The 48,998-nt window shown below is 60.8% G+C and carries 62 protein-coding genes, 1 tRNA gene and 3 pseudogenes; 39 read left to right on the forward strand and 27 right to left on the reverse strand.

What is annotated here, in order from left to right:
- The coding region (locus tag ACTHLA_RS01415) for a hypothetical protein (RefSeq protein ID WP_440184501.1) at positions 1-289 on the forward strand (289 nt) is incomplete at its 5' end.
- A 5-nt stretch (positions 290-294) separates the two neighbouring features.
- Positions 295-1,944 carry a type IV secretory system conjugative DNA transfer family protein gene (locus tag ACTHLA_RS01420; RefSeq protein ID WP_440184504.1) on the forward strand — a complete coding sequence of 550 codons (1,650 nt, stop codon included), beginning with the start codon at positions 295-297 and terminating at the stop codon, positions 1,942-1,944.
- Between the two features lie 48 nt (positions 1,945-1,992).
- On the opposite strand, the gene ACTHLA_RS01425 is transcribed toward ACTHLA_RS01420, so the two are convergent.
- The 3 genes from ACTHLA_RS01425 to ACTHLA_RS01435 all read right to left on the reverse strand — a co-directional run bounded on the left by ACTHLA_RS01425 (position 1,993) and on the right by ACTHLA_RS01435 (position 4,070).
- On the reverse strand, positions 1,993-3,099 hold the full coding sequence (locus ACTHLA_RS01425) for a Fic family protein (RefSeq protein WP_440184507.1): 1,107 nt from the start codon (positions 3,097-3,099) through the stop codon (positions 1,993-1,995).
- A gap of 121 nt (positions 3,100-3,220) precedes the next feature.
- Positions 3,221-3,703 carry a hypothetical protein gene (locus ACTHLA_RS01430; RefSeq protein ID WP_440184509.1) on the reverse strand — a complete coding sequence of 161 codons (483 nt, stop codon included), beginning with the start codon at positions 3,701-3,703 and terminating at the stop codon, positions 3,221-3,223.
- A complete protein-coding gene (locus ACTHLA_RS01435; RefSeq protein WP_440184511.1) occupies positions 3,696-4,070 on the reverse strand; it encodes a hypothetical protein in 375 nt (124 codons plus the stop codon). Before ACTHLA_RS01435 ends, ACTHLA_RS01430 begins: the two co-directional genes overlap by 8 nt.
- 202 nt (positions 4,071-4,272) lie before the next feature.
- On the opposite strand from ACTHLA_RS01435, the gene ACTHLA_RS01440 reads away from it, so the two are divergent.
- Positions 4,273-4,950: a hypothetical protein gene (locus ACTHLA_RS01440; RefSeq protein ID WP_440184513.1), complete on the forward strand. Its 678-nt coding sequence runs from the start codon at positions 4,273-4,275 to the stop codon at positions 4,948-4,950.
- A gap of 216 nt (positions 4,951-5,166) precedes the next feature.
- On the opposite strand, the pseudogene ACTHLA_RS01445 reads toward ACTHLA_RS01440, so the two are convergent.
- Positions 5,167-5,597, reverse strand: a pseudogene (locus ACTHLA_RS01445) (transposase); the annotation flags it as partial.
- 54 nt (positions 5,598-5,651) lie between these two features.
- Here ACTHLA_RS01445 and ACTHLA_RS01450 point away from each other — a divergent pair.
- Positions 5,652-5,771: pseudogene (locus ACTHLA_RS01450) on the forward strand (transposase domain-containing protein); the annotation flags it as partial.
- 97 nt (positions 5,772-5,868) lie between these two features.
- Here the strand turns inward: ACTHLA_RS01450 and ACTHLA_RS01455 are convergent.
- From ACTHLA_RS01455 to ACTHLA_RS01485, 7 genes are all read right to left on the reverse strand, one after another.
- Positions 5,869-7,005 (reverse strand): DNA adenine methylase, encoded by a 1,137-nt coding sequence (locus tag ACTHLA_RS01455; protein WP_440184515.1) that lies wholly within the window; start codon positions 7,003-7,005, stop codon positions 5,869-5,871.
- Between the two features lie 108 nt (positions 7,006-7,113).
- Positions 7,114-8,457 carry a tyrosine-type recombinase/integrase gene (locus tag ACTHLA_RS01460; RefSeq protein WP_440184518.1) on the reverse strand — a complete coding sequence of 448 codons (1,344 nt, stop codon included), beginning with the start codon at positions 8,455-8,457 and terminating at the stop codon, positions 7,114-7,116.
- 302 nt (positions 8,458-8,759) lie between these two features.
- Positions 8,760-9,383 (reverse strand): hypothetical protein, encoded by a 624-nt coding sequence (locus ACTHLA_RS01465; protein WP_440184521.1) that lies wholly within the window; start codon positions 9,381-9,383, stop codon positions 8,760-8,762.
- Positions 9,384-9,385: 2 nt separating this feature from the next.
- Positions 9,386-10,318: a hypothetical protein gene (locus ACTHLA_RS01470; protein WP_440184523.1), complete on the reverse strand. Its 933-nt coding sequence runs from the start codon at positions 10,316-10,318 to the stop codon at positions 9,386-9,388.
- Between the two features lie 844 nt (positions 10,319-11,162).
- Entirely contained in the window at positions 11,163-11,966 is an 804-nt protein-coding gene (locus tag ACTHLA_RS01475; RefSeq protein ID WP_440184526.1) for a DNA adenine methylase, read from the reverse strand.
- 75 nt (positions 11,967-12,041) lie between these two features.
- Positions 12,042-13,064, reverse strand: coding sequence for a phage portal protein (locus ACTHLA_RS01480; protein ID WP_440184528.1), 1,023 nt, complete (start codon positions 13,062-13,064; stop codon positions 12,042-12,044).
- Positions 13,065-13,099: 35 nt separating this feature from the next.
- Entirely contained in the window at positions 13,100-14,950 is a 1,851-nt protein-coding gene (locus tag ACTHLA_RS01485; protein ID WP_440184530.1) for a terminase large subunit domain-containing protein, read from the reverse strand.
- A 99-nt stretch (positions 14,951-15,049) separates the two neighbouring features.
- Between ACTHLA_RS01485 and ACTHLA_RS01490 the strand changes: the two genes are divergently transcribed.
- The 7 genes from ACTHLA_RS01490 (at position 15,050) to ACTHLA_RS01520 (ending at position 19,884) form a co-directional block, all read left to right on the forward strand.
- A complete protein-coding gene (locus ACTHLA_RS01490; protein ID WP_440184532.1) occupies positions 15,050-15,919 on the forward strand; it encodes a GPO family capsid scaffolding protein in 870 nt (289 codons plus the stop codon).
- Positions 15,920-15,931: 12 nt separating this feature from the next.
- Entirely contained in the window at positions 15,932-16,948 is a 1,017-nt protein-coding gene (locus tag ACTHLA_RS01495) for a phage major capsid protein, P2 family (RefSeq protein ID WP_440184534.1), read from the forward strand.
- A gap of 119 nt (positions 16,949-17,067) precedes the next feature.
- Positions 17,068-17,886, forward strand: coding sequence for a phage terminase small subunit (gene gpM / locus ACTHLA_RS01500; protein ID WP_440184537.1), 819 nt, complete (start codon positions 17,068-17,070; stop codon positions 17,884-17,886).
- Positions 17,887-18,008: 122 nt separating this feature from the next.
- Positions 18,009-18,494, forward strand: a complete 486-nt coding sequence (locus ACTHLA_RS01505; RefSeq protein WP_440184539.1) for a head completion/stabilization protein — start codon at positions 18,009-18,011, stop codon at positions 18,492-18,494.
- On the forward strand, positions 18,494-18,724 hold the full coding sequence (locus ACTHLA_RS01510; RefSeq protein ID WP_440184542.1) for a tail protein X: 231 nt from the start codon (positions 18,494-18,496) through the stop codon (positions 18,722-18,724). Before ACTHLA_RS01505 ends, ACTHLA_RS01510 begins: the two co-directional genes overlap by 1 nt.
- Positions 18,725-18,739: 15 nt before the next feature.
- A complete protein-coding gene (locus tag ACTHLA_RS01515; protein ID WP_440184545.1) occupies positions 18,740-19,234 on the forward strand; it encodes a phage tail protein in 495 nt (164 codons plus the stop codon).
- Positions 19,235-19,236: 2 nt separating this feature from the next.
- Positions 19,237-19,884 (forward strand): phage virion morphogenesis protein, encoded by a 648-nt coding sequence (locus ACTHLA_RS01520; protein WP_440184547.1) that lies wholly within the window; start codon positions 19,237-19,239, stop codon positions 19,882-19,884.
- Here ACTHLA_RS01520 and ACTHLA_RS01525 read toward each other — a convergent pair whose 3' ends face one another.
- Genes ACTHLA_RS01525 through ACTHLA_RS01545 form a run of 5 tightly spaced genes read right to left on the reverse strand, consistent with a single transcriptional unit; the run spans position 19,885 to position 23,119 of the window.
- Positions 19,885-20,157 (reverse strand): hypothetical protein, encoded by a 273-nt coding sequence (locus ACTHLA_RS01525; protein WP_440184550.1) that lies wholly within the window; start codon positions 20,155-20,157, stop codon positions 19,885-19,887.
- Positions 20,157-20,669: a hypothetical protein gene (locus ACTHLA_RS01530; protein WP_440184553.1), complete on the reverse strand. Its 513-nt coding sequence runs from the start codon at positions 20,667-20,669 to the stop codon at positions 20,157-20,159. The genes ACTHLA_RS01525 and ACTHLA_RS01530 overlap by 1 nt, the downstream gene beginning before the upstream one ends.
- Positions 20,666-21,442 carry a lysozyme gene (locus ACTHLA_RS01535; protein WP_440184555.1) on the reverse strand — a complete coding sequence of 259 codons (777 nt, stop codon included), beginning with the start codon at positions 21,440-21,442 and terminating at the stop codon, positions 20,666-20,668. Before ACTHLA_RS01535 ends, ACTHLA_RS01530 begins: the two co-directional genes overlap by 4 nt.
- 9 nt (positions 21,443-21,451) lie before the next feature.
- Positions 21,452-21,823: a hypothetical protein gene (locus tag ACTHLA_RS01540; protein ID WP_440184558.1), complete on the reverse strand. Its 372-nt coding sequence runs from the start codon at positions 21,821-21,823 to the stop codon at positions 21,452-21,454.
- A gap of 9 nt (positions 21,824-21,832) precedes the next feature.
- Positions 21,833-23,119: a hypothetical protein gene (locus tag ACTHLA_RS01545; protein ID WP_440184560.1), complete on the reverse strand. Its 1,287-nt coding sequence runs from the start codon at positions 23,117-23,119 to the stop codon at positions 21,833-21,835.
- 129 nt (positions 23,120-23,248) lie between these two features.
- Here ACTHLA_RS01545 and ACTHLA_RS01550 point away from each other — a divergent pair, with 129 nt between their 5' ends.
- From ACTHLA_RS01550 to ACTHLA_RS01610, 13 genes are all read left to right on the forward strand, one after another.
- Positions 23,249-24,097: a baseplate assembly protein gene (locus tag ACTHLA_RS01550; RefSeq protein WP_440184562.1), complete on the forward strand. Its 849-nt coding sequence runs from the start codon at positions 23,249-23,251 to the stop codon at positions 24,095-24,097.
- The gene (locus ACTHLA_RS01555; RefSeq protein ID WP_440184565.1) at positions 24,094-24,729 is read left to right on the forward strand and encodes a phage tail protein I; all 636 of its coding nucleotides are present in this window, start codon (positions 24,094-24,096) and stop codon (positions 24,727-24,729) included. The genes ACTHLA_RS01550 and ACTHLA_RS01555 overlap by 4 nt, the downstream gene beginning before the upstream one ends.
- Positions 24,726-26,486, forward strand: a complete 1,761-nt coding sequence (locus tag ACTHLA_RS01560; RefSeq protein ID WP_440184568.1) for a hypothetical protein — start codon at positions 24,726-24,728, stop codon at positions 26,484-26,486. The genes ACTHLA_RS01555 and ACTHLA_RS01560 overlap by 4 nt, the downstream gene beginning before the upstream one ends.
- A gap of 9 nt (positions 26,487-26,495) precedes the next feature.
- Positions 26,496-26,696 (forward strand): hypothetical protein, encoded by a 201-nt coding sequence (locus ACTHLA_RS01565; protein WP_440184571.1) that lies wholly within the window; start codon positions 26,496-26,498, stop codon positions 26,694-26,696.
- An 83-nt stretch (positions 26,697-26,779) separates the two neighbouring features.
- On the forward strand, positions 26,780-27,352 hold the full coding sequence (locus ACTHLA_RS01570; protein WP_440184573.1) for a phage baseplate assembly protein V: 573 nt from the start codon (positions 26,780-26,782) through the stop codon (positions 27,350-27,352).
- Positions 27,349-27,693, forward strand: coding sequence for a GPW/gp25 family protein (locus tag ACTHLA_RS01575; RefSeq protein ID WP_440184576.1), 345 nt, complete (start codon positions 27,349-27,351; stop codon positions 27,691-27,693). Before ACTHLA_RS01570 ends, ACTHLA_RS01575 begins: the two co-directional genes overlap by 4 nt.
- An 11-nt stretch (positions 27,694-27,704) precedes the next feature.
- Positions 27,705-28,844: a phage tail sheath subtilisin-like domain-containing protein gene (locus ACTHLA_RS01580; protein WP_440184579.1), complete on the forward strand. Its 1,140-nt coding sequence runs from the start codon at positions 27,705-27,707 to the stop codon at positions 28,842-28,844.
- Between the two features lie 18 nt (positions 28,845-28,862).
- Positions 28,863-29,372, forward strand: coding sequence for a phage major tail tube protein (locus tag ACTHLA_RS01585; protein WP_440184581.1), 510 nt, complete (start codon positions 28,863-28,865; stop codon positions 29,370-29,372).
- Positions 29,373-29,375: 3 nt separating this feature from the next.
- Positions 29,376-29,672 (forward strand): phage tail assembly protein, encoded by a 297-nt coding sequence (locus ACTHLA_RS01590; RefSeq protein WP_440184584.1) that lies wholly within the window; start codon positions 29,376-29,378, stop codon positions 29,670-29,672.
- A 17-nt stretch (positions 29,673-29,689) separates the two neighbouring features.
- On the forward strand, positions 29,690-29,812 hold the full coding sequence (locus ACTHLA_RS01595; RefSeq protein ID WP_440184657.1) for a GpE family phage tail protein: 123 nt from the start codon (positions 29,690-29,692) through the stop codon (positions 29,810-29,812).
- Entirely contained in the window at positions 29,813-32,131 is a 2,319-nt protein-coding gene (locus ACTHLA_RS01600) for a phage tail tape measure protein (protein ID WP_440184587.1), read from the forward strand. It begins immediately after the preceding gene.
- 6 nt (positions 32,132-32,137) lie between these two features.
- Complete coding sequence (locus ACTHLA_RS01605) at positions 32,138-32,515, forward strand: phage tail protein (protein ID WP_440184590.1); 378 nt, start codon at positions 32,138-32,140, stop codon at positions 32,513-32,515.
- Entirely contained in the window at positions 32,516-33,523 is a 1,008-nt protein-coding gene (locus tag ACTHLA_RS01610; protein ID WP_440184592.1) for a phage late control D family protein, read from the forward strand. It begins immediately after the preceding gene.
- Here the strand turns inward: ACTHLA_RS01610 and ACTHLA_RS01615 are convergent.
- Complete coding sequence (locus ACTHLA_RS01615; RefSeq protein WP_440184594.1) at positions 33,520-33,735, reverse strand: hypothetical protein; 216 nt, start codon at positions 33,733-33,735, stop codon at positions 33,520-33,522. The two genes, ACTHLA_RS01610 and ACTHLA_RS01615, sit on opposite strands and share 4 nt — an antisense overlap.
- Positions 33,736-33,822: 87 nt before the next feature.
- On the opposite strand from ACTHLA_RS01615, the gene ACTHLA_RS01620 reads away from it, so the two are divergent.
- Complete coding sequence (locus ACTHLA_RS01620; RefSeq protein WP_440184597.1) at positions 33,823-34,188, forward strand: thermonuclease family protein; 366 nt, start codon at positions 33,823-33,825, stop codon at positions 34,186-34,188.
- On the opposite strand, the gene ACTHLA_RS01625 is transcribed toward ACTHLA_RS01620, so the two are convergent.
- From ACTHLA_RS01625 to ACTHLA_RS01660, 8 genes are all read right to left on the reverse strand, one after another.
- Positions 34,180-34,713: a DUF4352 domain-containing protein gene (locus tag ACTHLA_RS01625; RefSeq protein ID WP_440184599.1), complete on the reverse strand. Its 534-nt coding sequence runs from the start codon at positions 34,711-34,713 to the stop codon at positions 34,180-34,182. The genes ACTHLA_RS01620 and ACTHLA_RS01625 overlap by 9 nt on opposite strands.
- Before the next feature lie 69 nt (positions 34,714-34,782).
- A complete protein-coding gene (locus tag ACTHLA_RS01630; RefSeq protein WP_440184602.1) occupies positions 34,783-35,622 on the reverse strand; it encodes a phage antirepressor N-terminal domain-containing protein in 840 nt (279 codons plus the stop codon).
- Positions 35,619-35,897: a hypothetical protein gene (locus tag ACTHLA_RS01635; protein ID WP_440184605.1), complete on the reverse strand. Its 279-nt coding sequence runs from the start codon at positions 35,895-35,897 to the stop codon at positions 35,619-35,621. The genes ACTHLA_RS01630 and ACTHLA_RS01635 overlap by 4 nt, the downstream gene beginning before the upstream one ends.
- Positions 35,894-36,088 carry a hypothetical protein gene (locus ACTHLA_RS01640; protein ID WP_440184607.1) on the reverse strand — a complete coding sequence of 65 codons (195 nt, stop codon included), beginning with the start codon at positions 36,086-36,088 and terminating at the stop codon, positions 35,894-35,896. Before ACTHLA_RS01640 ends, ACTHLA_RS01635 begins: the two co-directional genes overlap by 4 nt.
- 396 nt (positions 36,089-36,484) lie before the next feature.
- Positions 36,485-36,961 (reverse strand): hypothetical protein, encoded by a 477-nt coding sequence (locus ACTHLA_RS01645; protein WP_440184609.1) that lies wholly within the window; start codon positions 36,959-36,961, stop codon positions 36,485-36,487.
- Positions 36,961-37,236 carry a hypothetical protein gene (locus tag ACTHLA_RS01650; RefSeq protein WP_440184611.1) on the reverse strand — a complete coding sequence of 92 codons (276 nt, stop codon included), beginning with the start codon at positions 37,234-37,236 and terminating at the stop codon, positions 36,961-36,963. Before ACTHLA_RS01650 ends, ACTHLA_RS01645 begins: the two co-directional genes overlap by 1 nt.
- The gene (locus ACTHLA_RS01655; RefSeq protein WP_440184614.1) at positions 37,233-37,694 is read right to left on the reverse strand and encodes a helix-turn-helix domain-containing protein; all 462 of its coding nucleotides are present in this window, start codon (positions 37,692-37,694) and stop codon (positions 37,233-37,235) included. The genes ACTHLA_RS01650 and ACTHLA_RS01655 overlap by 4 nt, the downstream gene beginning before the upstream one ends.
- An 80-nt stretch (positions 37,695-37,774) precedes the next feature.
- A complete protein-coding gene (locus ACTHLA_RS01660; RefSeq protein ID WP_440184616.1) occupies positions 37,775-38,383 on the reverse strand; it encodes a helix-turn-helix domain-containing protein in 609 nt (202 codons plus the stop codon).
- A gap of 86 nt (positions 38,384-38,469) precedes the next feature.
- Between ACTHLA_RS01660 and ACTHLA_RS01665 the strand changes: the two genes are divergently transcribed.
- The 14 genes and pseudogenes from ACTHLA_RS01665 to ACTHLA_RS01730 form a co-directional block, all read left to right on the forward strand.
- Positions 38,470-38,715: a hypothetical protein gene (locus ACTHLA_RS01665; protein WP_440184619.1), complete on the forward strand. Its 246-nt coding sequence runs from the start codon at positions 38,470-38,472 to the stop codon at positions 38,713-38,715.
- Complete coding sequence (locus tag ACTHLA_RS01670) at positions 38,712-39,713, forward strand: hypothetical protein (RefSeq protein WP_440184621.1); 1,002 nt, start codon at positions 38,712-38,714, stop codon at positions 39,711-39,713. The genes ACTHLA_RS01665 and ACTHLA_RS01670 overlap by 4 nt, the downstream gene beginning before the upstream one ends.
- Positions 39,710-40,144, forward strand: a complete 435-nt coding sequence (locus tag ACTHLA_RS01675; RefSeq protein ID WP_440184624.1) for a hypothetical protein — start codon at positions 39,710-39,712, stop codon at positions 40,142-40,144. Before ACTHLA_RS01670 ends, ACTHLA_RS01675 begins: the two co-directional genes overlap by 4 nt.
- Positions 40,137-40,421, forward strand: a complete 285-nt coding sequence (locus tag ACTHLA_RS01680; protein WP_440184627.1) for an ogr/Delta-like zinc finger family protein — start codon at positions 40,137-40,139, stop codon at positions 40,419-40,421. The genes ACTHLA_RS01675 and ACTHLA_RS01680 overlap by 8 nt, the downstream gene beginning before the upstream one ends.
- A gap of 92 nt (positions 40,422-40,513) precedes the next feature.
- A complete protein-coding gene (locus ACTHLA_RS01685; RefSeq protein WP_440184630.1) occupies positions 40,514-43,174 on the forward strand; it encodes a toprim domain-containing protein in 2,661 nt (886 codons plus the stop codon).
- 2 nt (positions 43,175-43,176) lie between these two features.
- Positions 43,177-43,980: a DNA translocase FtsK gene (locus ACTHLA_RS01690; RefSeq protein ID WP_440184632.1), complete on the forward strand. Its 804-nt coding sequence runs from the start codon at positions 43,177-43,179 to the stop codon at positions 43,978-43,980.
- Positions 43,981-44,131: 151 nt separating this feature from the next.
- A complete protein-coding gene (locus tag ACTHLA_RS01695; RefSeq protein ID WP_440184635.1) occupies positions 44,132-44,500 on the forward strand; it encodes a hypothetical protein in 369 nt (122 codons plus the stop codon).
- Positions 44,497-44,841 (forward strand): hypothetical protein, encoded by a 345-nt coding sequence (locus ACTHLA_RS01700; protein ID WP_440184638.1) that lies wholly within the window; start codon positions 44,497-44,499, stop codon positions 44,839-44,841. The genes ACTHLA_RS01695 and ACTHLA_RS01700 overlap by 4 nt, the downstream gene beginning before the upstream one ends.
- 27 nt (positions 44,842-44,868) lie before the next feature.
- Positions 44,869-45,138 carry a hypothetical protein gene (locus tag ACTHLA_RS01705; protein ID WP_440184641.1) on the forward strand — a complete coding sequence of 90 codons (270 nt, stop codon included), beginning with the start codon at positions 44,869-44,871 and terminating at the stop codon, positions 45,136-45,138.
- A gap of 154 nt (positions 45,139-45,292) precedes the next feature.
- Positions 45,293-45,646, forward strand: a complete 354-nt coding sequence (locus ACTHLA_RS01710; protein ID WP_440184643.1) for a DUF4031 domain-containing protein — start codon at positions 45,293-45,295, stop codon at positions 45,644-45,646.
- A gap of 161 nt (positions 45,647-45,807) precedes the next feature.
- Positions 45,808-46,470 carry an MT-A70 family methyltransferase gene (locus tag ACTHLA_RS01715; RefSeq protein WP_440184646.1) on the forward strand — a complete coding sequence of 221 codons (663 nt, stop codon included), beginning with the start codon at positions 45,808-45,810 and terminating at the stop codon, positions 46,468-46,470.
- Positions 46,467-46,658 carry a hypothetical protein gene (locus tag ACTHLA_RS01720; RefSeq protein WP_440184648.1) on the forward strand — a complete coding sequence of 64 codons (192 nt, stop codon included), beginning with the start codon at positions 46,467-46,469 and terminating at the stop codon, positions 46,656-46,658. Before ACTHLA_RS01715 ends, ACTHLA_RS01720 begins: the two co-directional genes overlap by 4 nt.
- Positions 46,659-46,869: 211 nt before the next feature.
- Positions 46,870-47,076, forward strand: coding sequence for a hypothetical protein (locus ACTHLA_RS01725; protein WP_440184651.1), 207 nt, complete (start codon positions 46,870-46,872; stop codon positions 47,074-47,076).
- Positions 47,077-48,141: pseudogene (locus ACTHLA_RS01730) on the forward strand (recombinase family protein); the annotation flags it as partial. It lies immediately after the preceding gene.
- A gap of 153 nt (positions 48,142-48,294) precedes the next feature.
- Here the strand turns inward: ACTHLA_RS01730 and ACTHLA_RS01735 are convergent.
- Together ACTHLA_RS01735 and ACTHLA_RS01740 are read right to left on the reverse strand one after the other, a co-directional pair.
- Positions 48,295-48,450 carry a hypothetical protein gene (locus tag ACTHLA_RS01735; protein ID WP_440184654.1) on the reverse strand — a complete coding sequence of 52 codons (156 nt, stop codon included), beginning with the start codon at positions 48,448-48,450 and terminating at the stop codon, positions 48,295-48,297.
- Positions 48,451-48,655: 205 nt separating this feature from the next.
- Positions 48,656-48,732: transfer RNA gene (locus ACTHLA_RS01740), tRNA-Met, on the reverse strand.
- Positions 48,733-48,998 lie beyond the last annotated feature (266 nt).

Raw genomic sequence — 48,998 nt, forward strand, 5'->3', positions numbered from 1 at the left:
GACGGAACGGCTGGCGCAGCTCGAAGCGCAGAAGAAGACGCTGCAAGCGCGTTTGACCAAGGAAGAACGGGCGCGCGATACGCGGCGGAAGGTGCTGCTTGGGGCGCTGGTGCTGCACCGGATCGAAGACGGCTCGGCGGCCACGTCGGATTATCTGAAAGACTTTGTCCGGCGCGAGCTGGGCGGCTTCCTGACGCGCGAACGGGACGTGCTTCTGTTCGATGATCTGTTGCCGGACGAGAAGCTTCAGGACGCCAGAGGCAAGGCGGCGTTTGGCGACAAGGCCTGATGATCATGTTCAACGAACTGTTCGCCGTCGGGCGGGCGCTGCGCAACCTCGCTGTCTGGTGCGTACGCAACCCTGTCTCCATGCTGATCTGCCTGATCCTGAGCCCGGTCACTGTCGCGATCTACCTGGTGCGGAACGGCGCATGGTTGCTGGTCTTTGTCTTCATTGCCGCCCTGATCGAACTCGTGGCGGAGCATTATGCGCCCAGGTGGCTGTTCAAGCTCATCTGCACCATGCTGGGGATACTGCTCCTGATCTCCATCTTCCGCATCCTGACCTGGCCCTTACTGATGCACTTCGGGGATCGCGGCGGCGATGCGCATGGCACGGCGCGGTTCGCGGCGGATGGAGAGGTAAAACACCTGCTCTCCGACTTGAGCGGATCGGGCCTAGTGATCGGGCGAGAACAGAAGTCGGGGCGGCTCTTACGCTATGACGGTCCGGCCCATCTTCTGACAATGGCGCCGACGCGCTCCGGCAAGGGCGTCGGGACCGTGATCCCGAACCTTCTATGTCTCGATAGGTCCATCCTGTGCATCGACCCGAAGGGGGAGAATGTGCAGGTGACCGCTCAGGTGAGGAAGCGGTTCGGGCGGGTGCTGGTGCTGGACCCGTTTGGCGTCACCGCTGAACCCTGCGCCAGTTATAATCCGCTGGCTGCTCTGGATGCGGGCAGCATCGACGTCGCCGAGGATGCGGCGGTGATCGCGGAAGCCCTCGTTTATGACGATCCGCATGCGCAGGGCGAGGCCCACTGGAATGAGGAAGCCAAGGCGCTGATTGCGGGCATGATCCTGCATATCGTCTCATGCGAAGAGGCGGAAGACCGCAACCTCGGACGGCTTCGGGAGTATCTGACCCTGTCGTCGGATCATATGCTGACCCTGTTGTCCGAGATGCAATCGTCAAAGGCCTGCAACGGGCTGGTTGCGCGGGCGGCCAACCGGCAGCTTGGCAAGTCGGACCGGGAGGCCACGGGCGTTTTGTCCTCGGCGCAGCGGCATACGCATTTTCTGGATAGTCCGAGAATGGCGAGCGTCCTCTCCCGTTCGGACTTCAGCTTCGGCGATCTGAAGGATGGCGTTTGCACCGTCTATCTCGTCCTGCCGCCGGATCGGATGGAGGCCTATGCGCGCTGGCTGCGGCTGATGGTGACGCAGAGTCTGAACGCGATGGCGAGGACGCCGCGCACATCGCAAAAGCCCGTCCTGTTCCTGCTGGATGAGTTTGCCGCATTGGGTCATCTGGCGCCGGTGGAGCGGGCGTTCGGCTTGATGGCGGGGTATGGCGTCCAGCTCTGGGCCATCCTTCAGGACGTGCATCAGCTTAAGGCGACCTACGCCCGGCATGCGGGGACGTTCCTGTCCAATGCAGGCGTCCTTCAGGTCTTCGGCGTCAACGATCATGACAGCGCCCGCCTCGTCTCCGATCTGCTCGGACAGGCCACCGTCGTCTTCTCCGCCATGAGCCGCAATCTCGACTCCAACGACAGCGGCATAAGCTGGTCCGATCAGCATATCGGCAGGCCCCTGCTCACCCCCGATGAGGTGCGTAATCTGCCGGAGACGACGCAGTTGCTGTTCCTCAATGGGATGAGGCCCGTCGTGGCCAGGAAGATCAGGTATTTTGAGGAAAGGGAATTTGTGGGAAGGTGAAGGTGATCGGGTTCATGATGGGAGCAGATGGTTCTTCGACGCGTCAGGTCAGTCGCCAAGATTCAGATAATACCGTGTCGATTTGCGATCGCCCGTTCGGGTGAGCGCCCTCATCTCGACCAGCGCCGCCAGGTCGCGCGTGGCGGTCGCTGACAGCGCGCCGGTGATGGTCATATAGTTGCCTGCGCTCAAGCCGCCTTTGAAGCCGTCGGGGCCTTCGGCGAACATGCGCAGCAGCGCCTTCTCCTGCCGCAGATTGAGATCGAATTTGATCCTGCGCAGCAGCTTGGTCTTAGCGAGAATGAACTCGATCTGCGTCAGGGTGCGTTTCTGAGCTTGAAGCGCCTGATCGGCGAACCAGATAAGCCAGTCCGTGACCTCAAGCGTCCGGCTCGCGCGCTCCAGGGCGGCGTAATAGGCTTTGCGATGCTTGAGCAGGGTTCCCGACAGACCCGTGATGACGGGCGTGGATAACCCCTGCGCCAGCGCTTTCTCCGAGATCGCACGGCCCGCGCGGCCATTGCCGTCCTCAAACGGGTGGATGCTTTCGAACCAGAGGTGAGCAAGACCTGCGCGCGTCACGGCAGGCAAGGCCTGAGCTTGACCCGGCCCTGTCGCCATGAACCAGTCCAGAAAGCGGGCCATCTCTGAAGGAACACGCTCAGACGGCGGGGCCTCATAATGCACCTTCCGGTCATAGATGGCGCCGGAGACGATCTGCATCGGCTCGGCGTCCGTGCGATAGCGGCCTATGTCGCTTAGGTCGTCGCGACCGCGCATCAGCAAGCGGTGCCAGCGCAGCAATGTCACCTCGTCGAGCGGCGCGGCCAGATCGCGGTAGAGATCGACCATCATCTCGGCGATACCCGTCTCGGCGGGCGTGGCGGATCGTCTGCCGGGCGCAAGGCCAAGCTGGCGCTGGATGGAGGACTGCACGCTATCCCGGTCCAGATGTTCGCCTTCGATCGCCGAGGTGTCCACGGCTTCATGGCTGAGGATCTCGACGCTGAGGTTCTGTTGCTCTGGCGCGCTGAGATGTTTGGACACGCCGATACTGACGCCCGCGCCTTCGATAAAGGCGGTCTCGGCGGCGGCGAGTTTGCGCGCATCCCAACGAAAGTTCGGCCAGTCGTCCTGCTGCCAGTTCCAGATCATGATCGATAAATATCCGATTTATAGATCATGAACTTACGGCATGATGATTGATAAATCCACTCCCTATCCATCATAATTTGTGGCGGCATATGAGTTGCGTGAACCGCAGGCGACGTGCGCATCATGGCGACATCGCCGCGCGGGCCGTCTTCATCCGCCGCAGGATTTGCGCGCGGCACAGGTCCATCACCGCCTGCCAGCGATAGCCCACCTCTTCGTCGCCGCGCATCGCTTCGGCGATGGCGTACATTTCCAGCAGTTGCAGGTCGGTGAGGCCGCCGTCGCAAACGGCCTCGGTCGCCTCGCGAAACGCCTCCGGCTCAAAGCCCGGCAGGTTCGTCCTTTCCGGCTCAGTATCCTGCCCGGACATGCGGGTGGTCACCACCGCCTCGATGCGCGCCAGCGGTTCTTGGAATGGCTCAGCGGTCAGGTCGCAATTCCAGTCATGGACCAGGAAATAGAGGTTCAGAAGCTCGCCATCGGGCATATCGGGAGAGAACAGCTTGTCGATGACCTGCAACTCCCTCTGCCCATAGCCGAAGGCCGGAATGTCTGCGTCGGGCAGTTCGTCCTGAAGGCGGCGGTCTGTTATGCGTTTAATCATGATCGCCTCCATCATCAGTGGGCAGATTGACGCCCTGGTGCCCCAACAGGCGGCGCACGTGCGTCGTGCAGGCCCAGGCGTCAAAGCTATGTCGCCGGTCGTAGGGCCTCTGAGGATTCATGCGACGCAACAACTGGGCTCGCGATAAGTCGGCGACGCTTGTCCACGCTGAGCCCTTGTCCTGATCATCCCAACTCAGCATGTACAGATTCACCAGGCAATCGCTCGGGAGATTGCCGGTAAGAACCGCTGACAGCGCCTCTTCGCCCTGGTCAGGATAATCAAACGAAGGCCAGTTGGCGGAAAACCGGACATAAAGGGTGATGCCGTCCTTACGCAGAAATGCCTGATTAAGTTCCGTAGGCAATGTTGGTTGCGTAGTTGGATTTGCCCGAACAGAACTAGCACAGAGAGATAGTATCGTTATAGGGGCATGTAGTAGGGTTATCCGGCTACCGAGAGAATCGCGGCTATTAATCGGGCGAAAAGACAGGCAGCAGCACACCCGTCCAACCACTTGTTGACTTTAGGCGTCGACCTTTTGCTGAGTTTCGAAAGGATGCAATTAAATGGATATCATTGCGAAAATATCTTCAGGTATCGCAGGATGGTTGACATTCGAAGATATGAAAGGAAACGTCCGTCATCATGATGAAAGCGTCTTGTATCCTCCCATTACAGAAATTGCATCGCGCAATGGCTATGAAGTAGAACGGGAGTTTCCCTTGCCTCGTAAAACGAAACAGCGCGGCAGCTCCAAGGAGGTCGACTTCCTGTTGTTGAACGAGAGGAAAAAAGTGGCCGTTCTTCTCGAGATAAAGTTCAAGAAGTACGCCAAAACGATGATGGGCGGGATTTCAATGGATGCACTCAAAATAAGAGACATTACTTTCAGCGACATCAACGCCGGCATCGGGAGGAAAAAACTGAAAATGCCTGATCTTACAGGTGCGTGGAAAGTTAGAAAGGCCGTAATGATTGTTTGGCGCGAAGGCGAGATCGTCAAGCTCATGAACCAAAAAGAACAAAAACCGATCAGACGGCAATTTATGAAACTGCTATCGTTTATGTTCGAGGATCCCAAAACTGTCTCAGCAAAGCAGTTCGCAACCGCTTTCATCCCCGGCGCGCGAGTCGCAACTGTCGGAAAAGCGATGGGGCAGATCCGATGGGCCTCCACCGTGACACATAAAAAATATTGGGTCGCGGCCTTTTGCAAGGTCGATGAATGGTCGAATTTATCTTGAGGGTAAGTGCCGATATCGTTGAAAAAGTCGGTTTTCGAGTAATTTCAAAGAATAATTTGGCCCTAACGCCCGACCGCGAAATTTCACGCGAGGGGAGCTGGAGACCCGCAAAAAACTGTGGCGCAAATGGGCTTGGGATGATTCACTGGCTCCACCGCCACCGGGGAGCGCCTTATGGATCCGCAGTCTTTATTCAGCCTGAACGATCACCTTGAACCTGGCGGCCTTTATACGGCTCTTCCAAGCGTAAAAGCCGCTCATGCTGACGCCGAACAGGGCGCAACTGCGGCGGACAGGAACGATGGCCTTCTCCGCATCAATAACCCGAAACATCATTTCGTGGTCTCCCGCGCGAAGAAGGCGGCTGCTTTTTTTAAAAGGTCGCGCTCCTGGCGCAAAATCTCATTCTCTTTGCGAAGCCGCGCCAGCTCCTTGCTGGCGTCTGAGTGCGGCCCCGACAAAAGATCGGCCTCCCGATGTTGCGTCAGCCAGCGCGTCAGCGTCGACTTCCCAATCCCCAGATCTTCTGCAATTGCGGCAACAGACCGGCCACTTGTCTCAACAAGACGCACCGCCTCGGCGCGAAACTCCGGCGTCACGCCAGCATGACGACCACGCCCGCCTAATGTCTTCTTCTCGTCCTCCATGGATCAAACTCCTAGCAAATTTTAGAAGTTCGCTCTCCACTTTTTCCGGGCAAGTCCACCTTGCTGCAGACCTGCAAAATGAACGAGAGCGACCCACTGGCTTGGTTGACGCAGACGCTGACGCGTATCGCCAACCGTTGGCCGAGCAGCGAAATCGAAGCCCTGATGCCCTGAAACCACAAGACCTAAACGGCCACGGCTACGCGCTTACTTATTTTCAAGCGACACTCGGATTTCTTCTATCATTTGACGTTTCAAATTTGCGCATAGTTCACGGTAACGACAGCTTTAAGATAAGCTCATGAGTGTCGTGACGTGCAATTCTTGTTTTCAAATTTCCTCCCAGCGTCGAGAAGCGAGATGAAATTTTCTCCGATTCTATTTTGTAGTGTTGCTCGGCTATTTCTTTCACCCTCTCTCCGCTCAGCCCATTCGATGCCGTACCAGCGGGGAAGGTTATGATCGCTGATGCCCCACGTTGTGCTAGAATATTCAAAAGGCGGTCGAAGGCCGCTGCTGAACGCCGACCTACACTAAAATCTGAATTAGGCCGCTCCTCCGGCGGTGGGTAGCGTCCCGTGCCCTCGGCAGCACTGGCTTCCCCACGCGCAATTGTCTCAAGCACGTGATAAAAGCGACTGTAGTGAACCCCTGAATAGGGTGGATCAAGAAACGCAATATCTCCAGGGCGTGCGCGTTCAGCAACTTCTAACGCGTCGCCGCACACTGCCTCGCCCAACTTCCTCGAAAACTTCAATGCGATATCAGCGGCAGAAGTCTTAACAGTTGTTATGAGATCGCGCCGCCATGCTTCAATCAAGAAGCGCCCTGCGGTCTCATTGGCCTTAAACGGTTGTGCAGTATGCCCCGGAGAGGCAGTTGCTCTACTAGCTGCCTGAATAAGGCTAGCAAGCGCTACGTTTCGATATTCAGGATCTAGGGGAAGGCTGATGCGCAAAGCATCGATCCACAGTGCTTGCAAGGGGGAAAAATAATATCCACCATACCGAAGTGTAATAGGCCACCCGAAGGCCTTTTCACACAACGACCTTGCAGTTTGTGCCGCAAACTGGACTGGAAGCTCTTTCAACTGGGTTTGCAAATTCTCAGCGTAGATAAATCTCCGCTTGCCGGATAATCGACCTCTCGCTCGTTCAAACCAGTCGTCAATCCAGCGGTCGTCTTCAAGTGGGCGCGTTCTAGTAATTACCGACGCCGCCAATACCGTCGAATACAACTGAAGGTCTGACGCTATGACCGGAACATCGTACTTCTGCCCCACATGCCATGCCACAGCGGCTGAACCAGTAAACAGATCGAGGACGCGAGCAGCGCCGGTAATGCTGCTGTCCAATGCCTCGCCCAATCCGCTTTTAAGCATGACTCGTTTCGAGCCCATGTATTTCATCTAATTAATGCCCAAAGAACTGCCCGATCTGCCTCACATAGCTTCGCTCGTCCGAGCTCGTATGCTTATCGCCGTTCGGCTCCTTCAAGTCCGCCCGTGTCCACGGGCTTAATCCCATTCGGCGTTCTGCTGGCCTCCGGTTTCGTCGTGCTTGCCAGCCTCACCATGAAACACTTTCTCGATGATTTCGTTCTGCGCGTGGCGGGCGCGGCGCACATTGATGGCGGACGCGTCGAGGGTGTTCTTGATGTGGGCGGCATAGAAGCGCTCGATCATTTCAACCGAGGTGCGGCAGTTCTTCGCGATCTGATAGATATCGGCCCCTTCCATCAGGCGCATGCAGATATAGGTGTGGCGTAAGGAATAGGCGGTCCGCGCCTGGCCGTCGCGGTCATATTTGAGCTGGTAGGCGTCGAGGACGCGATTGAACATCTTGACCTGATCGCCAGGGAAGAGCGGATCCTGCGGTTCGGGATAAATCTCAACAATGGCCTCGACCACCTCCCCTCGCCGCTCTTTACGCAAGCGCTCAACCTGCCGCCCAGTGACGACCGGCTTGGGCCGTGAGAGAAGCCGCTTATACGGGAAGACAGCACCCGGCATGGACTTGCAATAACCAACGCCGCGCTTGCCGCGCACCTCGATCTCTAAAATCTCCTCGCCGGTGCCCGCATCGCGCACAATGGTCACGTCGCGATGCTGGAGGTTCTTCGCCTCGTCGGGACGAAGCCCGGTATTGCCCATGAACAGAACGAAGTCATGCAATTGCTCGGCGCTCCAGCGATGGCGCGGGCCCGCCTCTTGCGCATGCGCACGCGTCGCCTGATAGAGGGCCTTATATTCCGCCGGTGAGAACCACGGACGATGCACGACCTTGCCCTGGGTGCGATAGGGTGCCGATAAGTCCGGCAGCGAAGTCAGCCAGCCGTGCCGAAGCGCCGTCTTCAACACCTGGCGCAGGGTGACGATTTCATCATGGAGGGTGGAGCGTGAGGGCGGGCGTGTCGGCTTCTGCGCCTCACCGTCCTTCGCCCTGGCGGGCTTGCGTCCGCTCTGCCCGGCGCGATGGACGCGATAATCCTGCACCTTGCCCGCCGTCACCTCCGAGATGCCGAGATTGCCGAAGAAAGGCCGAAGGTGCAGCCGCAACCGCATGCGATGGCCTTCAACCCACCGCTCGCTGCGCTGCCCTTCCGTGATCGCCACATATTCGCGTTCGAACTGATCGGCGACCTTGTCGAAGGTGATTTCCTTCTTCTGGATCAGGCCCGCGCGCGCCATGCCGCGCAGGTTCAGATACCAGTCCTCCGCCGCCACCTTGGCCAGAGCCAGATCGTCCTCCCGCGTCGAGGCGCGGTGCTGCACGCCGTTGATGGAGGCCGAACAATGCCAAACCCGCGTCGTGCGCCGATAGAGCTGAACCTTGCCGCTTAAAATCTCGTGCCGTGTCATCGCAAATCCCTAGCTTTTGCGTGTGCAAAGCCATCATGCGACTCCTGGTCGAGATTGTCAAATCGGTGTGCTAGACCGGTGCTAGGCCTAAAATGCAGAAAGCCTCCCGAGGGAGGCTGAGAACGTATTGATTTTGTGTTGTTTTTGGTTGCGGGGGCCAGATTTGGTCGCACCCCACATTCTCGCGGCTCCGAACCCTTGTTCATTTTGCGAGCAGCGGCTTAGTCGTGCGACCAGTAGAGCTTAACCACGGTAGTGCCGTCGAATTGTGACATTGGCATCCCCAAAGATACAGACCTCAGCTATTTTCCACCCTTGCCCAGCGTTTGCAACCGCTCCGAAAGAAAATAGATCCCTAGGAGAGAGGTGAAGATTAACTGCCATAGAAGAAAGAACACGACGCAAAAAATGATAAGATCGACCGCCACAAACACCAAATCTGGCCGAATTAATGCGCCATGAGTCTTATTCTCGATTATAGGCCACGCTTTAGTAAAAAATATAAGCAATCCAAAAAGTATAAGAGAAGCGAAAGATAGGTAGCCGAAAAGATATGATATGAATTGTCGGTAGGTTAATTCAACATCAACATAGTCATTTTCATCATTATTCCAGAATTTGAGGCTAGCTCCCTCACCGTCTAATACGTCATCGATCCCTGGACGGTCAAACGTAGCGACTGCGGCTAAAGCCGCCATGTAGAACGCTATCAACAGAGCAAGCAAGTCTTGAAGGCTTTTAGCGAGGCCCGGATGCTTATGGATTACAGCTGGCTGGCCTAAAGCATAAGTGACCAATACGGTTAAAATTGAGAACAAAATAGGCAGGTAATAATCATACATAGCTTTAGATTGCAAAGAGCTTTTACCTTCTTTTATAAGAAGGTATTTACATGGTGTCAGCAATTGCTTGACGAACCAAAGCATTCCTATTTCCAAAATTCATCGGATTCTAACAAAATGTGCATCTTCGACACAATTTGTGGAGAAAGTTTAGCATAACATTGTGCGAGTTCCTGAGGGAAATCGGTGAGCCGAATCGACCTAACGAACAACTGATCAAGCGCATTTTCTTCGTCAACCGGAACCCTCGGCTCACTACTACGGCCGCCTGGTAGATCATTGACCTTGAACGATATTGTATCAAAATCCTGCTCCTTGGCGTAGCTTAGGATGCCTTTTACGAGAGCGGTTACTTTGTTTTTGTCTTTCTCAGGTGTCACCGCCAAAACAATTTGATGGCGTTGCTTCCTAATCATGTCGCCTTCGCCCGGCCCCTGATATTGTTCCGCCTTCTTGGATAGAGTGATCCTACTCAAGGTTCCTTGCCTCAAATCTTTTGCCAACGCTTCAGAAGGAACTTTACTGACTTCGATTCGAGGTCGATAAGGGCGATGGCTCGTCACCAATTTGCCGCTTGTGCGCGTGAAAAATTCATACGTGTACTGTGGATTGTTCTCCAAGGCGCGTTCGACGATCTGATCAAATGCGGTTAAAATGGAACTGCTTGGGACGTGGGGCATTTGTTCGAGGCACGCACGATGATATCCGTTTTGATCCTTCGTTGAAATGATCAAGTGAGCTGACCACCCAGGGCTCTCGCTGGGTTCTGCCGATGGCGTCCGGACAGAATTGTCAACCGGATTTAGAAACGCGGGGCTCACGGCATTGGGATCGCCTCGGTTAATCAAAATTGCCACGTAGTTCTTCGAGATATCTCTGTGAATTTGAGCGATGTAAATTTGGTTCTTTTCATCTTGGCTCGGGTCTCCGAGGTCGATCGGCTTATTTTCCTTTCCGAGATAGATCCTCGCGCGGCCACGCCCAAACTCACCTTCCAGAACGGAGATGACTTCGTCCAAGGTCGCAACACAACCTCGTCGAACGGCCTCCTGCGGGAACGCTCGTGCGGATATCCGCCATTGGAACACCCTTCGCTCATGTTTAGATAGTATCGCCATTTCGCCCCTCGAACTGAACTTGCCTGTAAAACCTTAATTCTGCAACGGCAAGGTTGCAACCCAGAGAAGCATGGCTGAGGGGTTTCGGAGCCATTGCTGAAGGCTAAGGCACGAAAAATTGTGCGGGTGTGGTCGGGAAAATTCTTACATTTCTTACATGGCTGTTTTTATTGAGGAAATCACATAATATTTTTCTTACATGAACATAACCAGATTAGGGTCTCAAAACCTGATTTTTCGTCATATTTTTATCTAATAAATTCAATGATGTAAGTTTTTTGTCTCGAAAATATTATGTTTGGTAATGGTGCAAGCCTTACATTCTTAGTCCGCATAGACGATTGATTTTAAAAGACTTTTTCGCGTATTTTGTCGGTCGCCGCCAAAATATTATGGATGTAAGACTTTTCCCGCCTACCTCCCACATTGGCTGGCTTGGCCACGCTGAAATTCTCAACGCGGGCCCGTGACAACCAACTCCGGAAATAGGCCCTGCGCGCGCAACTTTTCGCCATGACGCCGCCTGCAACCCCATGTGACGCAAGCCTTTACTCTGTCCCGACTTGCCGCCTCCCAGCCGGTGCATCAAAGCCGATATGAGTAGTGGGCGGGCGAGGCGTGGGGACGAGCGCGGCGCGCCGGGGCCGCTGGCGAATCATCGGCAGCGCCCCCGCCCCGCCTTCGCGCATGCGAAAGCCCCGCCGGACGTGCCGACGGGGCCGGTGGTCCCGCTCGCGATGTCGCGTCAGTTGCTGATGATCAGCTCCCGCGCCTGCTGGCTGTTAGCCATGCCGCCGACGGTATAGCGCAGCCCGACCTCCTCCATCTCGAACCCGGCGAAGATCTCTCGCACGTCCGGATGATCGTTCAGGCTCAGGATGAACCGCCCGCTGATCCGCCTGAGCTGCCCGGCCATAGCCACGAACTGCGACCGATCGAACAGCTCGCGCCCATAGTCCCCCTCGCAGCCATAATAGGGTGGGTCCAGGTAGAACAGCGTCCCTGCCCGATCATAGCGTCGGATGAACTCCGACCAGGGCAGGCGCTCGATCGTCACCCCGGCCAGCCGCTCGTGCAGATCCTCCAGCATCGGCGCCACCTTCGTGACATCGAACCGCGCAGGCCGCCCCATACTGACCCCAAAATTTCGCCGCGCCACCTTCCCGCCGAAGGCCAGCTTCTGCAGGTACAGAAACCGCGCCGACCTCTGCAGATCCGTCAACGTCCCCGGATCCTGCGCCGCAAGCCGCTCGAACTCCGTCCGGCTGCTAATCTGAAACCGCAGCATGTCGAGGAACGCCTGATAATGATGACGCACCACCCGAAAGAAGGTCGCCACATCCTCGCTATAGTCGTTGATCACCTCGGCCTTCGGTCGCGCCTCTCGCCGCAGGAACACCCCGCCCATGCCGACAAACACCTCGGCATAGGTGACGTGCGGCACAGCGGCGATACGCGCGGCCAGTCGCCGCGCCAGCGCTTTCTTGCCGCCGATATAGGGCGCCACCGGACGCACCGGCGCGACGGGGGATAAGTGCAAAGGCACCATTGCTCAATCTCCAAATGTTCGCTTAATGTTCCAAGGCCTGTAAAGCAAGGGGCGGCGTTCGGAGACGGCGTCGCCCTACCCCGCCGGGACCGGAGCGCTCGCCCCCACGTCATAAGGCCCGAACCTGATCGCCTCGACGCCCAGCCAGTCGTTCAGCTCCAGCATGCGCGCCTGGATCGGCTCGATCTCATTGAGATAGAAGATCTCCGCCGCCTTCTGCACGTCGCCGAACCCGCCCGCCGCCTGCGGCACGACGCCGAGCAGTTGCGGCGGCACCCGGTGCGCGGCCAGCACATCGTCCCGCGTCGTGTTCTTGATGCCGAGAAACTCATCCTTGGCCGCCACCTCGCTGATCGGGATGATCTGCACCCCGTCCTTCTTCCCGGCGGAGGCGTGGATAAACAGGTTCTTGAAATTGCCGACGCCCTTCGCGCCCTTGAGCTGCTCGCGGATCGCATCGACATCCTTGGCGTCCATCGACGGCTCGGACAGATAAAAGACAAAGCCCGCATGCGCGCCGTTGATGTAATAACGCCTGCGGAACAGGGTCGCCGCCTCGTTCAGGAACATCGACTGCAGCGCCGACAGATATTCCGGCACCCCGTAAAGCTCCTGGCTGACATCATGTTCGATCAGGTGAAACACCGCACCAGTCTTGAACTGATGCGGATCGTACCGGCCCGCCTCGTCGCGCAGGAAATAATAGCTGCCCGCCGCCACGCCCCGGCGCGTGAACAGCGCCAGGCTGTGATCGAGGCGCAAGGGCTGGCCGAGGCGATTATCGACCCGCTCCAGATAGGCGTTGCCCATCGCGACATAATCGAGCGCGAACCGCGCAAAGTTCGACCGGTTGAGCCACGGCGTCGGCTGAAACGTCTTGACCAGCAGGTTGCGCTTGACCGACAGCGCTGAATGATGGTGCGACGTGACATTCAGCACCCGCGCCAGCGACCGCAGATTGATCGGCGGCTCATACCACTGCCCGTTGGCCCAGCACTCGACATAGTCGAGCAGGTCGCGCCGATCGAGGACGCTCTCCGCATCCCCGAAGCTGAAGGCCGTCACAGCAGGCGCCGCCCCCGTCTTCGCGGTTTCCACGCCTCCCTCCGACGTGAAAATCTTTGAATTCTTGCTCATTGGAAAAACTCCACAGTCGTGCGCGATACGCCGTCCGTGGCGTCGAGCGGTTCAAAATAGAGGGCATGCAAAAGCGCCCAGGCCAAGTCGGCATGGCCTGTCTCTTCGGATCGGCGCGCCTTATAGGTGAGCTGGCGCTGTCCCTTGGTCAGTTCTGGATGGATCGAGATCAGCGCCAGGCAGAGGTCCGTCCACCCGGCGTCGAACTCGATGCGCCTGGCTTCAAAGACGGACCTGGCCTTATGGACCATCATGGTCTTGATCGCCGGATTGTACTGATAGCCCTGCACGGTCGGGAAGAACTTCTGCACAAGCTGGAAGACGGCGGCCCCCACGCCGGTCACGTCGATGCCGATGCGCGTGACATGGTACTTCGCGCACCACTCCTTGATCAGCCGCGCCTGCCCCTCGAAATTCAGCCCACGGAACTGCAGCTTGTCGATGATGCGGAACCTGCCCTTCGGCCCCACCGGCGGCGCGACGGCGATCAGCGAGGCGTTGTCGCCCTCGGAGCTCTCGTTGGGGTCATAGCCAAGCCAGACCTCCTTGTCGCCGAGCGGCCTGGTCGTGAAGGGCTTAAAATCGCGCCACACCTCCCAACTATCGACCATGCACGGCATGAGCAGCGCCATCGGGAAGGTCGAGGCGGAATCATCGACGAACTGGCAATCGAAAAGGTTGGCGAACTCCTCGACACTGTATTCAAACCTCAGATCCTCGATGTCGATCAGATCATAGCCGCTGTCGATCGCGTTTTGCAGCGTGACGATCTGGCGCCAGACCCGATCCGGCCCGCGCCTGCCAAGCTTTAACGCCTTATGGCTGACATCGACCCGGACGCGCTGATCCTTCGGACGCCGCTTGTTGAATCGCTCGCCCGACCACAGCCCATAGGCCTCGTGGTTGATCGTCGATGGCGTCGAAAACAGGGTGATCGTATAGCGCTTCTGCGTCGCCATCGCGCTGGCGACCTTATAGAGCTGCTCGAAGCCGTAGATCCAGAAGCACTCGTCGATGATGACGTCGCCATGATAGCCCTGGGCTGTGCGATAATTGGTGCCGAGGAAATAGAGCGACACCGACTCCAGCCGCTCGCCGTTCTCGTCCTCGCCCCGGTCGATGACCAGTGGATCGCCCTTCAGCTTGATGCCGGTTACCTGCTGGACGAACTCGACAATGTACTGCCGGAAGATATTGGCCTGGGCGCGGCTGGCCGAAATGAAGATCTGGTTGTTGCCGGTGATCAGCGCGCGCACCAACCGTTCGCGCGCGAAATGATAGGTCGCGCCGATCTGCCGCGACTTGAGCAGCATGCGAATGCGCTCGTTCTGCGCGTCCCACCAATCCTTCTGAAATGCATACGAACCCTGTAAAAGGGCCGCTTCCAGCTTGGCGCAGGCCTCGCGGTCGAGCAGGTTCGGACGGGCCTTTTTCTTCTCGCCCGCATTGCGGTTGCCAACCTTCGGATTGAGGTCGCCCTCATGGCCGCCGGGCGCCTCATAGCGCCGCACCCGCGCCATGCGCTCAACCTGACGACCCAACAGGTCGATCTCCTTGAAATCGCCGCCGGACTTCTTCTCCTTCAGGATCAAACGCTGCAACTGGACCTCAAGACAGTCCTCGACCCGCCGGATACACGAAGCGTCATCCCAGCCATCGCGCTCTTTCCAACTCTGCACGGTTGGGCGCTTCTGCCCCAGCTCCTCGGCGACCTCGGTCACGCCCCAGCCAAGCCAGTAGAGCGACCGCGCGCGTCTGCGGACGTCGAAAGGAACCGGCGATGGCGTCTCGGCTGACATGGCCCGACGATACGGCCCCGCCACGCGCGCGCGTGAGGCGCCCTGCATGTAAAAGCGCCTCTTACACATTGGCTTTGTTGCCTGATCTCCTGCGCGCGCCTCTCCTGAAGCCCAAAGCTTGAACCGCGCTACGGAGCCGCCTCGCCCATGCCCAAGACCAAATTCGTCCGCGTCGCCACCTCCGGCCCGACCATCGACGGTCGCAACATCGACCCGGCCCAACTGGAACAAATGGCCCAGACCTATGATCCGGTCACCTACACCGCCCGGATCAATCTGGAGCATTTCCGTGGCGTCACCGGCCAACCGCCGTTTCAGACCGGCGGCGACGTCCTCGCCCTGAAAACCGAGCCGATTGAACTCAATGTCGGTGGCAAAACCGAAAAGCGCACCGCCCTGCTGGCCGAACTGGACGTCAATGACGCATTCGTCGCGCTCAATAAGCAGGACCAGAAGGTCTTTTCCTCGGTCGAGATCCTGTCCAACTTCGCGGGCGGCGACAAAGCCTATCTGGCCGGTCTCGCCTTCACCGATTCGCCCGCCTCGCTCGGCACCGAACGCCTCCACTTCACCGCCCACGCCAAGGCGTATGGCAATCTGGTCTCGTCGCCGACCGAAGTGAAACTGGAATACAGCGACGCCAGCAAGGCCGAGGACGAAGCCGCCAAGCTGCGCGCCGGGATCACGGACTTCTTCAAGAACCTGTTCCCGCCCTCGAACAAGCCTGCCGACCCGCCCGCGACCTTCACACCGCCTCCGGTGGCGACGCCGCCCGCTGCCCAGCCCGCGACCTCGGTCCAGTTCGACTACGCCGCCTTCACCAAGTCGATCACCGACGGCTTCGCCAAGGTCGCCGAGGTGATCGACGCCAACCAGAAGGCGACCGACGCGCGCATCAACCAGTTCGAGCAGAACTTCAACACCCTGAAGACCCAGCTCGAAACCACCGAGTCCACCGACTACACGGCCCGCCCGCCCGCCACCGGCGGCAATGGCCAAACCCTGTCCGACTTCTAAGGAACCGAACGCATGCGCAACGACACCCGCGTCCTCGTCAATAGCTACATTTCCCACGTTGCGCGTCTGAATGGCGTCAGCGATGGCGACGTCCGCAACGACTTCACCGTCGTTCCCACCGTTCAGCAAAAGCTCTGGTCCAGGGTGCAGGAATCCAGCGCCTTCCTTCAACTGATCAATATGATCATGGTGGCCGAAATGGTCGGCTCGCTGGTCGGCATGGGCATCACCTCGACCATTGCCGGTCGCACGGACACTTCGACGGATGACCGCCTGGGCGATGATCCGACCGATCTCGACGAGCGCCAGTACAATCTGCAATTCACCGAGTTCGACGTCGCCATCCTGTGGTCGAAGCTCGATCAGTGGGCCAAGTTCCCGGACTTCCAGACCCGCTGGGCCGACCTGATCGCCCGACGTATCGCGCTCGACCTGATCATGGTCGGCTGGAACGGCGTCTCGATCGCCAAGCCGACCGACCGCGCCACCTATCCGCTCTTGCAGGACGTTAACAAGGGCTGGCTGCAAAAGATGCGCGAACAGAACGCAGCCCGCGTCATGACCGAAGGCGGCACGGCGGGTCACGTCTATTATGGCGAGGCGGGCGATTACAAAAACCTCGACGCCCTGGTCTATGACGCCAAGAACACCCTTCTGCCGACCTGGGCGAAGGATGACACCGGCCTGGTCGCAATTTGCAACCAGAACCTCCTGCACGATAAGTATTTCCCGCTGGTCAATAAGGATCAGGACGCCATGAACACTCTGGCGACCGACACCATCATGTCGACCAAGCGCCTCGGCGGCCTGCAGGCTATGGCCGTGCCGTTCTTCCCGGACGGCAAGATCTTCATCACCCGCCCGGACAATCTGTCGATCTACGCGCAGGAAGGAAAGCACCGCCGTCACATCATCGACAACCCGCGCCGCTCGCGCCTCGAAGACTTCCAGTCGGACAATCTTGACTACGTCATCGAGGATCTCGATTACGGCTGCCTGATCGAAAATATCGAACTCAAGGACGCCTAAACGCCCGCGTCAAGACCGCAGCGAGCCCTGCGCTCAAGCAGCGAAGCGGTAGCGCGAAACCAAGTACGGGCGGCGTCTCGCGTAACTGAGACGCCGCCATTTTCATAAGGAGACGCCGTATGGGCCTCAGCCCCGCTCAGATCCACCTCGCCCGCCATCGGGCCTCCGCTATCGCCCTCGCCGCAGGCGCGCTCGCCGCGTCATCCGTCCTCATCGCCCCGCCACACCCGGAAGACGGCGAGGACGCCCAGACCTACAAGCTGCTGATGACCAAGCTGCAGGAAGACAACTGGCGCCTGAAGGATATTCAATCGACCGAGAAGAAGATCGAGGCCAAGGGCCAGATGTTCGACGCCTATCAGGACTATGTCGACGCCGTGCTCGATGCTGGCGAAAGCACCGGCAAGGCCGTCCAGGACGAGATTGTCGTCACCATGATGATCTGGGCGCTGGACCTGACCTACTGGGACCGCGCGCTCGATATCGCCGAACACGTCCTCCGCTTCGGTCTGCAACTGCCGCAGCGCTTCAAACGCGACGCCCCGACCTTCGTGGTCGAACAGATCGCCGAGACCGCGCTGTCCGCCGCCAAACTCAACGAAGCCTTCCCGGTCGACACTCTGCAACGCGTCCTGGTTCTCGCCCAGCCCTACGACATTGTCGATATCGTCCAGGCCAAGCTGCGCAAGGCGCTCGGCTATCAATTGCAGCGCCTGGCCGCCCAGGACAGCGAAAACGGTCCGGCGGGCATGCACAAACACGCCCTCAGCGCCGCGCTCGAAATGTACGAGTCCGCTTTCCGCCTGTCGCCGAAGATCGGCGTCACGAAGGAAATCGAGGCCCTGAAGCGCCAGCTCAAAAAGCTGCCTGCGCCCGCGCAGGACGCGCCCGCCGAAACACCTCCCGAATCCGCCGACGGTTCATCCGCCGGCGCCTGACCCGCCCCACGGCGCCAGGGGGGCGGATCAACGCAGATCGGGTTTTTCTCCCCCGCATCCGCACCTGATCCTCACCCCCCTACCCGTCCTTTCCGGATCCGAGGCCCCTGGAATCGCCGCATATGTCCGACTTCATCGCCATCCCGCCCGATCCTGCATCGCCATCTGGCGCTACCGTTGCCGCTGGCGACTTCTGGCCCGCCATCGACCTCAACGATTTACGCGACGCCATGCGCATCGGCAATTCGGTCATCCCGGATCCGCGCCTGGTCATGGCCATAGAGGGCGCGATTCTGACTGCCTTCGACGACCTGTCCGACTGGCAGGCCGCGCAGGTCGCGGCGGGCTACGCCACCCTCGACGAGGTGGACGCCGCTGCGCCGGTCACTGTCGGCGACGGCAAACGCGCCGCCAAGCTCTGGAAACGCATAGTCTATGCCTATGCCTGCGCCGATCTGACCGAAACCCACCGCGATATGACCGCCACGGCCACCGGCGCCGAACGCGGCGACGTGATCGCCCTGACCGCCGACGATCATAAACGCAACGCTGTCCACGCCACGCGCCTGCTGCTGGGTCAGCGCCGCGTCACCTCCGAGCTGATCTGATGGCGGGGACTGCCCAAACCCTGACCGCCTACGCCCGGCAGGGCGACACGCTCGACCTCCTCGTCTGGCGCGAGCTGGGCGCGACCGAAGGCCTGGTCGAACAGGCGCTCGAACTCAATCGCGGCCTGGCCGATGCGGGCGCCATCCTGACCGAAGGCCAGGTGGTCATCCTGCCGCTCGTCCTGACCGCCCCGACGCCAACCACGGAGCTGGTTCAGCTCTGGTCCTGACCTGAGAGTGCCATTATGAACAAGCTCAACGCCCTGCGCGCCTTCCTGATCCAGTACGCGCCCGAACTGAAGCGCAACCCGGACAAGCTGCACATCTCAGCCACGCGCGGCAATCTGGAATCGTGGCTGACCGCCTCGCTCTCCTACGGTTACAGCTATGACGCCTCGATCGTCGTCGAGGACTTCGCCGGATCCCCGGATGAAATCTTCCTGCCCGTCCTTTTGTGGCTGCGCACCAACGAAGTCGCCCTCTTCCAGTCTATGACCGGCGGCGCATCGCCGATCTCGTTTCAGGTCGATCAGATCGACGCCAAGACCATCGACCTCGCCCTCACCCTGCCGCTGACCGAGGCGGTCGATGTCACGATGCAGAACGGCGGCTACCGGCTCGACCGCAGGCTAGAGCCGCCGCAGATCGACACCGGCCTGCAAATCGACATCCCGGACATTCCCGGCCTGCTCCAGCAGCTCTTCGGCAATGAGGATCAGCTCCTGCCTGACGAGGTATAGATATGGACCTCGATCTGTCCGGCTTCGACGGCCTCGAAGCGACCATTACCGACATCCTGTCGCGAACCGCCCCGGCGCACCGCAACCGCGCCTTGGCCGACATTGGCCGGATCCTGCGCCGCAGTCAGTCCGAGCGTATCAAGAAGCAGAAAAATCCGGATGGCGAGGCCTTTGCGCCGCGCAAAAAAAAGCTGCCGATGCGCAAGCATCTGTCGGCGACCAAATTCCTCTACCCGATGCACGGCTCCGGCGCGCCGCGCGTGGTGCTGATGAAGTCCTGGTCGTTCGTGGGCCGCAAATACGTCGTCGGCTTTGACATCGAGGAGGGCAAGACCCGGACCTTCCGCCGCGACAAAATCATCCGCTTCCTGAGCCTGGACGCCGCCGACCAGAACAAAAGCGCCGGGAAGTGGTACACCCCCGGCGTCAAAGAACAGGCGATGTTCAAGAAAATCCGGCTGCCCAAATGGCTGCAAGGCTGGTCGCAAGCGGACGCGGTCTCGGCAGGTTTCCGGGGCGACGTGGTCCGCATCGCCGACAGCCATCAGGAAGGCAAGGACTGGCACCCCGTGCGTGAACTGATCGGCCTGTCGGCTGAGGATGAGGCGATGATTATCGAGAAGATCGAGGATCTGACCGGCGCGAGCTGATCAGTGAAAGATCAGCGCCATAATGACGGCGAACATGCCGCTTCCGATGCCCGCCGCGAAGATCCACAGCCGCGCATAAATGCCCGACGTGTCCTTGCTCCGCTTTTCATCGAGCTTCAGGAGGCTGTCAGCGATTCCCTCCAGCGTCCTGGCCGTAGAGGCCTGCGCCTTCTCGATCCCCTCATATCGCAATGCGCAGATCCGCTCATGCGTCTCGATCTGACCAAGCGCCTGCTCGGCCTTGTGCAAAGCTTCACCGATCGTGGGTCGCATTACTTCACCGCCTCCGCGCTGATCTTCGCCTGCGCCTCAGCCCAGTCCCAAAGCTGCTGATACTTCACCTCTTCGGTGCGGCACTGCTCGATGTCGGCGGTGTGGGCGTCGAGGAGGGCAGAGAGTGGAACGGCTGAGGGCTGGGCCGCAGCGCCTCCGGAGGCTGACGGTAGGCCGGACACATCGCCAGCGGCGGCGGCGTTCCACACGCTGATAGCGAGGTCAGGCAGAGGATAGGCATGATCCACTTGAGGCGTGACAATGGCGGGCGTTGCGACCGCGATGGTGCGATAGACGACATGGACCTTCTCCTGTTGCTCGACAGCGGCGGAGGTCGCCGAGCTGGCGCTGGCGTCCTCCGCCTTTTCAACCTTGGCGACCGCCTTTTCCTGCACCCGGGTCGGCGCCGGGTGGTAGGTCAGCGCCCGCGTGAAATACCCGCCGCTGAACGCGGCGACGGCGACCAGCAGCGCCACGGCGGCTTCTTTGACGATCTGGACGGGATCGCTCATGACAGCGCCCTCACGCAGGTGCGCGTCTCGTCTTGACGCCGATTCCACAAGCCGCGTACCCAGACGTGATTATCGTAGGACCAGCGCACGAGCTGCGCGCATCCGCCCTCGATGTCGCCCGCCTTGAAGAGCCGCGCCATCGTCGACGAACAGTAGGCCATCCCGCCAACATTGAACGCGAAATCTATGGTCGCGCCAGAGGCGTATCGATTGAAAAAAAGCGTCGGCGTACAGCTCAGAATAGCGTTCACCGCTACGGCTTTATCAGCGTCTTCAAACGCCCTGCATTCATCATGCGTATACGTCCGACCCGGAACGACATTTGCGCCAGTATGCCCCTTGCAGACAGTCCAGACGCCGCCGCCATCGCGGTATGGCGTGAAGCGATAGCCCTCCCACCGATCCGCGAGAGGCTGCGCCACCGCCAGAGCGGCGGCGATCATTGCCGCCGTGACGCCGTAACCTTTCGCCTTGTCATAGTTGATGCCGCCGCCAGCAGCATCGCCCATGCGCCTGATCCACGCGCCCAGCTTCAAAAGCCGGGCCTTGACCTCATCCTGTACGATGGGCTTGGCCAGCAAGCCAAAAACGCCCAGTGCGAACCCAACCGGCCCGGCCAGCTTCGGGCCAACGAACGGGAGCATGCCGGGCAGCAGCTGGAGGCCGAGATGCGGCAACGCCAAGAGACACCACTGCGCCCAGCCGAGCAGGATAAGGGCGGCGCCCCACAGCCATGTGGACCAGTGTTTCAGCCATGTCTTGAGATCGAGCATCGCCGCCGCCTATTCCATGATCAGCATAAGGTCCGACAGAACCGTCGGCGGAATCGGGTTCAACTCGGTTTTGAAGTCGGCTTCGCGCAGAATGACGAGATCGACCTCGATCTCTGTTCGCAGCAATGCCGAAATTTCTTCCTCCATGCGCCCCCTGTCGTCATTCGCCCGGACGACTTCATTGCGCGCGGCCTCGTAAGCCTGGACCTCGGTGCGCAACGTCCTGAAGTTCTTCGCCAGGCTGAATCGGGTCGCGCCGGTGAAATCATAGGGAACCTGCACGGGGCGATTCTTGCCGCCATCGGTGACGATCTTGTTGTAGCCGCTAAGCTGAGCGATGGAATTCGCCAGTTCAACGGCTTCTGAAATCCTGAGTTTCATGGTGGTTCCTTAGGCTGCAATGAGGCCATGACCGGACGAAATCGCCGGATCGTATAAATCGTCGATCAACGCGCCGAGCACCTGCGCGACGTCTTCGACGGTCGCGGTCGCGGTATCGAATTCGGACCGCGTCTTGACGCCCGTCCAGCGAGACCAGCCGGTTTTTCGCTCGCCAACCACCTGATGGTCGTTGATCGCGTAGTTTTTCCCGGCAGAAAGATTGATGCCGTATTCAGAGACGTAGCCGACAAAGCTGCCGTCCGCCGAAAAGGCGATCAGCCCGCCTGCGCCAAGGGCGTTAAGAGAGATGTTCTGTCCGTATGCCCCGAGATCCGCGCCGCCCTTCGCCCGGAAATTGAAGGCGATATCCGCGTCGCTTCCCTGGGCGGCAAGTTCAACGGCCTGCCCGCTGCCAGCGCCGCAGTTGACCAGAAGGCCGTTGACTGATGTCGCAGTGTAGTAGGCCTGGAAGGCGGTGACGCCGCCGCCATTGGAGAACAGGACGCCGTCGTCGCCGAACTCCATGCGGATCAGCCCGCCCGCCGTCGTGACCGAGGACAATAGCTGCGCCTTGATCGCGCCGCTGCTATCATACCAGTTCAACGCATGCCTGCGCGCCAGCGCCACAGCCTCCGCGTTCGTCACATCCGCATCGAGGCCGTCGGATCCCTCCAGCGCGTACTGGTGAAACACGACGCCGGAGCGCGCGCGCGCCGTATGGGTGGCGTCGTTGGAAAGAATGCCGATGTGGGCGGAAATCAGAGCCTGATCGAGGCCGCCGCTGGCGCTCTCACCGCCTGCGGCGACCCAGGCGGCGACAACTTGGCCGGACGCTGGGAACATGTTGTAGGGGGTGATGGCGGGCGCGTCGTCACCGCAGGAGGCGTCAATTTCCAGCCCCTGGGTGACGCCCAGCACACCGGCTTCCCTCCGCGCGGTCCCGTAAAGCGCCCAACTGCCGGAATCGTCGCCTACGGTGGCGCGAATGGAAAAGCCTGCGACGCCGATGGATGCGCTCGCTCCGGTTCCTACCGCGCTCGACCGGGCGATGCCTGAGACGGCGATTTCATTGAGATCGGCGATGCCGTTAAAGGTGGCCGCGTCCCTCAGATAGGCATAGTTGCCTCCGGCAAGGCCCGCGATCCAGGCGGTGTCGTGGCCGCGCAGGATCCGGCCTGTTTCGACATTGCTCAGATCGCTTGCAGCGCGGCTGCTGATATCGTCGGGGCTGGCCGGGATATAACCGAGAAGCTCAGCCAGCTTTCCAGCGTTCAGGATTTGGAGATTAAGCGGCATGATCTTTCCCGGACATGTCGCTTAAGCGTCACCGCTGGCCTTGAGGATCGCCATAGCCAGCCTGTGTAAAAGCTCCTCTTACATACCTACGCCCGCGCGAAAACAGGCGGCTTCGGCTGTGATGGCGGCATGGCCGGGAATACGATTGACCTGTCTCAGGTGCCTGCGCCCGACGTCGTCGAGGCGCTGTCCTATGAGAGCATTCTTGCGGGTTTTACGGCCCGCATGAGCGAACTCATGCCTGAATTCGACGTCAGCGACGAGTCAGACCCGGCGGTCAAGGTGATGCAGATCGCCGCCTACCGTGAAACGCTGATACGGCAGCGCGTCAATGATGCGGCCCGCGCGACCATGCTGGCCTATGCTCAGAAGGGCGACCTTGACAATCTGGGACTGTTGCTGGCGACGCCCCGGCTCGATGGCGAAAACGATGACGACTACCGCGCGCGCCTGACCACGGCGCCGGACGGCTTCTCGATCGCCGGTCCTTCAGGAGCTTATGTCTATCACGCCAAATCGGCCAGCCAGGATATCGCCGACGCGACCGCTATCAGCCCATCGCCGGGCGACGTGCTGGTCACCATCCTCTCAAAAGCAGGGGATGGCGCAGCCGATGAAGCCCTGATTGCGCTGGTGACCGCCGCCCTGACGGAAGACGCGGTCCGCCCCATGACCGATAATGTCACGGTCGAGGGCGCCGCCATCGTCGAATACGCCATCGATATCGACATCTACACCTATGCCGGTCCCGACTCGTCTCTCGTACTCGGTTCAGCCCAGACAGCGGTTGAGTCGTATGTCGCCAGCAACAGGAAGCTTGGACGCGACATTACCCTGAACGGTCTGCATGCCGCCGTTCGGGTCTCTGGCGTTCAGAACGCGATCATCAACAGCCCCGCCGCCGATGTCGTCATCGATGACACCCAGGCCGCCTATTGCACCAATATCGCCCTCCATAATGTGGGGACGGGCGAATGAGCCTTTTGCCGCCCAACGCCAACAGTCTTGAACTCAGCCTTGAGGCGGTGACGACCGAGTCCAATGTGCCGACGCCGCTTCAGGCTCTGTGGTCGGCGGATGACTGCCCGGTATCGCTTCTGCCGTGGCTGGCCTGGTCGCTTGGCGTCCGCTCATGGGATCCGACCTGGTCGGAGGCCATCAAGCGAAACCAGATCCGACAGGCCATACCGCAGGCCCGTCAGCTCGGCACGGTGCAATCGGTCAAGAATATCGTTCATGCCTTCGGCCAGAATGTCGCCATGCGCGAATGGTTTCAGACCGACCCGGTCGGCGAGCCGCATACCTTCTCCGTTGTCGTGTCTGCAAGCGGGCAAGGCGCGCCCGAAGACGAAGCCGCCTTTATCGAAGCCCTTGGGAAAGAGATCGAGCGCGTCAAGCCGCTTCGCTCGCACTTCACCCTGTCACAGGGCCTTTCCTCGATATCGTCACTCGGCGTCATCGCCGCGACCCGCGCCGCCCTGTCGGGCCGGATGAACGCCGCCGCGCCGGATGCGTCCGGCGACATGATCTACCCCACCTATTTTGTCGCGGATGACGGCGCTTATTTCGCGCTGGACGGCGGCGAACTGCTTGTTACGGAGGCCACATGAGCCTGATCGTCACCGTTACCGACGCCGGGCGCGCCGCCCTGGTCGCCGCGAACCACGCCGGGACGAACGCCGTCACGATTGCCTCGGTAGGCCTGTCGGAAACTGAGGTTGCGCCGACAACGGCCATGACGGCGCTTCCGGACGAACTGAAGCAGATTGCGACAATCTCCGGCGCCACGACAGCTTTCGACACCATCCACGTCACCATCAAGGATGAAACCGGCGACGTCTATTCGATGCGCTCCTTCGGTCTTTATCTGTCAGATGGGACGCTGTTCGCGCTCTACGGCCAGGCAGACCCGATCCTTGAAAAATCAGCGGTCGCTCTTCTGCTCCTCTCGATCGACGTTCAGTTTGCCGATGTCCTCGCGGACGCGATTACCTTTGGCGACGCCAGCTTCATCAATCCCTCAGCGACGACGGATGCGCAGGGTGTCGTAGAGCTGGCGACGCCCGCAGAGACCCAGGCTGGCCTGGACGCCCTTCGCGCTGTGACGCCTGTAGGCCTTTTGTCAGCCTTTACAAACTGGCTGGCCTCATTTTCCGTTTGGCGCGCCTCGAACGACGGCGCAGGCTCCGGACTTGATGCAGATCTGCTCGATGGTCTGGACTCGACCGCATTTGTCCGCACCACAGCCAGCGCAACGACGGACGCAAGAGGGATCGTCGAGCTGGCGACGGCGGCGGAAACCCAGACCGGCGCTGACGCCGCGCGCGCGGTGACGCCATCCGGTCTTTTGTCAGCCTTCACCGGATGGCTGTCTTCCTTCGCCGTCTGGCGCGCCTCAAACGACGGCGCAGGCTCCGGGCTGGACGCCGACCTGCTCGATGGTCTGGACTCGACCGCATTTGTCCGCACCACAGCCAGCGCAACGACGGACGCCAGAGGGATCGTCGAGCTGGCGACGGCGGCGGAAACCCAGACCGGCGCAGACGGCACACGGGCTGTGACGCCTATGGGTGCATTGTCAGCCTTTACCGGCTGGCTGGCCTCTTTTGGCGTCTGGCGCGCCTCGAACGATGGCGCAGGATCCGGGCTTGACGCGGATCTGCTGGATGGCCAGCAGGGCTCCTGGTTCACGGACATCGTCGCGCGTCTTGGCTTCACGCCCGTCCAGCAAGGCGGCGGCTCCGGTCAGCTTGCGAACAAAATCTATATCGGCTGGTCCGGCAGCCGCCTGAAGGCGCAGGTTGACGTCACAGACCAGGGCAATCTTCTGACGGATGCGGCCTTGCTGGGGATTGACGGCGCGGGCTCCGGTCTCGACGCAGATCTGCTCGATGGTCACGATAGCGGATATTTCCTGCCCGCTTCGTCCTATTCCGCTCCCGACGTGAAGGCCAAGATGCTGACTCAGGATGGCGCGGGATCCGGTCTCGACGCGGATCTGCTCGATGGCCTGGATTCATCGGCCCTGGTGCAAAAAGTCAACATCATGACTGACCTGGCTGCGGCGATGAACAGCGCTGGCGGCGGCGGCGCACTGCCTGCCTACCAGTTCGAAATTGGCGATTACCTTGTCCAGATGGGCTGGGCCATGACCGTGGGCGCCAATCAGACCGAGTGGGTCGCCTTTCCTCGCAATTTCTCGGAACCACCCTGGGCATTGGCGGGACGCCGGACATCCGGCCCCGTGGCCAATTCCGACTCGGGCGGCGGCATCGAAGGATCGCCAGCCGTCAACGGTATGACCGTAAGAAACACGACCGCCGGTTCGACAATCGACATCCCCTGGGTCGCTGTCGGCAAAAAATAAGGAGCCATCATGAAAACCACCATCGGCAAGTACAATGACAAGACCCGCCAGGTGCCGGTCAAATTCGTCGAAGGCGGCGTGACGCATAATCGCGACGTGAACGCCTGTCATGACGACAGCGGTAAATATGACGCCAAGGCGACAGCCAGCCGCGTCGAAGAGGTCGCTCGCGGCGTCGCGCACAAGATCGCGATCGGCGTCATCTCCTGATCGTTTCAGGCTGATCGCCTGTAAAAGGCGCTCTTACACCGATGATGACTGGCGGCGGACCAACCCGCCGCCATCATGCCGTCATGACGTCCGCACACCATGACATCCCCGCGACCATCGGCGACATGATCCGCAAAGGCGTGATCGAGTCGGTGGACGGTGCGCGCGCCGTCATCAAATGCGGCGACATCGTCTCGCCGCCCCTGCCCTGGTTCAGCCTTGCAGGCTTCTTCTCGCTCTGGGTCGCCCCAACGATGGGGCAGCAAGCCATGGTGCTATGTCCCGATGGCGATATCGGCGGCGGCGTCATCCTGCACGGCCTGTTCTCCGACGCCTTTCCTGCCCCCGGCGAAGGTCCATCCATCGTCCTCAAATGCGGCGACGGCTCGACCTTCACCTATGACGCAGACGCTAAGAAGCTAAGCGTCTCCCTCGTCGCCGCCGCGCTCGAAATCACCGCCCCGAACGGCGCCAGCCTGATCGCCGACATGGACCACGACGGCAATTTGCACGTGACCGGCGACGTCACCTTCGACGCCAATGTCTCGATCGGTGGCGACCTCGACGTGAAGGGCAATTCCACCCTTGGCGACGGCGCGGACAAGGCCGCCAAACGCGCCGATGACAGCCCTGCGACCACGGTGATGATGAAATGACCGTTGGGATGGACCGCAACACCGGAAAGCGCATCGACGGCCTGCCGCGCATCGCCCAGCGCATCGCCGACGTGCTGACGACGCCCAAGGGCTCACGCGTCATGCGCCGCGACTACGGCTCGATCCTGCCGAAGCTGATCGACATGCCCGACAACGCCGCCACACGACTCCTGCTCGGCGCGGCCTCCGCCGCCGCCATCGCGCGCTGGATCCCGGAGATCAGCCTCACCAGCGCCAAAATCATCGACGGCGGCGCGGACGGCAGGGCCAAGCTGGCCATCGCCGGTTACCGCCTCGACCTGCCGAAACAGCCTGACTTCTCGCTCAACATCTCGCTTTAGGGACCGCCGCCATGCCCGTGCAACACGGAATTAAAATCGCTGAAACCACGACGGGGACGCGCCCGATCACGATTGCCGGGGCTTCGGTCATCGGCCTGGTCGCGATTGCTTCCGACGCAGACGTCGCCACCTTTCCCCTCGACACCGCCGTCCTGATCACGGATGTGCAAAGCGCGGTCGGCAAGGCGGGGGCGGACGGCTCACTGGCCAAGGCCCTGCAGGCCATCGCCGATCAGTGCAACGCCCAGGTCGTGGTGGTGCGGGTTACGGAAGGCGCGGACAGCGCCGCCACCGATACGGCCATCATCGGCACGACCACGCCGGAGGGCAAGTTCACCGGCCTGAAGGCGCTCCTGTCCGCCCAGACCCAGCTTGGCGTCAAACCGAAGATCCTCGGCGTTCCCGGCTATGACACGCAGGCCGTCACGACCGAGTTGGTCGCGATCGCGCAAAAGCTCAAGGCCATGGCCTATGCGCGCGCCCAGGCCGACATCATCGCCGACGCCGTGACCTACAAGGCCAACTTCTCAGACCGCGAACTGATGCTGATCTGGCCGGACTTCACGGGTTTTTCCGGAGACGCGGTAGCCCGCGCCCTGGGGACGCGCGCGCGCATCGATTCCGAGGCAGGCTGGAATCGCTCACTCTCCAACTACGCCGTCAATGGCGTGACCGGGATCAGCGCCGACGTCCATTGGGACATGGGTGGCGAAAATACCGACGCCGCTACGCTTAACGACGCCGCCATCACCACCCTGATCCGAAACAGCGGCTTCCGCTTCTGGGGCAACCGCACCTGTTCCGATGACCCGCTTTACGCATTTGAGGTCGCCACGCGCACCAATTACGTGCTGCAGGAGACCATCGCCGCAGGCCTGACCTGGGCGATGGATAAGCCGATCACCGCCGCTCTGGTCAAGGACATCCTCGAAACGATCAACGCCGCCTTCCGCAGCCTGACCAATCAGGGCCTGATCATCGGCGCCACGGCCTGGTACAACGAGGCCCTCAACAGCCAGGTCAATCTGGCGGGCGGCAAACTGGCCATCTCCTACGACTTCACGCCATGCGCGCCGCTGGAGTCGCTGACCATCAACACCACCATCACCGACACCTACTACGCCAGCCTGTCTTCGCAACTGGCGGCGTAACCTTCAGGAGACCGCGCTATGGGCCTGCCCCGCAAACTCAAGAATATGAACCTGTTCGAAGACGGCGGCTCGATGCTGGGCGTTGTCTCCGAAGTCACCCCGCCGAAGCTGGCCGTCAAGACCGAGGACTATCGCGGCGCTGGCATGCCTGGCCCGGTGGCGATCGATATGGGCCTCGAAAAGCTGGAGCTGAGCTACAAGACCGGCGGCCTGTCGGCATCGGCGATGCGGATATTCGGCGCGCCCGCGCTCGATGCGACCCTGCACCGCTGGGTCGGCTCCTATCAGGACGACTCGACCGGAAAATGGACGGCGGTCGAGATCGTCACGCGCGGGCGCCATACCACGATGGACATGGGGACCGCCAAGCCCGGCGAGTCGGGCGACCAGACCACCACCGTCTCGCTCAGCTACTACAAACTCACCATCGACGGCGTCGACATCATCGAGATCGACATGCTGGCCTCGATCTATGTCGTCAACGGCGTCGACCGCTATGCGGAAATGCGTCAAATCCTCGGAATCTAAGCCATGACGAAAATCTCGGAACCTATCGAACTGGCTGAGCCGATCGCGCGCGAAAGCGGCGCGGTCGAAAAGGTGCAGGTGCGCAAACCCTATGGCGGCGAGCTGCGCGGCCTTGAGATCGGCTCGATCATTCGCGGCGACTACGACCAGGTCAAGGTTCTGCTGTCGCGCTGCACCGTGCCTCTGTTGCAGGTCCACGAGGTCGAAACGCTCGACCCCTTCGACCTGGGCGCTCTGTCCGGCACCCTGACCGGTTTTTTTATTCAGAGGCCGAGCAAGGCTTCCTCGGCGGATCAGTAGAGGAGATCGTCGCGGACATCGCCGCGATCTACCATTGGCAACCCGACTACCTCTACGGCCTGACGCTCGACGAGCTGTACGCCCACCAGCAGCGCGCCCTGCGCCGCTATCAGCTCATGAATGGCATAGACGAGGATTAAATGGCCGAGAAGAAATTAGCCGTATCTGTCTTCCTCAAGGGCTTCGACAGCCTGTCCGGTCCGCTCAAGGCCCTGATGGGCGTGTCGGAAGACGCCAAAGGCAAGATCCGCGCCCTGAGCGACGAGGCGCGCGCCCAGAAGGGTGAGCTGGCGAGCTTACGCGACCAGATGAAGCGCAATAATGGCGGCACGGACGAGATGCGCCGCCGCGAAGCCGAACTGGCCGCGCAACTGGAAAAGACCACCCAGCGCATCGACCTCGAAAAGGCCGCGCAGAAGCGCCTGACTCAGGCGCGCGAGGACGCCCGCAAAGCAAGGGACGCGGGGACGAAGAACCTCGCCATCGGCGCAGGCCTGGCCGCGCCGCTGATCCTCGCCGGAAAGGCCGCGTCGGATTTTCAGGATGGCATGACCGACATCCGCCAGAAGGCTAACCTGAGCGCTGACGCGACCCAGAAGCTGGAGAACCGCATCATGCTGGCTGCGCGCGCGGCGGGCCAGATGCCGGAGGAGATGCGCAAGGGCGTCGATTATCTGACAGGCGCTGGCGTCACCGACACCAGGCAGCTCATGGGCATTATCACGCCAGTCTCTCGTGCAGCCACCGCCTATCGCGCGCAGATCCAAGATCTAGCGCAAGCTTCATTCGCGGCCACAAGTAATCTGAAAGTGCCCTTCAACCAGACGGCGCTTGCTATCGACATGATGGCTCAAGCCGGGAAGGATGGGAACTTTGAAATCAAAGATATGGCCATGTATTTCCCGCAGCTCGCCGCAGCAGCGCAGGGGCTTGGACAACACGGCGTTAGTGCCGTGGCAGATTTGGCATCAGCCTTACAAATCGCTCGAATGGCAACCGGCGATTCTGCTACAGCGGCTAACAACGTCCAGAACCTGCTAGCCAAGATCAACTCGAACGAGACGGTGGCGAACTTCAAAAAGTTCGGTATCGACCTGCCCGCCGCCATGAAGAAGGCCTATGCCGAGGGCAAGACGCCGCTCGAAGCCATCTCGGAGCTGACCAAAAAGGCGACCGGCGGCGACCTGTCCAGGATCCCGCAACTGTTCAACGACATGCAGGTCCAGAACGCCCTGCGCCCGCTGATCCAGAATATGGACGAATACCGCAAGATCCGCGCCGACGCCATGAAGGCGGCGGGAACGGTGGATAGCGACTTCCAGATCCGATCACAGAACGCCTCGGTGCAGGCGCGGATCCTCGCGGGCGATGTCCAGCATGTCGCCGTGGTGCTGGGCGAACAGATGCTGCCCGCCGTCAACTCCGTCGCCGGTCCGATCGTCCATCTGGCTGACGCCGTCGCCAACTGGTCGGATAAGCACAAGACGGCGTCCGGCATCCTGACCGGAGCGGTCGCCGGAATCGCCGCGCTCAACCTGGTCGTCGGCGCCGGGCGTCTCGCCTATGCCGGGACGGTCGGGCCGGTCATGAAGCTCTACAACGCCTATATGTTCCTAAAGAAATCGGCCATCGTCGCCCAGGTCTGGACCGCCGCCAGCACATTCTTAAGCGGCGCGATGACGGCGGTGCGCGCAGGCATGATCGCCGGAGCGCAGGGCGTATGGACCTTTACGGCGGCGCTGCTGGCCAACCCGGTGACATGGATCGTCGTCGCCATCGTCGCGGCAGTCGGCCTACTGGCCTTCGGCGTCTATGAGTTGATCAAGCACTGGGACAAGGTCGGGCCGTGGCTGTCGAACCTCTGGACCAATATCAAACATATCTTCGTCACAGGCGTCCACTGGGCGTGGCAGGCCTTCCTCAACTTCACCCCGCTCGGCTGGTTCATCCAGTCGGTCTCGCCTGCGCTCGACTGGCTGCGCAAGATCGACATGCTGGGAATCGGTAAACACCTGATCGACGGCCTGATCGGCGGCATCATGGCCAAATGGACCGCCCTGAAATCGACCATCAAATCGGTGGCCGATGGCGCGGCCAACTGGTTCAAACAGCATCTCGGCATCCATTCGCCGTCGCGCGTCTTTATGGCCTTCGGCGGCAATATCGCCGAGGGCCTGCGTCAAGGCATCGAGGGCGGCATGGACGGCCCGATGCGCCAGACCCGGCGCATGGCGGGCGGCGTCATCGGCGCCATGACCCTGACCGCGCCCGGCATGGCCGCCGCCGCCCCGCCGCGCGACCTGCCGCCTCCGCCCGCACAAAACATCACCATCCATATCCACACCCAGCCGGGTCAGGACGCGGAAGCCATCGCCAAGGCCGTGCGCGCCGAGCTGGACCGCCATGCCGAGGCGCTGGACGCAAAAAAACGCTCGGCCTTCCGTGACGACGAGGATTAAGCCGACATGCTGATGGCGCTCGACACCTTCATCTTCCGCACCGACACCCTGCTGTATCAGGAATTGCAGCGCCAGACCGAATGGAAGTTCGCCAGCGCCGAACGCTTCGGCGTGCGCGACGCCAGCCAGTTTATCGGTCCGGGGGCGGACAAGATCACCCTGCCCTTCATCATCTATCCGGGTCAGTTCGGCCTCTATTCCTCGCTCGACACCCTGCGCGACATGGCCGATCAGGGCGAGGCCTGGCAGCTCATGGCCGGGACCGGCGACATCCTCGGCTACTGGTCGATCCGCTCGATCTCCGACCGCCGTTCCAACCTGTTCAGCGATGGCGTGGCGCGCAAGAGCGACGGGGCGATCGAGTTGCAACGCGAGGCGGCGTAAATGGCCGCAGGACTTCCCTATGCCGACTGGAAGGCGACACTGGCCGGAGAGGACATCACCGACCGCCTGAAGCCGCGCCTGCTGGGCCTGACGCTCAACGAAAAACGCGGCGGCGAGGCCGACCAGCTCGACATCACGCTCGATGATTCCGACGGCAAACTGTCCCTGCCGCCGACTGGCGTGACGCTCTCGCTGCAAATGGGCTGGAAGCGCGGCGCGAACCTGCCGATCGGCCTGATCGACAAGGGCGACTTCAAGATCGACGAGCGAAGCTGGGAAGGCCCGCCGGACAAGATCGTGCTGCGCGCGCGCTCGGCGGACCTGACCGGCAATTTCCGCATCCGCCGCGAACGCAGCTTCGTCGGACAAACCGTGCAGGCCGTCATCGGTCTGCTGGCGGCGGAAAACGGCCTCACCGCCAAGATCGATCCGGATCTCGCTGCCGAGATCATCCCGGCTCTCGGCCACGGCGCGAAATCCGACGCCGCCCTGCTCCAGGAGCTGGGCCATCGCTTCGACGCCATCGCGACGGTCAAGGCCAGAAACCTTATCTTCTCTGCCGCAGGCAAGGGCGTCACCACCTCCGGCTTGATCATCCCGCCCCTGACCATCGACCGCAGCCAGTGCGGCCAGGCGCGCTTCGAAGAGGCCGACCGGGGCCAGTACGGCGGGGTCGAGGCCAAATGGCACGATCTGGCCACCGGAACCCAAAAAACCGCGCTGGCGGGCGCGGACAATCCGCCGCCGAAACGCCTGCGCAAGATCTACGCCACCGAAGCCGACGCCATCCGCGCCGCCAAATCCGAACTGAGCCGCATGAAGCGCGGCAAGGCCCGCCTCACCTTCCCCCTCGCCCTGGGCCGCCCCGACCTATACCCTGACCGCCCGATCGAGGTCACCGGCTTTAAAGCCGAGATCAATGCGCTGAAATGGCTGGTCGCCGAAACCTCCCACAGCATGGACGGACGCGGTGGGCTGATGACGCGGTTGCAGTTGGAAGCGGGTTAATATCCCGCTATCTCCCGGATCATCTCCGCCTTGTCCCCAGCAAGCTCCGCCGCCGCCGCCAAGACAGTCAACTGCGCTCGCTGATCGCGATGCGCCGATGCGGCCAGATGGTCGAGCGCCGTGCGCATCGCCAGCGCGATCCGCCCCAGATCGTTGGCGGCATTGATGATGTCGGCATGCAGAACTGTCGTCACGATTTTCCCCTCGCTCATATGTTCCACATTTGTTCCATTTTCGCGACGCGCGAGTCAAGCTAAGGCGTTAAGCAACATTAACCTTTCTGTGGAAATATCCGCGCCATGTTCGCCGCCGCCCTGCTCGCCTGCCAACTTGTCGTCATCGACGGCGATACGCTCAAATGCGGCAAAGAGCATATCCGCCTGCTCGGCATAGACGCCCCGGAATTGCCCGGCCACTGCCGCAAAGGCCGCGCCTGTGTGGCGGGCGATCCCTTCGCCAGCCGCGCCAGCCTGCAAGCCGCCATCCGCTCAGGCCCGGCGCGCATCCAGCGCGTCGGCAAGGACCGCTATGGCCGCACCCTGGCCGAGGTCTGGTCCGGCGCAAAGAACCTCTCCTGCTGGCAAATAAAACAGCGCGCGGCGGTGTACGTCGCGCGCTGGGATAATGATCAATTGACCGCTAAGGCGTGTCCGAACCTATTTTGACGCCATATGGCTCAACGACACCTTCTTGCCGTCGATCTCAACAGACCAGGTCTGAGGATCGAACCGGGTGGCCGAGACCTCGAAAACCTTCGCATCGGTCTGCGCTACATCTGGATTAAGATCGCTGGCCAGCTTCGCGTTTTGCGAAGTGTCTTCCATCTGGTAGGCGACGGTTTTACCGCCGTCTGAACTGTACTCAGTGCCATTGCCATCAACCAGTTTTGCTTCCGGGAGGCTGAAGGCGCTGATCGGCTTATCCCCGATATTCTTGATCCGCGTCTTGACCACGACCAGAACGGCGCCGTCGCCCGCATTTTCATAGCCATATTCAATCCCGACCTTTTTGCGGGTGAAAACATCCGTGACGGCGATCTCCATATCGTCGTCTTTAAAAGTGTCGCCGATCTGCGACTGCGCTGTCGGCGCCGCCGCTGTGGCGTCGTTGTCTGAACTGTTCGACGACGACGAGCCGCAGGCCGTCAAAAAAAGCAAAGCGGTAAAACAAATTGCGTGAGATTTAACCATAATAATACCCCTCCAGTGATTACACCGGAGGGGTGTCACGTTTTAATCTGCAACGTCAAGCCGCAAAGGCTATTCCGCCGCAATAAGTTGTTGCTGCAAGGCGAACACCCAGCAGTGCATGGCGCGCCCAAATCGCGTGTTCACCGGTTTGGCGGCGATAAAGCCGGACTCCGGCGACAGCCGCAGCGCGTTCAGCAAACCTGATGAAACACATAAATTTATGTGTTCCCGCGCGCAGACCTTTTTCAGCCAGGCCGGACTCACGGCCAGAAAGCGATCCGGCTGGCGATGCGCATTCGGTTCGATGCCGCGCGCCCGCAGAGCCTCCAGCGCCGCCCAGAAAGGCGTGGTCACATTATCGTGAGCCAGCGCCTTCGGCGCCAGCGCCGCAATATCTGCCTCGCCCATATCAAGCTGACCCAGAGTCCGTTGCAACATAGCCGCGCTCTGCCGCAGCGCCTCCGGATTGCGCGTAATCTGGATCTTATCCATCAGCCGTGTCACTTCGCGTTGCAGCGTGACCCGCTCCTGCGCGTTCGGGAAGGGTCTTCGATCTTTTGGCCTATCACCGAAGAAATGAGCCCTAATCGCATCCAAAGCTTCGCGTTGAAATAGCCCCACAAGGTGACGTATTTTTTCGTCCTTAATGCGATCAATAGAAATTCCGACAAGCCACCCTAAAAACATCGTGAGTTCGAGCGTCGTCATTTTCTGAACGCCGCCCGCTGAAGGTATCTCCTTTACGGAGATACCTTCCCGCAAAATCGGATTCTTTGAGATGCGTTTATGTTGACCGCCCCAGTCGAGCCCGAAGGCTTCTACGATAGGCTTCATGATGACATCTACGCGCCCCATACTCTCAACAGCATGGATAGATGCGTCGTGAAACGGTATAATCTCATATCTCATCGAGCAACCTCCCCAGCATCGACAATCGCAAAGCCAGCCCGGCGAAATGCGGCCATAAGCGCCTCTTGTTCTTTCTTTTCGTGCGACAGCGGCTGGCCATCCAAGGCACGATACTCCGCCAAATACAGGCGGTAGATACGGCGGCATTGCGGTGTGTCGCCGACTTTCATTATCTCGATGACACCGGCGCAGTTGATGAGATAGCCGCCATCGACATCGGCGGGAATGAACTTCGTTTCGGAAATAGGCGGGTGCAGTTGGGTGATCGGTTTCATGCGGCATTCTCCATGATCATATGCGCCTTGTCGGACACCAGTTCGCAGGCGGCGGCAAAGGCGAAGAGTTGATGAACGGCGTCGCCGTGCGTCTGGCCGGATAGGGCTTCGAGCGCGCGGGACAGATGAAGCGCCGTGATCGAGATCGATTCGGCGGCGTCATGGATGTCGCGGAGGGTGGTGATATTCATTATCTCGTTTCCTTTTCGAAGAGAGGAGCAGTTTCGACGCTGCGCCCTGGTGGCCGGATGTTCGAAACTCGACGAGAGGCGAGCACACACGTCTTTAGGCTCGCGCCACTGGACATGCACGTGTGTCATCCGGCCATAGGAAAGGAAGTCGCTAAGGCGATTTCGGAGCCTGCTGGCCGCTCTCGTCTTGACGGGTTTCGACGCCCGGACGCTCAGGGTGCGCCCGATCCCGCCGTCTTGTCAAGAGCGCGGCCTCGTGGTCGCGACGCGCCTCCGCTCGCGCCAGCGCCCGCACCAGCCTGCGCAATCCCGCCTTAGCCGCCGCTTTCGCCGTGCTAATCTCGGCATCCGTCATCGGCGGCATAGGCAGGATTTCGACGACAGGCTGAGAAACTCTCACCACCACACTGGCGTGACCGCAATCGCCCAGGCGACCAGAACGCCGAGAATCAGCCACGGAACCAGACTGACCGGCCTGTGGCGCGCGTCGAAGTCTTCCGTTGGCGCCAGACGCGGCGCGGGCGCCCGCGCCTGCTCACGCGCAAAAGCCTCGCCTGCCGGAATCGGCGCCCGTTCGCCCACGGCCAACCGGTCAGCCTGGGCGTACCACCAGGCCTTAGCCTTCTCGTCGGTCGCCGTCTCCGCCGCCTCGATCATGGCCAGCTCGCGCCGCTGCGCGATCGTGCGGCGCGGGCCGGGAATGCCGCGCAGATAATCGCCGCGACGCGGTTCCGTCTTGACGCTCTGAACCTTGCCGTCATCGGAAATTACCGTGATGTCCCCGTCAGGGTGGCCGGGATCGACGCCGATAACGGTCTGACGCGCAAAGGTCTTACCGATCCGGCGCGCAGGCATGGCGATGACCTTACCCATCACGCCGCCTCCTTAATCTGCAAGGCTTCGACCAGATTGACAGCAGCCAAATCTCCATAGCCGTGCGCGACCAGAAAGTCCGCAAACGACAATTCGTCGATCTCCACGTCGATTTCGTAGCTGTCGCCAATATCGGCCAGAAGCGCGGCATAGGTTCTGTAACCGAAACCACGCGCCATCGCTTCAAGCCTGTGCGTATGTTTCACTTCTACAAGGGCCTCTTTCAGGCGGCGCTTGAAATTCTCCAGTCGGGCAGGATTTATCCGGATCATCACGCCGCCCTCACCTGCTGAAGGTCGACCGGACCCGCCGAGCGCTCGATATCGGCGGGCGTCAGATTGATAATCTCGCCGTCATGACCGAGGAAGGTGTGCAGGAAAACCGTAAGCGCGCGCACCTCCGGCATCGCCATATTCGCCAGCAGTTCCATCAGGCCCGGCGCGCGGTGATAGAGTTCGGCCATCTCGCCCGACCAGTCGCCATAGCCGGTCAGCTTCGAATGTTCCGGCGGCGGCAGTATCTCGACCGGCGAGCATTCCAGCGCGGTGCAGATCTCGACCAGCTTTGAGCAACTCACGCGATTGGAGCCGCGCTCATATTTCTGAACCTGCTGGAAGGTCAGGTCGATCCGTTCGGCCAGAGCCTCCTGCGACATTTTCCTGACGCGACGAAGACGGCGGATATTGGCCCCGACGGCGAGGTCGATCGGGTGCGGCGCGTGATCTTGTGACATTCGGTTGTTTCTCCTATGCCTTGATGGCATAGGTTGCATATCGCATCCTGTTGTTGTTTACAACAGTAATTTACAACGCATCATCCGCCGCGATATTTTACACGGTGAATCGCGGCCACTTCATCATGGTCAAAGCGCTCTGTTATGTCGGGATTGATGCGTCGGAAAAAATAGTAGCCATCAGCACCACGTTCATAAAGGCGTATCAGGCGCCTACCGTCTTTCATCTCGATATAGCAACCCTCAAGTCGCTTGGGATGGACGCCTCTTTGGACCCATACGCGCTCGCCTGGCTCCGCCCACGGCGCCATGCTTTCATCCGACACCTCATAAACCTCTTCCGCAGATGAATTCTGCCGCCCAGGCAAGGATATGACATTGTCAGAGTCGGCCTTTGAAACCCTGTCCAACTCATCGTCCAGATCCGAACGCGTCTTGCCGATCGCCTGGAGATAGAGACTGATCCTTTCGGCGGGCCATACGGCTGTTGCGTTCTCCCACCGGTTCATCGCCTGCTGACTCACGCCAACATCGGGCTCAAGCTCCTTCAACGCTCTTCCGCTACGGAGGCGGAGCATCTTCATGGCGGCGGCGAAGGCCTTATCGGGCTGGGTTCTGCGAGACATACGCAGACCATCCCCCGGCACAGGCTGAAAATCTTGTTGTAAAGTTAACCGCGCATTAATCATTATCGTTGTCTTTTACAACAAATCACCCTACCGACAAGCACGTTATGATCGAATCGCCACGTCCCCGCTCTGCGTTTGAGAAATGGTTGCACGACAACCACCTCAACTACAGCGCCGCCGCGCGCCTTTTTGGGTGTTCCGCTGAGTTTATCCGCCTGATCGCCTTGGGCGAGCGCCGCGCCAGCGGCGAGATAGGCCAGCGCATCCTTCAGGCGATGACCTCACATGAATTTCCCCCTTCGTTCGACGCTCCCCCGTCGAACGTGGCCGAGCCGTCCGCCGCCTTGCCCCCCAGGGCGGCGGGCGGCTCTTGCGCAGGAGCATCCGCATGAAACGCCGCATATTCGAATGTAACGGAATCTACGCCGTCGCCGCCAATGTGTTAGCCGCCCGCGACATCCCCGGCATGGGCGAAGGCGTCATGAGCGATGTCACCGACCGGCTGTTTCGGCTGGCGAACACCGTCCTTGGCCCCGAAGACCGCCAGCGCTGCCTGAGCTTCGAAATCGACGGCGCCGAAGCCTTCGTAATGGGCGCGCCCATCGCCATCAACTACGTCAACAAGGCCATAGCGACGTACGTCGCCTTCCCGAATTATCTGGCCGAATGGACCGTGGCCTCCAAGAATCAGCGCCAAAAGATTGGAGGCCTCGAAGCCAGAGGCCGCGCCGCCGACGAACTTGTTTCGGAATACGGCGCTGAAATCCAGCGCCTCAACGCCGCGCTCGGCAAGGCGCATGATGACATTCACGCCAAGGCGGAACGCATCCTGATTCTGGAAGCCGAGAATATGGCGCTCAAGGCCCCGCCGCCGACACCGGCGGAAGCGCAAGTCTCCGCTGCGAAGGCCTGGCAAGATCAGGCGGACGATCCCTTCACGGGGCAAGAGCAAGCTGTCGAGCCGCGCCCAGCACGTTCAGGCCACGCGACGACGGATGAAATTCTCAAACGGGATTATCCTGCCGGACGGCCTTGGCGCGACCTCCTCAATGAAATCCGCCTGAACGATGATCGGACGGAAAAAGCCATCCGCCGCCGCGCTGAAATCCTCGGCCTGAAGCGGCCAGCCACAGGCGCGGCGGTCCATACACCGGCGCCCACGGCAACCCAGACGGCGCAAAGCCACCCGCTTCCCACCCTCTCTCGCCTCGCCCTGACCCACGGTGACACCGTCATGCGACTGAGCGACGAGGGCAACAATCCGGACGAGATCGCCAAGGAGATCAATTTCGGACTGCGGCGCAACGACAAGATCAACGCCGCTCAGGTCAAGGCGATCCTTACCGAAATGCGCGCCTTTGATAAAGCCAAGAAGGCGGTGGCGGCATGACGCAGCCCTTCACCCTGATCCACCTCGCCGCCTGGCTGGACCTGATCGAGCAGGCGCGCCGGTTCCGCAACCCCAAGGTCACGGACCCCGCAAAGCTGCGAGCCGCTGGCGACCGCGCCGGGCAATCTGTAATGCCTCCGCGATATCAGAATGTCCGCGGCTCCTGCTTTCACCGGCTGTCACGGGTCGCGCGCATCACCCGCGCCTATGGCCCATCCGAACGCGACGCCCTGTTGTTCGATGCGCGCGCCTGTCTCGAACACCTGGTCGAGATCAGCAGCATGGTGTCAGAAACGCAGGACCGCCTCGCCGCTCTGGCCGACAGCGACTGGACCGCGTTCCGCATCGAGCTGACCAATCACATGTTTCCCGGCGCCAACCAGAGCATCACTGCCGCCAACCCGCGTTACAGGGCGGATATCGATGGATAGCGAACCTCACAATCCGCCCGTAAAGGGCCAGAACCGCGCACCCAGATTTCCCTGTCCTGAATGCAGCGGCGCGTCGATCGTTCGCACATCGGTTCGAATTTCACGCACCCTCCGTAGCATCATGTATCAGTGCAAGGACGTCGAGTGCGGCATGACATGGGAGTCGCACATCACCTATGTGCGCACCCTGTCGCCCAGCGGGAAGCCAAACCCGCGCTTCCCGCCTACGACGCCGCTGAGCAGGCCTCCCACGGAGACCCGCCCGCCCGGCGGCTGATCTCACCCCCCTGAACCCATCACGCCTCACAACGCGCTCTCCGGCGCGACCGCTACCTCTTTGCCTTCCGCCTCCGAAAGTCGACCGCCCGCATGGCCATGCAGAAAGACATCTTTGACGAGCTGATGCCGCGCCTGAAGTCGGATTTCGATTTCAAATCGACGTCAGGCAAGTGGTTGCAAAAGGGCAAGTGTCCGGCCTGCGGCAAGCGCGAGCTGTTCGTCAACGCCACGGATCCGTGGCTGCTGAAATGCGGGCGCGAAAACGCTTGCCGTTATGAGCGCTCGGTCCGCGATGAATATCCCGACATCTTCGACGTCTGGTCAAAGCGCTACGTCCAGACCGAAAAAGACCCTCACGCCGCCGCCGACGCCTACCTGACCGGCGCGCGCCGCCTGAACCTGTCCGGCATGCGCGGGGCCTACAGTCAGGAGACCTATTACGACGGCAAGCGGCGCATCGCCTCGGCCACCGTGCGCTTCAAACTGCCCGGCGGCACATGGTGGGAACGGCTGATCGACCAGCCGGGCCGGTTCGACCGCAAGGCCATGTTCGAGCGCGGCGGCGAATGGGGCGGCCAAGTCTGGGCCGCGCCGGATCAGGGCTTTGAAGCGCAGGCGCGCGCGAAACGCATCTGGATCTGCGAAGGCATTTTCGACGCCTGGGCGTGGCGCGATTCCGGAGAGGTCGCCGTCTCGGCTATGTCGGTCAACAACTGGCCGGAAAAATGGCTGACCGAGCTGCGCCGCACCCTGGCCGCGCTCGACCTCAAGACGGCGCCGGAACTGATCTTCGCCTTCGATATCGGGCGGGCCGGGACTGAGTACACCCGCAAATTCGTCGCCCGCGCCATCGAGGAAGGCTGGAAGGCCACCGCCGCCCAGCCGCGCGCCGAGGGTGAAGCTGAAAAGCAGGATTGGAACGACCTTAAGAGTCTGGGGCGCATGACGCCACAGGACGTCGAGACCTATCTCTGGAATGGCCGCGTCCTGCTGGCCAAAGACGCCACCGAAAAGGGCCTCCTGCTCTGGGAAAAGCACAAGTGGACCGACTTCCATTTCATCCACGCCAGCCGCACCTTCTGGGCGCATTTCGACACCGCGCAGATCAATGAGGTGGTGCAAAAGGAAGGCGTTACCGAGAAGTTCGCGGCCAAGTCCTGCGCCACCGTCACAGAGATCGCCAACTGCGCCTTCCGCTCCCTCTACTGGCAACGCGACGAGGCGGTCGACGAAGCCTATCACTTCATGCGCGTCGACTTCCCGGCATTGTCGCCCTACAAGGCGACCTTCACCGGCGCCCAGATTACCTCGGCGTCGGAATTCCGCAAGCGCCTCGCGTCCGTCACGCCGATCGGCATGTGGTCCGGATCGACGCGCCAGCTCGACCGTATCTTCGCCAAACAGGCGGGAAGCCTCAAAACGGTCGAGGCGCTCGATTTCGTCGGCTATTCCCGCGAGCACGAGGCGTGGGTGCTGGACGAGATCGCCGTGTCCGGCGGCAAGGTCATCCGCATCAATGACGAGGACTATTTCGACCTCGGCAAATCAGCCCTGAAACTGCGCACCCGCGAGCGCGTCTTCGACATCGTTTATGACGCCGAACGCTTCGAGACGCCCTGGCTGCGCCCGCTATGGGTCGCCTTCCGCGAAAATGGCGTCGTTACCCTCGCCTTCTGGATCATGGCGTTTTTCGCCGAACAGATCCGCCGCGAGTTCAAATCTCTCGGCTTTCTGGAAATGACCGGCATCCCCGGCACCGGAAAATCCACCATTATCGAGTTTTTGTGGAAGCTTTGCGGGCGCGAAAACTACGAGGGCTTCGACCCGGCTAAGTCCACCCTCGCCGCCTACACCCGCAACCTGTCCCGCGTCGGCAATCTGCCCGTGGTCTTCATGGAAGGCGACCGTGGCGAGGATGCGCCACACGCCAAGAAGTTCGACTGGGATGAGATTAAGCCCCTGTTCAACGGGCGCATCGGACGCGCGCGCGGCGTCAAATCCTCTGGCAACGAGACCTATGAGCCGCCTTTCCGTGGCGCCCTGATCATCGAGCAGAACTACCCGGTCAACGCCTCGCCCGCCGTCATGGAGCGCCTTATGCCGCTCAACTACACCAAGGACGGCTGGTCGGACGCGACCAAGAAGGCGGCGACAGCCATCGAGAACTGGCCGATCGAGGAACTGAGCGGCGCGGTTATCCATCTGATCCGGCGCGAGGCCGATTACCTCAAGACATTTCGTGATGGCCTGCGCGGCTGGGAAGATCATCTGCACAAGGCCGCAAAGGTCCGCAATGGCCGTATCCGTCTGACCCATGCCGAGCTGCATGCCGGTCTCGATGCGATGGCCGTCATCCTGCCGGGTCTCGAAAGCGAAATCGTCGCGCAGGTGCATGCCTTCATCGACAGGATGGCCCAGACCAAGGACCGTTCGCTCGAAGCCGACCATCCTATCGTGTCCGACTTCTGGGACGCCTATGACCTGATGGTCATGAAGGACGGTCTGGGCGACATCAACCTGCACCGCAACCAGACCGATCTCATCGCCGTCAACCTGCTGGACTTTGAGTCCCGCTGCCGCCGCGCGGCGGTGAGCTGCCCGCCGGTCACCGACCTCAAAAAGCACCTGAAGGCGTCGAAATCCCGGCCCTTCGTGGACGCCAAACCCGTCAACACCACCAACGACCGCGTCGTCTACTGCTGGGTCTTCAAAAACCCGGACGCCGTCGCGCGCGCCAAGCAAGGAGCCTGATCGTGACCCTGCTCGATGACCTGTACCCTTTCGCCGTCAATGCCGTCATGGAGGCTGGCAAGCCTTCAACCTCCTACGTCCAGCGCCAGCTCAAAATCGGCTATAACATGGCCGCTGCCCTGATCGAACGTATGGAGGCGGCGGGCCTTATCAGCCCGGCAGATCATACCGGCAAGCGCGATATCCTCGCGACACAGCCCGGATCATCCGCCCCCGTTTACGGGGGAGGGGGACCGCGAAGCGGTGGAGGGGGCGGCGGGTCGGCTTCGGGCGTGTCGCCCTGGACAGACGACTCCGCGCCCGTCGACGAAACCCCTGCGCCATCACCGCCAGACAACGACCCCGAACCCGAAGGCGAGCCGCGCACATTCATCTGTTCCGGCTGTGATGCGGAGGAAACCTCGACCCGCGACCTGCCGCGGGGCTGGTGGACACAAACCTCGCCCCGTCTCGGCGTCATCCTGCGCTGTCCGGCCTGTTCCAGGGCCAATGCGACCCGCATCGCGACCGAGCATTACACGACCGAGCAGATCCTCAACGCCGGATCCGATGGCGCTGAGGTCGACGTCATCACCGGCGCCGCCCAGACCCGCCTGAAGACATTCATTCAGCGCGGCCAGCGACTTCGCGAAGATGCCCGCGCCCTGCAGGCCGATCTCAAGGAGTTGATGGACGAGGCCAAAGGTGAAGGTTTCGACGTCAAGATCCTGCGCAAAGTCCTCACCTACATCGAAAAAGACAAGGTCAAACGAGAGGAGGAGGACGCCGTCTTCGACCTCTACCTGACGTCCATTGGCGAACGCTGATGCGCCAGCCCTGCCCCTCTGAAAAACGCTCTTACCTCAGCCGCAAAGCCGCCCGCTCGGCCTGCGCCAAGAGCGGAAAGCGGGGCAGGCCCTACCTCTGCCACTACTGCAAAACCTTCCACATCACCATCGAAACAAAGGAGAAATGAACGTGGATGAACCCGAAACCCAAACCGTCAGCCTGCCCGCTGGCGACTACGCGCTGATAGAGCTTTTCGGTCACCAGCAAATCGTCGGACGCATCGCAGAAATTGACCGCTTCGGTACAAAATTCCTTCAAATCGAACCGGTTTTCGATAACAAACTGCTCGATCCCGTGCTTCAGGGCGGCGGCTCTATCTATCGCCTGACGCCCTGCTCAGCCGAGACCGCAGCCCGCGCCCAACCGAAACAGTCATGGCAGTTGCCGGACTCAGTCAAGCGCGCCGCTGGTCTGGGTGAGCCTGCGCGAATTGAGCGCTTCACCGGCGAAGATTTCGACGAAGGCCCATACGGGGCCGACGAGGACTTCCTGCCATGATCCCCGACACCGCAACCGTCGTGGCCTACGCCCCGAACGCGCCGCGCGCCGAGGAGCGCCTCGTCCTCTGTGACGGCTCCCTGCGCGACCGCCTGGTGCGCGTCCTGACCAACATGGGCGTCACGCCCCTGCTGGTCGCCTTCGCACCTGGTGGCGCAGCCAAACAGGAAACCCACCTGATCGGGCGCGACGAGGACGGCAAACAGGCCGTCTTCGCCCGCTTCCTCTACGGCGCATCCGTCGCCGACCTCGAAGCCGTCCGCGCCGACCTGGTCGCCGAAGGCTGGAAACCAACCCCACCCCGCTTCGACATGACCTTGCCCGACGGGCGCACGGTCTAAAATCCGCGTTTGAGGAGAAACAGACGCATGAGACACCCCGAAATCCCACGCCTCGCCCTGTCCATCCGCCAACCGTGGATCTGGGCCATGCTGAACATGGACAAGCGCATCGAGAACCGCATGTGGCTGACCAATAAGCGCGGCCCGATAGCGCTTCACGCCGCCAAGGGCATGAAGGACAGTGAGTTCCATGACTTCATCGACTTTATCGACGAAATCCGCCCGCTCGATTCCGCTCTGGCTATGCGCCATCGCAAGACCCACATACTGGGCGAGTTGCCGCCGCCGACCTGGTAGACTGCATCGGCCCCGGCACCCACAAGGCGCCGAATGACCCGTGGTTCATGGGCCGTTACGGCTTCCAGCTCGAAAATATCAGACCAGTCCCTTTCATCAAGGTCGCCGGCGCCCTCGGCTTTTTCGACTGGCGCGAGCGCCTGGAGGTGGCGGCATGACCGTCTATGTCGACGACATGTATCGTTATCCTATGGGCCGCTTTCGACGTATGAAAATGTCTCACATGATCGCAGACAGCCGTGAGGAGCTGGATGCGATGGCCGACAAGATCGGCGTAGCGAGGCGATGGATACAGAACGCTGGAACGCATCAGGAGCACTACGATATCGCAATGACTGCGCGCGTGAAAGCGGTGCAGTCTGGGGCCATTGAAATCAGTCTTCGGGACTGTTCATTCATGTGCGTTCGCCGCCATGTTGAAGGTATTCTCGGCTTACCCGCCGAAGCCGAAATGTGGCGTCTTGCTCACTGGGCGAAAATGCAGGCCCAAAAAGGCGGTGCGGCATGATCTGGCCTTTTAAACGCAAATCCTTCTACTCTGGCGTCTGCAACTGCAAACCCGGACACCCATCGCCTCCACCGTGTTCCCGTAGCGGCTTCCTCGGATCATCCCCCTTATTTTGCTGCGAGAAGCAGGCGCGCGAATGGCCAGATCAAGTTTTCGGCTATTTGGACGAAATCGAGCGCCTGCACCGCGCGATCCGCACCAAACCCGCACCGCTCTGGCCCTTCGACGGCCTGACGCCGCTGAAATACGGCGCCATCATGGTCGATCCGCCCTGGTCGTACAAAATGCGATCGGAAAAGGGCTACGCCAAGTCGCCGGAGGCGCACTACGCCACCATGTCGATCGACGCGCTGCGCGCCTTGCCGGTGGCGCAGCTCGCCTCTGGCGACTGCCTGCTATGGATGTGGTCCACCTGGCCACACCTGAAACAGGCTCAGGATCTGATCGAGGCATGGGGCTTCACCTATAAGACCGGTGGCTCATGGTTCAAAAAGGGCAGCAAGGGCGGCTCCAGCTTCGGCACCGGCTATATCTTCCGCTCATCCTGCGAACCCTACCTTATCGGCACCATCGGACGCCCTGAGTTGGCCGTAAAAAACCAGCGCAATGAGATCATCACCTGCGATCTCGACCGCGACCCCGATGCCTGGCCCGACGCCATCGAGGGCCTGCGCCGCGAACATAGCCGCAAACCGCCTGAAGCCCGCGAAATCATGGACCGCATGCTGCCCTCGACCTTCAAGGCCGAGCTGTTCGCCCGCGAACCGTGGGCCGGTCACGACGTCTGGGGCAACGAAACCGATAAGTTCGAGGCCGCAGAATGAGCCTCGCCCTTCAAACCGTCGATCGTTATGGCCGTGAACTCTACCTCTACGGCGTCGGCTACCGCATGGACGATGGTCGAAGCTGGACGGCATACATCTACGCCTATGACGACGACGACGCCGGGGACCGCGTCCGGGCCTTATGGACGTCCGATCAATCGCCCCGCCAGATCGTCGAGACCTGGTGATGACGAAGCGCGCAATAGGCATGGATGGTGGAAAGGGATCAGGCCTGGCGCCCGATCTCCCCGCTGGTGTATCTGTTGCACCATTTGACGTCGTCTCGATCGAGGCCCGTATCGTCGCCACAAAGGAGGCGCGCGACTCTCTTAAAAATCTGGTACGGTCTATGGCCCGCGCCCAGGCATGGGCCGATCATCTAAATTATCGGCGGAAATCATGAAAAGCGAAAATACACAGCGCACTGTCCGCTGGAAAATAGCCTTAGTTATTCTGATCGCCGCAACTATCCTTGGCCAGCAGGCGCAGATTTTCTATCTCTCTAAGCAATCAGAATATGCCTATGATGATGCCGAAACCTCACTCAAGAAGATATCAGACCTCGAATATCGGGTCGACGACTTAGAAAAGCAACTCGGTCAGTAAATGCCACCTCGCGCCGCCATCTATAGCCGATTTTCCACAGACCTTCAGAACGAGAAGTCGATCGAAGATCAGGAAGCCGTGGCGCGCGCATATGCAGAACGCAATGACCTGACCATAGCTGCCCGTTATTCTGACGCCGCCCAGTCGGGCGCTTCGATCTTCGGACGCGACGGACTCCTTCAGCTGCTGGCAGACGCCAAGACAGGTCGCTTCGACGCCGTGATCGTCGAGGAGTTGGACCGCCTGTCACGCGATATGGAAGATCTGGCCGGAATTCACAAACGCCTGACCTTCTGCGGCGTTGACATCATCGCAATCCACGAAGGCAAGGCCAACACAGTGACCATCGGCCTGCGCGGTCTGGTCGGCCAGCTCTTCCGTGAAGACAATGTCCACAAGACGAAGCGCGGCATGGCAGCGAAGATCCGCGACGGCCTTTTCGCCGGTGGAAAGCCTTATGGCTACGCGCTCGACCCTGCGCGTAAGGGCCATGCCTCGATCGTGGAGGCAGAGGCCGACATCATTCGCCGGATCTATCGCGACTATCTGGCCGGAATCAGCCCGCGCGAGATAGCCCACCAGCTCAATGCCGAACATATTCCCGGCCCGCGCGGCGGACCTTGGCAGGGATCGGCCATATATGGCTGGCCAAGACGCGGAACCGGCATCCTGCGCAACCCTATCTACGACGGCCGACTGGTCTGGAACCGGATGAAATTCGTCAAGGATCCGGATACAGGTCGCCGCGTATCACGTCCAAACCCTCCGGAGGCATGGGAAACCATCGACGCGCCCCAGCTGCGCATCGTCGAAGCGCCGCAATTCGCCGCCGCACAGGCCATGATGGGCGGGCGTGTGCGAACGCCACAGGAAGCGGCCCGGATGAAGCGCCCAAAGCGGCTCCTGTCCGGACTGCTGAAGTGCTGCGCCTGTGGCGGCGGTATGTCCGTGGTCAGCGCCGACAAGAGCGGACGCGACCGCATTATATGCACCAATCACCGCGAGCGCCGCGCCTGTCCGGCCCCGAGAACCTACTATCTTGACAAGATCGAGGCGCTGGTTATCGAGACCTTGCGCGTGAACCTGACCCAGCCGGACATGCTGGTCGAATACGTGACCGCCTACAACGAAGCCCGCCGTGAATTCGCCCGCGAAGCTGGCACCCGACGTCGGATGCTGGAGAGAAAAGCAGCCAACCTCGACGCTTCGATCGAGCGCCTACTCGACCTGATCGTCGCAGGAACCGGCGACGCGACCCGCATGGGCGAGCGCATGAAGGGCCTGCAAGCCGAACTGGACGAAGTTCGCGTTGAACTCGCCCAGGAGCCGAAGCCCGACGACGTCGTCACCTTGCACCCAGCGGCGATCCGCCACTACGCCGACCAGCTCTACAGCCTCAAAGCCGCCATCGACACCGGCGACGCCACAGCGGCTCAGATGTCTAAGTCGATCCGCGACCTGGTCGATTCCGTCACAGTGGCGCCCGGCGAAAAGCGCGGCGAAGTCCGCATCGCAATCGCTGGAAAACTAAGGCTGTTACTAGAAGATATCGCCCCACCGCAAGAAGTGTGGGGATCGGTGGTTGCGGGGGCCAGATTTGAACTGACGACCTTCAGGTTATGAGCCTGACGAGCTACCGGGCTGCTCCACCCCGCGTCACCTTTAATCAGCGGCAAATCCTTCGCTTACGCTCAGTGTACTTGTCGCTGGACTGTACGGACAAAAAATCCTTGGGACGGCCCTGCGGATTTTTTGGCATGTCACGCAATAGACTTGCGCTCAGATATTAAAAAACCGGGCGGGCTTATGTGCCTGCCCGGTTTGGGTATTGTGTATGAAGGGTATTTTACCTGTTTTTGGTAGACCTGGCGACGACCTACTCTCCCGCGCCTTAAGACGAAGTACCATCGGCCCTGGAAGGC

Source organism: Asticcacaulis sp. (assembly GCF_051956075.1).
GTDB lineage: Bacteria > Pseudomonadota > Alphaproteobacteria > Caulobacterales > Caulobacteraceae > Asticcacaulis.

What these genes read in the sequence shown, in the direction of transcription:
- ACTHLA_RS01465 (WP_440184521.1), bottom strand. Translation starts at nt 9,383, where the DNA reads ATGCTTTGGTTCGTCAAGCAATTGCTGACACCATGTAAATACCTTCTT.
- ACTHLA_RS01705 (WP_440184641.1), top strand. Translation starts at nt 44,869, where the DNA reads ATGAGACACCCCGAAATCCCACGCCTCGCCCTGTCCATCCGCCAACCG.
- ACTHLA_RS01460 (WP_440184518.1), bottom strand. Translation starts at nt 8,457, where the DNA reads ATGACACGGCACGAGATTTTAAGCGGCAAGGTTCAGCTCTATCGGCGC.
- ACTHLA_RS01615 (WP_440184594.1), bottom strand. Translation starts at nt 33,735, where the DNA reads ATGAGCGAGGGGAAAATCGTGACGACAGTTCTGCATGCCGACATCATC.
- ACTHLA_RS01540 (WP_440184558.1), bottom strand. Translation starts at nt 21,823, where the DNA reads ATGAAACTCAGGATTTCAGAAGCCGTTGAACTGGCGAATTCCATCGCT.
- ACTHLA_RS01565 (WP_440184571.1), top strand. Translation starts at nt 26,496, where the DNA reads ATGAAAACCACCATCGGCAAGTACAATGACAAGACCCGCCAGGTGCCG.
- ACTHLA_RS01720 (WP_440184648.1), top strand. Translation starts at nt 46,467, where the DNA reads ATGAGCCTCGCCCTTCAAACCGTCGATCGTTATGGCCGTGAACTCTAC.
- ACTHLA_RS01560 (WP_440184568.1), top strand. Translation starts at nt 24,726, where the DNA reads ATGAGCCTGATCGTCACCGTTACCGACGCCGGGCGCGCCGCCCTGGTC.
- ACTHLA_RS01475 (WP_440184526.1), bottom strand. Translation starts at nt 11,966, where the DNA reads ATGGTGCCTTTGCACTTATCCCCCGTCGCGCCGGTGCGTCCGGTGGCG.
- ACTHLA_RS01700 (WP_440184638.1), top strand. Translation starts at nt 44,497, where the DNA reads ATGATCCCCGACACCGCAACCGTCGTGGCCTACGCCCCGAACGCGCCG.
- ACTHLA_RS01725 (WP_440184651.1), top strand. Translation starts at nt 46,870, where the DNA reads ATGAAAAGCGAAAATACACAGCGCACTGTCCGCTGGAAAATAGCCTTA.
- ACTHLA_RS01455 (WP_440184515.1), bottom strand. Translation starts at nt 7,005, where the DNA reads ATGAAATACATGGGCTCGAAACGAGTCATGCTTAAAAGCGGATTGGGC.
- ACTHLA_RS01635 (WP_440184605.1), bottom strand. Translation starts at nt 35,897, where the DNA reads ATGAAACCGATCACCCAACTGCACCCGCCTATTTCCGAAACGAAGTTC.
- ACTHLA_RS01675 (WP_440184624.1), top strand. Translation starts at nt 39,710, where the DNA reads ATGACGCAGCCCTTCACCCTGATCCACCTCGCCGCCTGGCTGGACCTG.
- ACTHLA_RS01625 (WP_440184599.1), bottom strand. Translation starts at nt 34,713, where the DNA reads ATGGTTAAATCTCACGCAATTTGTTTTACCGCTTTGCTTTTTTTGACG.
- ACTHLA_RS01550 (WP_440184562.1), top strand. Translation starts at nt 23,249, where the DNA reads ATGGCCGGGAATACGATTGACCTGTCTCAGGTGCCTGCGCCCGACGTC.
- ACTHLA_RS01685 (WP_440184630.1), top strand. Translation starts at nt 40,514, where the DNA reads ATGGCCATGCAGAAAGACATCTTTGACGAGCTGATGCCGCGCCTGAAG.
- ACTHLA_RS01585 (WP_440184581.1), top strand. Translation starts at nt 28,863, where the DNA reads ATGGGCCTGCCCCGCAAACTCAAGAATATGAACCTGTTCGAAGACGGC.
- ACTHLA_RS01680 (WP_440184627.1), top strand. Translation starts at nt 40,137, where the DNA reads ATGGATAGCGAACCTCACAATCCGCCCGTAAAGGGCCAGAACCGCGCA.
- ACTHLA_RS01590 (WP_440184584.1), top strand. Translation starts at nt 29,376, where the DNA reads ATGACGAAAATCTCGGAACCTATCGAACTGGCTGAGCCGATCGCGCGC.
- ACTHLA_RS01575 (WP_440184576.1), top strand. Translation starts at nt 27,349, where the DNA reads ATGACCGTTGGGATGGACCGCAACACCGGAAAGCGCATCGACGGCCTG.
- ACTHLA_RS01440 (WP_440184513.1), top strand. Translation starts at nt 4,273, where the DNA reads ATGGATATCATTGCGAAAATATCTTCAGGTATCGCAGGATGGTTGACA.
- ACTHLA_RS01430 (WP_440184509.1), bottom strand. Translation starts at nt 3,703, where the DNA reads ATGATTAAACGCATAACAGACCGCCGCCTTCAGGACGAACTGCCCGAC.
- ACTHLA_RS01495 (WP_440184534.1), top strand. Translation starts at nt 15,932, where the DNA reads ATGCGCAACGACACCCGCGTCCTCGTCAATAGCTACATTTCCCACGTT.
- ACTHLA_RS01425 (WP_440184507.1), bottom strand. Translation starts at nt 3,099, where the DNA reads ATGATCTGGAACTGGCAGCAGGACGACTGGCCGAACTTTCGTTGGGAT.
- ACTHLA_RS01580 (WP_440184579.1), top strand. Translation starts at nt 27,705, where the DNA reads ATGCCCGTGCAACACGGAATTAAAATCGCTGAAACCACGACGGGGACG.
- ACTHLA_RS01630 (WP_440184602.1), bottom strand. Translation starts at nt 35,622, where the DNA reads ATGAGATATGAGATTATACCGTTTCACGACGCATCTATCCATGCTGTT.
- ACTHLA_RS01525 (WP_440184550.1), bottom strand. Translation starts at nt 20,157, where the DNA reads ATGCGACCCACGATCGGTGAAGCTTTGCACAAGGCCGAGCAGGCGCTT.
- ACTHLA_RS01490 (WP_440184532.1), top strand. Translation starts at nt 15,050, where the DNA reads ATGCCCAAGACCAAATTCGTCCGCGTCGCCACCTCCGGCCCGACCATC.
- ACTHLA_RS01535 (WP_440184555.1), bottom strand. Translation starts at nt 21,442, where the DNA reads ATGCTCGATCTCAAGACATGGCTGAAACACTGGTCCACATGGCTGTGG.
- ACTHLA_RS01545 (WP_440184560.1), bottom strand. Translation starts at nt 23,119, where the DNA reads ATGCCGCTTAATCTCCAAATCCTGAACGCTGGAAAGCTGGCTGAGCTT.
- ACTHLA_RS01520 (WP_440184547.1), top strand. Translation starts at nt 19,237, where the DNA reads ATGGACCTCGATCTGTCCGGCTTCGACGGCCTCGAAGCGACCATTACC.
- ACTHLA_RS01645 (WP_440184609.1), bottom strand. Translation starts at nt 36,961, where the DNA reads ATGGGTAAGGTCATCGCCATGCCTGCGCGCCGGATCGGTAAGACCTTT.
- ACTHLA_RS01555 (WP_440184565.1), top strand. Translation starts at nt 24,094, where the DNA reads ATGAGCCTTTTGCCGCCCAACGCCAACAGTCTTGAACTCAGCCTTGAG.
- ACTHLA_RS01670 (WP_440184621.1), top strand. Translation starts at nt 38,712, where the DNA reads ATGAAACGCCGCATATTCGAATGTAACGGAATCTACGCCGTCGCCGCC.
- ACTHLA_RS01605 (WP_440184590.1), top strand. Translation starts at nt 32,138, where the DNA reads ATGCTGATGGCGCTCGACACCTTCATCTTCCGCACCGACACCCTGCTG.
- ACTHLA_RS01510 (WP_440184542.1), top strand. Translation starts at nt 18,494, where the DNA reads ATGGCGGGGACTGCCCAAACCCTGACCGCCTACGCCCGGCAGGGCGAC.
- ACTHLA_RS01660 (WP_440184616.1), bottom strand. Translation starts at nt 38,383, where the DNA reads ATGATTAATGCGCGGTTAACTTTACAACAAGATTTTCAGCCTGTGCCG.
- ACTHLA_RS01505 (WP_440184539.1), top strand. Translation starts at nt 18,009, where the DNA reads ATGTCCGACTTCATCGCCATCCCGCCCGATCCTGCATCGCCATCTGGC.
- ACTHLA_RS01515 (WP_440184545.1), top strand. Translation starts at nt 18,740, where the DNA reads ATGAACAAGCTCAACGCCCTGCGCGCCTTCCTGATCCAGTACGCGCCC.
- ACTHLA_RS01420 (WP_440184504.1), top strand. Translation starts at nt 295, where the DNA reads ATGTTCAACGAACTGTTCGCCGTCGGGCGGGCGCTGCGCAACCTCGCT.
- ACTHLA_RS01600 (WP_440184587.1), top strand. Translation starts at nt 29,813, where the DNA reads ATGGCCGAGAAGAAATTAGCCGTATCTGTCTTCCTCAAGGGCTTCGAC.
- ACTHLA_RS01640 (WP_440184607.1), bottom strand. Translation starts at nt 36,088, where the DNA reads ATGAATATCACCACCCTCCGCGACATCCATGACGCCGCCGAATCGATC.
- ACTHLA_RS01530 (WP_440184553.1), bottom strand. Translation starts at nt 20,669, where the DNA reads ATGAGCGATCCCGTCCAGATCGTCAAAGAAGCCGCCGTGGCGCTGCTG.
- ACTHLA_RS01620 (WP_440184597.1), top strand. Translation starts at nt 33,823, where the DNA reads ATGTTCGCCGCCGCCCTGCTCGCCTGCCAACTTGTCGTCATCGACGGC.
- ACTHLA_RS01655 (WP_440184614.1), bottom strand. Translation starts at nt 37,694, where the DNA reads ATGTCACAAGATCACGCGCCGCACCCGATCGACCTCGCCGTCGGGGCC.
- gpM (WP_440184537.1), top strand. Translation starts at nt 17,068, where the DNA reads ATGGGCCTCAGCCCCGCTCAGATCCACCTCGCCCGCCATCGGGCCTCC.
- ACTHLA_RS01570 (WP_440184573.1), top strand. Translation starts at nt 26,780, where the DNA reads ATGACGTCCGCACACCATGACATCCCCGCGACCATCGGCGACATGATC.
- ACTHLA_RS01485 (WP_440184530.1), bottom strand. Translation starts at nt 14,950, where the DNA reads ATGCAGGGCGCCTCACGCGCGCGCGTGGCGGGGCCGTATCGTCGGGCC.
- ACTHLA_RS01610 (WP_440184592.1), top strand. Translation starts at nt 32,516, where the DNA reads ATGGCCGCAGGACTTCCCTATGCCGACTGGAAGGCGACACTGGCCGGA.
- ACTHLA_RS01710 (WP_440184643.1), top strand. Translation starts at nt 45,293, where the DNA reads ATGACCGTCTATGTCGACGACATGTATCGTTATCCTATGGGCCGCTTT.